Genomic DNA, 57,671 nt, shown 5'->3' with positions numbered 1-57,671 from the left:
GCCGTGGAAGTATTCGTGCGCCCAGGGGTGGTCGAGCTTCTCGATCTCGGCCATGGGCGCGCAGGCGATCACCTTACGGTCGGCGAGCACGGCGATGCGGTCGCAGATCGCGTACAGGGTGTCGAGGTCGTGGGTGATCAGGAACACCGTCAGCCCCAGCGCCTGCTGCAGGGTGCGGATCAGGCGGTCGAACGCGGCCGCGCCGATCGGGTCCAGGCCGGCGGTGGGCTCGTCCAGGAACAGCAGCGGCGGATCCAGCGCCAGCGCGCGCGCCAGGCCGGCGCGCTTGCGCATGCCGCCGGACAGCTGCGAGGGCAGCTTGTTGATCGCATCGGCGGGCAGGCCGGCCAGCTTGACCTTGAGCAGGGACAATTCGTAGCGCAGGGTGTCGGGCAGGTCGCCGTGGTACTCCTTCAGCGGCACCTGCACGTTCTCGCCCACGGTCAGCGAGGAGAACAGCGCGCCGTCCTGGAACAGCACGCCGGTGTTGCGCTCGATCTCGCGCCGACGCAGCGGATCCTCGCTGCGCGCGTCGATGCCGAGCACCTCGATGCTGCCTTCGTCGGGGCGGCGCAGGCCCAGGATGGAGCGCATCAGCACCGACTTGCCGGTGCCCGAGCCGCCGACCACGCCCAGGATCTCGCCGGGCTTCACGTCCAGGTCCAGGCCGTCGTGCACGGTCTGCTCGCCGAAGCGATTGACCAGGCCGCGCACGCGGATGATCGGCGTGTTGGCGTCGATGTGGTCGCGCGGGTCGTCGATGGGCTCGCTCAAAATCCGACCTCCATGAACCAGATCGCGGCGAAGGCGTCGATGATGATGACCAGCGAGATCGCCTGGACCACGCTGGAGGTGGTGCGCTCGCCGACCGACTGCGCGGTGCCCTCGACCTGCAGGCCTTCCAGGCAGCCGATCAGGCTGATCAGCAGGGCGAACACCGGCGCCTTGGACAGGCCGACCAGGAAATGGCGCAGCTCCATGGTCTCGTGCATGCGCGCCAGGTACTGCTGGGGCGGGATGTCGAGGTTGTAGGCGCCCACGGTCAGGCCGCCGAGCAGGCCGAAGATCATCGCCACGAAAGTCAGCAGCGGCAGCATCACCAGCAGGGCCAGCACGCGCGGGATCACCAGCAGGTCGATCGGGTCCATGCCCAGGGTGCGGATCGCGTCGACTTCCTCGCGGCTGACCATGGCGCCGATCTGGGCGGTGAAGGCGCTGGCGGTGCGGCCGGCCAGCACGATCGCGGTCAGCAGAACGCCGAACTCGCGCAGGAACGAGATGCTGACCAGCTCGACCACGAAGATGGTGGCGCCGAAGTCGCGCAGGATGGTCGCGCCCAGGAACGCCACCACCGCGCCGACCAGGAAGCACAGCAGCGCGATCAGCGGCACCGCGTCCAGGCCGACCTGCTCCATGTGGTGCACGGTCGCGGTCGGGCGGAAGCGGCCCGGGTCCTTGAACAAACGCAGCATCTTGACCAGCGTTTCGCCGAAGAAGGCGATCAGCGCCAGCACTTCCTTCCAGTTGTCGGTGACCGCGTAGCCCAGGCGCGCGAGCGCGGCATAGACGCCGTACTCGCGCTTCTTCTTGGGGCGCTCGTCGGCGACGTCCTCGATCGCGCTGACCAGGGCGCGGTGGTTGTCGTGGAAGTCGAAGCCGTCGAAATCCAGCTCGCGCCGGCGCGCGAAGCGCATCAGCTGCAGCACGCCCACCGAGTCCAGGCGCTCGACCGCGCTGGCGTCGATCGTGGTCGCGTCGTGCGGCGCGCTGTGCAGCGCGGCCGAGATCGCGTTGGCGTTCTCCAGCGTCCAGCGTCCGGATAGCCGCAGCCGCGACGGCGTCTGGGCGTCGGCGGCGATCTGCGGCGTGTGCGTGGACGGTGCGGTCATAGGCTCTCCGGCGGAGGATACAGGCTAGGAACGACGAGGTGAGGGCGGCGTGCGCGTGCGCGGGCCGTCCGCGGGCTGACTCGGCGTGCGATCGCGCTGCCCATGCGGCACGCCCGCATGCGATGCTTTCGCGCATGTCGACACCCGATTCCTCGAGCGCGCCGCCCGCCCCACTGAGCGCCACCAGCTACGCCGCGCGTATCGGCTTCGTGGTCGAACTGGCCGAGCGCCTGCACGCCTACGGCACCACCGCGCAGCGCCTGGAAGGCGCGGTGTCGGCGGTGGCGCAGCGGCTGCGCCTGGAGTGCGAGCCCTGGTCGAATCCGACCGGCCTGATCCTGACCTTCAGCGACCCCCACCGACCGCCCGGCGAAAGCGACACCACCCGCGTGATCCGGATGCCGCCGGGCGAGAACGACCTCTACAAGCTCAGCGAGACCGACCGCATCGCCGAGGACGTGATGGCCGGGCGGCTCGACCTGGCCGCCGGCCACGCCGCGCTGCAAGCGCTGGACCGGCCGCGCACCACGCGTTGGCGCGCGATGCAGGTGCTGGCCTTCGGCCTGGCCGCGGCCGCGGTCGGCGGGCTGTTGCGCCTGCCCTGGGCGGACATCGCGGTGGCCGGCGTGAACGGCCTGCTGATCGGCCTGCTGATCGACTGGTCGGGCGCGCGGCCGCGGTTCAAAGAGGCATTGGAGGCGGTCGCCGGCATGGTCGCGGCCATGGTCGCGGTACTGGTGGCCAGTTTCCTGGTGCCCTTGAACCAGAACACCGTGATCATCGCCTCGCTGATCGTGCTGCTGCCCGGCATGGCGCTGACCAATGCGGTCAACGAACTCACCAGCCAGCACCTGGTCTCGGGCACGGCGCGTTTCGCCGGTGCGCTAACCACCGTGGTCAAGCTCGCGGTCGGCACCATCATCGCGCTGTACCTGGGCGAGCTGGTCGGCCTGTCGCCGGCGATCCAGGCCTCGCGTCCGCAACCGGCCTGGGTCGAGTGGTGCGGGCTGGCGGTGGCCTCGTACGCGTTCGCGGTGCTGTTCCGCGCCCACCGCAGCGATTATCCGAAAGTGATGGCCGCGGCCGCCTGCGGTTATCTGATTTCGCGTTTCGCCGGCGAAGCCTGGGGCAGTCCGGCCGGCATCTTCCTGGCCGCGCTGGCGCTGACCGCGGCCGGCAACGCCTACGCGCGCTGGGGCAACCGGCCCGGCGCGATCGTGCGTGTGCCCGGCATCATCATGCTGGTGCCGGGCAGCGTCAGCCTGCGCGGCCTGCTGACCCTGATCCAGCAGCAGGACATGGAAGTCGGCCAGGACGCGGTGCTGGCGGTGATCAACATCCTGCTGGCCCTGATCGCCGGCCTGTTGTTCGGCAATCTGCTGTTGCCGGCGCGGCGCAATCTGTAGGCCGCGGGGATAATCGGGGCGGATATTCGACTAAAGTCGCAGCTTGTCGCCCCGATAATCCCGGTTCCGATAACGAAAACGCCGGCGCGAGGCCGGCGTTTTCATTGCGACGGCGCGTTCGCGGCGCCGGACTTATTTGATCAGGAACTCGTCGAGCTTGCGGCCGTTGCCGGTATAGGCGGCCAGCCAGCGCGGCTGCTTGCCGCGGCCGGTCCAGGTTTCGCCGGTGTTGGCCGGGTTGCGGTACTTCGGCGCGACCTTGCCCAGCGGCTTGCGGGCCTTGCGCGCGACCGCCGGCTTGGCGGCCTTGGCGCGCCCGCTGGGGGCGCTGGCGCCGTTGCCGAACAGCTCGGCGATGTCGTAGCCCTCGGCCTTGGCGAGCTGGGTCAGCTTCTTGCGCACCGCCGCGATCGGCTTGCGTTTGCTGAGCGTGGTCTTGCGCTTCTTGGCCTGCGAGATCAGTGATTCGAGTTCTTTCGCGGACAGCGAGTTCAGGTCGATCGACATGGGGGGCTCCGGTTGCAATATCGGGTTGGATTATCTGCCGGTCCATGGCGTGCGCCTGCATATTAATGGCCTGGCGCGACGGAAGTAAATCTCCCGGGGGTTTCCCGGGAGTTTCTAGCTCGGATAATCCAGCGCGTTCGGCCGGCTCAGGCGGTCGCGGTCAGGCGCGCGAACAGGCGCTCGCGGTCGAGGTGTTCGGCCTCGGCGGCGCGGCGCGCGCGGTACTCGTAGGTGCCGGCGGCCAGGCCGCGTTCGGAGACCACGATGCGGTGCGGAATGCCGATCAGCTCCATGTCCGCGAACATCGCGCCCGGGCGCAGGCCGCGGTCGTCCAGCGCGGTTTCGATGCCGGCGGCATTGAGATCGCGGTACAGCGCGGCGGCGGCGTCGGCGACGCCGGCGTCGTTCTTGGGATTGATCACGCACACCACCGCCGCCCACGGCGCCATCGCCTCGGGCCAGCAGATGCCGGCCTCGTCGTGGTTCTGCTCGATCGCGGCGGCGACGATGCGCGACACGCCGATGCCGTAGCAGCCCATCGCCGGCACCGCGGCCTTGCCGGTCTCGTCGAGCACGCTGAGTTTCATCGCCTCGGCGTACTTGCGGCCGAGCTGGAACACATGGCCGACCTCGATGCCGCGGCCGATGCGCAGGCGGCCCTTGCCGTCGGGCGAGGGATCGCCCTCGACCGCGTTGCGCACGTCGGCGACTTCGTCGGGCTCGGTCAGATCGCGGCCCCAATTGACGCCGGCCAGGTGGTAGCCGTTTTCGTTGGCGCCGACCACGAAATCGGCCATGGCGGCGACGCCGCGGTCGGCGACCACGCGGATTTTCTTGGGCGGCGCGACCGGGCCGAGGAAACCGGGATTGGCGCCCAGGTGCTCGAGTATCTCGGCCTCGGTCGCCAGGCGGTATTCGCCCAGGCCGGCGAGCTTGCGCAGTTTGATTTCGTTGACCACGTGGTCGCCGCGCACCAGCACCAGCGCGAACTGGGCCTGGCCGTCGGCATCCGCGCCGACGATAGCGACCGACTTGACCGTGCGCTCCAGGCCGATGCCCATCAGCGCGGCCACCTCCTCGCAGGTCTTCTGGGTCGGCGTATCGACCTTGCGCAGCGTCTCGGCCGCCGTGGCGCGCGCGCCCGGCGACACGGCCTCGGCCAGCTCGACGTTGGCGGCGTAATCGGAGCCGTCGGAGAACGCGATGGCGTCCTCGCCCGAGTCGGCGACCACATGGAATTCGTGCGAGGCGCTGCCGCCGATCGCGCCGGTATCGGCGAACACCGCGCGGAACTGCAGGCCCAGGCGGGTGAAGATGCGGCCGTAGGCGTCGTACATGTTGCGGTACTCGCGGCCCAGGTCCTCGTCGCTGAGATGGAAGGAATAGGCGTCCTTCATCAGGAACTCGCGCGCGCGCATCACGCCGAAACGCGGGCGGATCTCGTCGCGGAACTTGGTCTGGACCTGATAGAAGTTGACCGGCAGCTGCTTGTAGCTGGACAGCTCGTTGCGCGCGAAGTCGGTGATGACCTCCTCGGCGGTGGGCGCGTAGCAGTACTCGGCTTCCTTGCGGTCCTTGAGCTTGAGCAACTGGCCGCCGAACTTCTCCCAGCGTCCGGTTTCCTCCCACAGCTCGCGCGGCTGCACGGTCGGCATCAGCACCTCGATCGCGCCGGCGGCGTCCATTTCCTCGCGCACCGCGCGCTCGACCTTGCGCAGTACGCGCAGGCCCAGCGGCGACCAGGTGTACAGGCCGGCGGCGAGCTTGCGGATCATGCCGGCCTTGAGCATCAGCTTGTGGCTGACGACTTCGGCGTCGGCGGGGGTTTCCTTGCTGGTATGGAGATGGAACTGCGACAGACGCATCGGCGGGAATTCGAAACCGGAGGGGAACCCCCATTCTGCCGTGCGCGCGCTCGTCGCGCGAATGCGCCGGTTCAGTCGCGGTCGCCGTGGACTTCGATGCCGGCCTGCGGCGCCCGCGCCACGCGCTGGTAAGGCAGGCCCTTGGGCGGGCGTTCGCCGACATGGAGCTGGCCGGAGGCGTCGCGCCAGCGGTACAGCGGCGGCTCGGCGGCCTCGGCGCGGGCCCGGGCGTCGGCCTGGGCCCGGCGGGTCGGGGCCGGCTCGTCGCGAGCGGCCCACCAGGCCAGGCCAGCGCCGAGCACGATGCCCGCGACGATGGCCCAGCCCAGTTTCATCGGCTTACATCTGTTGGGCAGCGGCGGCGGCGACGGCCGGCTTGCAATAGGCGGCGATCGAGGCCTCGGCCAGCTTGACCTGGGCGGCGCGCTGCTCCGGCGTGAAGGCGGAATCGGCCTTGCCGTCCTTGTCGGTGTCCAGGCCGATCGGGGCGTTGCTCTGCAGCTGCTTGAGGTTGCTGCGCGCGGTGGTGCATTCGGCGCTTTCGGTCGGCTTGGCCTGGGTCACCGAGGGCGCGCCGGTCTTGTGCTGGATCTGGCGGCCCTTGACGTTGCCCTGGTTGGCCGGCGGCGAGTCGGAGTAGTGGGTGACGCCGTTGGCGTCCTTCCACTGGTAGACCTCGCCCGCGGCGGCCGGCAGGGCCAGCGCCAGCAGGGCGGCGGCCAGCCACGCGTGGCGCGACGGACGGGGGGTGGGAATGCGGGTCGGGCAGGGCATGGTCGGCTCCGGGCAGGTCGGTGCTGGACGGTGGCGGGTAGGGGGACTACAGGGGGAATGCCGATTGCAGCACCGTGCCGGCGCGCAGGCAAGCGCTACACTTCCGTTATGGAACCTACGCCTACGCCTCGACCGCGCGGACGCGGCATTTATTTGCTGCCCAATTTGTTCACCACCGGCGGCCTGTTCGCCGGCTTCTACGCCATCATCTCGGCCACCCAGGGCCGGTATGGCGACGCCTGCATCGCGATCTTCATCGCCGCGATCCTGGACGGCGTCGACGGCCGGGTCGCGCGCCTGACCAATACCCAGAGCGAATTCGGGGTCCAGTACGACTCCCTGGCCGACCTGATCAGCTTCGGCCTGGCGCCCTCGTTGGTGATGTACCACTGGGCGCTGGAGGCGATGAAGCACGACGGTCCGATGCCGGGCAAGATCGGCTGGATCGCCGCCTTCCTGTACGCCGCCTGCGCCGCGCTGCGGCTGGCGCGCTTCAATTCCCAGGTCGGCCAGGTCGACAAGCGCTGGTTCATCGGCCTGGCCAGCCCGGCCGCGGCGGGCCTGGTCGCCAGTTTCGTATGGACCTGCGACGAACTGGGCTGGACCGGCGACGAGCTGCGCTACGTCGCCCTGGCCGTGACCGTGATCGCCGGCCTGCTGATGGTCAGCCGGCTGCGCTATTTCAGCTTCAAGGGCGGCGGCCCCAAGCACGACCGGGTGCCGTTCCTGGCGATCCTGGTGGTGGTGGTGGTGGTGATCGCGATCGCGATCGACCCGCCCAGCGTGCTGCTGCTGATCTTCGCGCCGTATGCCTTGTCCGGCCCGGTCTACGCGCTGTACCGGCGCGCGCGCCGGCTGCCGCCGGCCGACACGGGGACCGCCACGTGAGTTTGTGGAGCGCGCAACAACGCGAGTGGCTGCAGGCGCTGGGCCACCCGGCGCTGGCGCTGGCGTCGACCGCGCCGGAAGCGCCGCCGCCGCCGCGCGCGGAAGCGCCGGCCGCGCCCGAGCGCGCGCGCGCCGAGTTGCGCGCACCCACGGCAGAACGCGCGCCGGAGCGTCCCGTCGAACGCGCGCCGACCGCCGCCGCGCGCGCCGACGACGCCCTGCTGCGCGCGGTGCTGCGCGCGGCCGGCCGCCGCCCCGATGCGGCGCCCGATGAGGCCGTGCTGAGCCTGTACGACGCCGCCACCCTGCGCGGCTATCCGGCCGCCAAGCGCGCCCTGTGGCCGCTGTTGCGCAGCCTGCGGCGAGGCTCCCGCCCATGAGCGCATTGGCCGCCGACGTCGACCGCGATTCTCCGGCCGCCGCGCTCCGGCCGATGCGCGAGGAGGATCTGGACGCGGTCCACGCGATCGAGATCCGCGCCTACGAATTCCCCTGGACGCTGGGCATTTTCCGCGACTGCCTGCGCGCCGATTACCCGTCCTGGGTGCTGTACCGCAAGGACCGCATCCTGGGCTATTTCCTGATGAGCCTGGCCGCCGGCGAGGCCCACATCCTCAATGTCTGCGTGGCCCCGGAGCAGCAGGGCCACGGCTACGGCCGCCGCCTGCTGCACGCGCTGCTGCAGATCGCGCGCGGGCGCGGCGCGCAGCGCGTGTTCCTGGAAGTGCGCCCGTCCAATCCGGGTGCGATCGCGCTCTACCACGCCGAAGGCTTCAACGAGATCGGCCGCCGCCCGCGCTATTACCCGGCCCGCGACGGCCGCGAGGACGCGCTGGTGATGGCGATGGAATTGTTGGCGGACGAAGGCTGAGCGAATGCGGCCGGCACCATGGCCCCTTGCGTGGCTGCTGGCCGGTTTGGCGCTGGCGCCCGCGTCGGCGTCCGAGCCGGCGCCCGGCGTGCGCCTGCTGACCTCGGCGCCGACCTGCGCGCACAGGCGGCTGGGCCAGGTGTCGGTGACGCTGGGCGAGAAGGCGCCCAACCTGCGCACGGGCATGCGTCCGTCCCCGGTCGACTATCGTCTGGCCTTCGACAAGCTGGCGCGAGCGGCACAGGCCAAGGGCGGCGACGCGGTGGTGTTGCGCGGCCACGAAGCGGCCTATGTCGCCAAGGGCGCGCGTGCCTCGCGCCGGCCCAGCTACGTGTCCCTGCAAGGCGCGGTGATCGCGCTCGCCAACCCCGACGCGGCCTGCGAGCTGGCCCTGCTCGATCCGCAAACGTTCGCACGCGAGGTGCTGGCGCGCGAAGCGCAGGACGTGGTCGAGGAAACGGGTATCGCGTTCTAGGCCTTGGCGATCGCCTTCCGCGTGATGGTGGCATCCGTGAGGTGCGCCTGCGGCTTACCGCCCGCTACGGCCCAAACAAAGCCCATCCTTGCGACCCGGCCGCACGCTTCCTGTAGGAGCGGCGTAAGCCGCGACCACGTCGTGGCCGAAGCTTCGCGGTCGCGGCTTGCGCCGCTCCTACCCCAAAGCAAAACCCATCCGCGACGCGGCCGCACGCTTCCTGTAGGAGCGGCGCAAGCCGCGACCGCGTCGTGGCCGAAGCTTCGCGGTCGCGGCTCACGCCGCTCCTACCCCGAAGCAAAACCCATCCTCGCGACACGGCCGCGCGCTTCCTGCAGGAGCGGCGCAAGCCGCGACCACGTCGTGGCCGAAGTTTCGCGGTCGCGGCTTGCGCCGCTCCTACCCCAAAGCAAAACCCATCCTCGCGACGCGGCCGTACGCTTCCTGTAGGAGCGGCGCAAGCCGCGACCGCGTCGTGGCCGAAGCTTCGCGGTCGCGGCTTGCGCCGCTCCTACCCCGAAGCAAAACCCATCCGCGACGCAGCCGCACGCTTCCTGTAGGAGCGGCGCAAGCCGCGACCACGTCGTGGCCGAAGTTTCGCGGTCGCGGCTTACGCCGCTCCTACCCCGAAGCAGAGCCGAGCCGCGACGCAGGCGCGCGCTTCCTGTGGGAGCGGCGTAAGCCGCGATGCTTTGCCCGCGCATGCCGCGGCCGTAGGGTGCGGTGACAACCGCACCATCGTCCTGTCGCCGGACCAACGTCGGTGCGGTGCGCCTATGGCTTACCGCACCCTACGCGCGCGCTCGCAATGCGCGCGTCGTCAACCCAGCTTCGCGCGCTGCGCCTGCAGGGCTTCGCGCTGCGCGCGCCAGTCGGCCAGGCGCTTGCGCTCCTGTTCGACCACGGCGGGCGGTGCGTTCTGGACGAAGGTCTCGCTGGACAGCTTGTTCTCGCACTTGCCGATCTCGCCGTCGACGCGCTTGATCTCCTTGTCCAGGCGGGTGCGCTCGGCGTCCAGATCGACCAGGCCTTCCAGCGGTACCAGCAGGGTCAGATCGCCGACCACGCCGGTCGCGGCGGCCGGCGTTTCGGCGTCGGCGGCCAGCGCCTCGACGCGCTCCAGGCGGGTCAGGAAGCGCAGCTGCGAGTCGAAGCGCGCGGCGCGCGCGCGGTCGCTGTCGCCGCCGCCGCACAGCAACAGCACGACGGTCTTGGACGGCGCCACGTTGAGCTCGCTGCGGATCTTGCGCAACGCGCTGACCATCGCCTTCAGCCACTCGACGTCGGCTTCGGCGCCGGCGTAGTCGGCACCGAAATCCGTGGCCCGCGGGTAGGGCCGCAGCATGATCGTGTCCCCGGCGATGCCCAGGCGCGGCGCGACCTGCTGCCACAGCTCCTCGGTCACGAACGGGGTGAGCGGGTGCAGCAGCGACAACAGCCGCTCGAGCACGTACAGCAGGGTGTGGCGGGTGCTGTTCGCGGCGTCGAGATCCTCGCCCAGCAGGGCCGGCTTGGCCAGCTCCACGAACCAGTCGCAGAACTCGTTCCAGGCGAACTCGTACAGCGCCTGCGCGAGCAGGTCGAAACGGTAGGCGGCGAACTGGGTCTCGGCCTCGGCCGCGACCTGGGCCAGGCGCGCCAGGATCCAGCGCTCGGCGTCGGTCTTGGGCTCCGGCGCGCCGTTGAAGCTGGCGCCCTCGGTGTTCATCAGCACGAAGCGGGTCGCGTTCCACAGCTTGTTGCAGAAGTTTTTGTAGCCCTCGGCGCGGCCGAGGTCGAACTTGATGTCGCGGCCGGGGCCGGCCAGCGCGGTCATGGTGAAGCGCAGCGCGTCGGCGCCGAAGGCCGGGATGCCGTCGGGGAATTCCTTGCGCGTGGCCTTTTCGATCTTGGGCGCGTCCTGCGGCTTCATCAGGCCGGTGGTGCGCTTGGCGACCAGGGCCTCGGCGGTGATGCCGTCGATGATGTCCAGCGGGTCGAGAATGTTGCCCTTCGACTTCGACATCTTCTGGCCATCCTTGTCGCGGACCAGACCCGTGATGTAGACGTCGCGGAACGGCACGCGGCCGACCAGCTCGTCGGTCATCATGATCATGCGCGCGACCCAGAAGAAGATGATGTCGAAGCCGGTCACCAGCACGCTGGTCGGCAGCGCGATGTCGAAGCCCAGTTCGCCCATCTTGTCTTCGTTCGGCCAACCCTGCGTGCTGAACGGGAACATGGCCGAGGAGAACCAGGTTTCCAGCACATCCGGGTCCTGCACCAGCTCGATGCGATCCTTGATCTTCTCGTAGTGGTCCTGGCCGAGCGCGCGCAGCAGCTTTGCGTGAGCGGACAGCGCGGCTTCCGCTTCGGTGCGGGCGACCACCTCGCCGATGAGCAGCGTGAAATCCGCCTCGCCCGAGCGAACGGTCCAGGCGGGGATGCGATGGCCCCACCAGAGCTGGCGCGAAATCGTCCAGTCCTGGATGTTCTCCAGCCAATGGCGGTAGGTGTTGATCCAGTTCGCCGGGACGAACTTCACTTCGCCCGACTCGACGAGTTCGAGTCCGCGCTGGGCCAGGCTGTCCATCTTCACGAACCACTGGTCGGTCAGATAGGGCTCGATCACCTGGCCGCTGCGATCGCCGCGCGGCACCTGCAGGCGATGCGGTTTGACCTCGATCAGCAGTTCCGCGACATCCAGATCCGCGACGATGATCTTGCGCGCTTCGAAGCGGTCCAGGCCCCGATACGCGGCCGGGATGTACTTTTCGACGATCGCCGTCATGCCTTGTTCGGTGAACAAGGAGAAATCGTCCATGTACTGAGTCTGCTGCGGCGTGCAGCTATCAGGGGCGATCTTGGTGAAATTCGGATCGGCGGACGACAGCACGTGCTTGAGCGCGGTCGGGCCCGTGGTCGTCCAGACCGACGCATCCGGCGCGAAGATGTTGATCGACAGCAGCGAATGGCGCTGGCCCACCGCGTAGTCGTTGGCGTCGTGGGCGGGCGTGACCTTGACCACGCCGGTGCCGAAGGCGCGGTCGACGTAACTGTCGGTGATGACGGGGATACGGCGGCCGGTCAGCGGCAGATCGACGAACCTGCCATGGATCGCGGTGTAGCGTTCGTCCTCGGGGTGCACCATCACCGCGGTGTCGCCCAGCATGGTTTCCGGGCGGGTGGTGGCGACCACGACGTAATCGCGGATCTCGCGCAGGATTTCGTTGCCGTCGGCGTCGCGCTCGACATACTCGTAGCTCGCGCCGTCGGCCAAGGGATAGCGGATCGACCACATGTGGCCGTTCTCTTCCTCGTTGGCCACCTCCAGGTCGGAGATCGCGGTCTTCAGCACAGGGTCCCAGTTGACCAGGCGCTGGCCGCGGTAGATCAGCCCCTTCTCGTGCAGGCGCACGAAGGCTTCGGTGATCGCCTCCGAGGCCATCGGATCCATGGTGAACACGCTGCGCGACCAGTCGCCGCTGGCGCCCAGCCGGCGCATCTGCCGCTCGATGGTGCCGCCGGACTGCTGCTTCCAGGCCCACACCTTTTCGATGAACTTGTCGCGGCCCAGCGAATCGCGGGTCTCGCCCTTGCCTTCGAGGGCGAGGTTGCGGCCGACCACCATTTCCGTCGCGATGCCGGCATGGTCGGTGCCCATCTGCCACAGGGTGCGATAGCCGCGCATGCGGTAATAGCGGATCAGCGCGTCCTGCAGGGTGTGCTGGAAGGCGTGGCCCATGTGCAGGGTGCCGGTCACGTTGGGCGGCGGCAGCAGGATCGTGTACGCCGGACCCTCGCCGTGCGGCTGGAATACGCCGCTGCTCTCCCATTGCGCGTACAGGCGGGCTTCGAACTGTTTGGGGTCGTAGCTGGAGGCGAGGGTGTCGGTCATGGCATCAATCGATATAAGGCGGATCGGCGCCCCGTTCCGGATGCGGAGCGGGGTGGGGCGGGAGCGCGACGGCTTCCCGGTGCGCACCGCCCTCGCGGACGAGGGCGGCGGGTGTCACATGTCGTGCTTTTTCAGGTCGAAGCCGCGCGACTGGTACTGCTTCCAACGCTCGCGCAGCGGGCCTCGCGCTTCGGCATCGGCGGGCACCACTTCCAGCACGCGATCGAAGCTGCCCTGGACGGCGTCGTCGCGCAGGTTGATGACCAGCGGGCGCATCGCCGCGTCGGCGTCCGGCGCGCTGATCAGCACGTCGGCCTCCTCCTCGTCGACGTCGGCGCCGGCGATCTGGTGCGGGATGAAGACGTCGTCGCCCATGTCCCACAGCAGATCGTCCAGGGCCTCGGCCTGGGCCGCATCGCGGGCCAGGATCAGGGTCGGCAGGCCGGCGTCGAACGCCTTGCGCGCCAGTTCGCTCACCAGGCGCAGCGGTTCCTCGCGGAACCGCGCGGTGGTGATCAGATAGAAGTCGGCGCGCGGCACCCGATGCGATCCGGCGGGCTCAGGCCGCGCGCTCGAGCAGCCACTGGCTCAGCAGGCCGACCGGACGGCCGGTCGCCAGGCCGCGCTTGCCCTCGTCGTTGGCCACGCCGGCGATATCCAGGTGCGCCCAACGCTGGCCTTCGGTGAAGCGGGCCAGGAAGCAGCCGGCGGTGATCGCGCCGGCCCAGCGGCCGCCGATGTTGTAGACGTCGGCGAAGCTGGATTCCAGCTGGGTCTGGTACTCGTCCCACAGCGGCAGGCGCCAGGCGCGGTCGAACACCTGCTCGCCGGCGCCGAGCAGCTCGGCGGCGAGGTCGTCGTCCTTGCTCATCAGGCCGCTGGCGTACTTGCCCAGCGCGACCACGCAGGCGCCGGTGAGGGTGGCCACGTCGAGCAGGGCCTGCGGCTCGAAACGCTGCGCATAGGTCAGCGCGTCGCACAGGATCAGGCGGCCCTCGGCGTCGGTGTTGCCGACTTCGATGGTCTTGCCGGACATGCTGGTGAGCACGTCGGAGGGGCGGTAGGCGTCGGCGTCGGGCATGTTCTCCACCGCCGGCACCACCACCACCAGGTTGATCGGCAGCTGCATGCCGACCGCGGACACGAAGCTGCCCATCACGGTGGCCGCGCCGCACATGTCGAACTTCATTTCCTCGATGCCGCCCTGAACCTTCAGGTTGATGCCGCCGGTATCGAAGGTGATGCCCTTGCCGACCAGCACGTAGGGCTTGGCGTCGCCGCCGTTGTTGTACTTGAGCACGATCAGCTTGGGCGGGTTGGCCGAGCCGCGCGCCACCGCGAGCAGCGAGCCCATGCCCAGTTCCTGCATCTGCGCGCGGTCCAGCACTTCGCAGCTGGTGGTCGGGAAGCGCGCGGCGAAGGTCTGCGCCTGCTCGGCCAGGTAGGCCGGGTTGCACACGTTCGGCGGCAGGTTGCCCAGCTCGCGCGCGAAGGCGACGCCGGCGGCGATCGCCTGGCCCTGGGCCAGCGCGGCGGCGTCGCCGCCGTTGATCGCAAGCTTGCGCAGGCTGGGTTCGTCCTTCTTCTTGCCGAGGGTGGCGGTGTAGCGGTAGCAGGCGTGATCGGCGGCGATCGCGGCCTGGCGGATCGCCCAGGCGCTGTCGCGGCCGGTCACCGGCGCCTCGGACAGGGTGAACACCGCGTGTTCGACCGGGCCGGCCTTGAGCGCGCGCGCGGCATCGCCGGCGGCCTTCAGGTACTGCGGCACGCCGAATTTGCCGGCCTCGCCCAGGCCCACCACCAGCACGCGCGGCGCGGTCACGCCGGCCAGATCGTGCAGCAGGGTAGTCTTGCCGGTCTTGCCGCTGACGTCGCCGCGCTCCAGCAGGGCGGTCAGGCGGCCGCCGCTGGCGGCGTCCAGCGCCTGGCCGGCGGCGGTCAGGGTCTTGTCGGCATAGGCGCCGACCACGATGCAATCGGTCTTGACGGCGGCGGGCGCATCGCGGTTCAGGTCGAATTCGAGGGTCATCCAACAGATTCCCAGGTAGAAGTGCAGCTAAAGGAAGTGAGTTCCGTACAATCGGGCGGCTTCCGGTGGGCTGGACTTGCGCGTATCGCGCCGGCTGCAGCCGTCCCATGCCGTCGAACGAACCCCCGAGTTTAACGCAAGCCCGCCCCCATGCCGAAGCCCGACGCCTGATGCCCAAGCTTGACCGCTACCTGCTGAGCGAATTCGCCCAGGCCACCTTCGCCACCCTGGTGGTGCTGCTGATCGTCGCCGTGGGCGGGGCCTTCACGGACGTGCTGCAGGACATCGCCCGCGGCCGGGTCCCGGCCGGGATGATGCTGGCCCAGCTGGGCCTGGTGCTGCTGAAGTGGCTGCCGCTGATCCTGCCGCTGGCGCTGATGCTGGGCCTGATGATGGGCACCGGCCGGCTTTACCGCGACTCGGAAATGCCGGTGATCGCCTCGATCGGCGTCGGCCCGCGCCGCCTGCTCAAGCCGGTCATGCTGCTGGTGGTGCCGATCGTGCTGGTGGTGGGCGCCTGCTCGCTGTGGCTGGGCCCCTGGGCCGAGCGCGTGTCCAAGCAGATGATCAGCGAGGCCAATCGCAACCTGATCGTGGCCGGTCTGGAGCCGGGCAGCTTCACCGAACTGCCGGGCGGCAAGGGCGGAGTGATCTATGTCGGCGCCATGTCCAACGACGGCAGCCGCTTCCAGCGCGTGTTCGTGTACCGCCAGAGCGACGACCGCCGCGAGATCACCACCTCCAACGACGGCGTGCTCAAGGTCGACGAGCAGGGCAACCGCTATCTGACCCTCAACAAGGGCTTCCAGGTCGAGGGGCCGCGCGACAACGGCCTGGATTTCCGCATGATGCATTACGCCAGCAACGAGCTGCTGCTGCCGGCCGGCGAAACCAAGTTCGACCCCAAGAACCCCGAGCTGATGTCGACGCCGGCCCTGGTCGGCGATGCGCGTCGCGAGGCCGGCGCGCAGCTGCATTACCGGCTGGCGCCGCCGCTGCTGACCTTCGCCTTCGCCCTGATGGCGATCCCGCTGGCGCGCAGCATGCCGCGCCAGGCACGTTACGGACGCATTCTGATGGGCTTCCTGGCCTATCTGATCGGTATCAATCTGATGATCGCGGGCACCGGCTGGCTGGAGAGCGGCAAGATCTCGCTGAGCCTGGGCCTGTGGTGGCTGGTGCTGCCCATGCTGGCGCTGGCGCTGTGGCTGTACTTCGGCGACGGCCGCCTGCGCCGGGCGAGGGCGCTGGCATGAAGCCCTTCCCGAAGATCCACGACGTCTACGTCGGCCGCGTCGTGCTGGGCACGGTGCTGCTGACCTGGACGGTGCTGATGGGCCTGGACGTGATGCTGGGCTTCGTCAGCAGCGAGCTCAGCGACATCGGCAAGGGCAACTACGGCCTGACCCAGGCCCTGACCTACATGGTCTACACGATTCCGCGCCGCGCCTACACGCTGTTTCCGACTTCGGCGGTGATCGGCGCGCTGATGGCGCTGGGCCAGCTCGCGGCGACCTCCGAGCTCACCGCGCTGCGCGCGGTCGGCCTGTCGCGCCGGCGCCTGAGCCTGGCCGTGGCCGGCGCGCTGGCCACGCTGACCCTGCTGATGGTGGTCAACGGCGAAACCCTGTCGCCGTGGGCGCAGCGCAACGCCGAAGCGCTCAAGGCCTCGGCCAAGTCCAAGAACATGATCGTGGCCCAGTACTCGGGCCTGTGGGCGCGCGAGGGCGATTTCATCCTCAACGCCGGCGGCGGTCAGGACCGCAGCAACGGCAAGGACACCTGGCTGGAACTGCGCGACGTGTTCTTCTACGAGTTCGCCGAGGACGGCCGCCTGAAGTCGGCTGCGATCGCGCACATCGCCGAACACCGCCCGGGCGGCTGGGTGTTGCGCGATGTCACCCGCACCACGTTCGGCGCCAAGTCGGTCAGCCAGACCCATGTGGCGCAGGAGCGTTGGGAGTCCAAGCTGGACGGCGCGGCGCTGATGGCCGGCTCGGATCGGCCGCGCTATCTGAGTTCGACGGCGCTGGCCGCGGCGATCGACTACCGCGAGCGCAACGGTCTGGACGCGGGCGAGTTCGAGGAGCACTACTGGGGCCGCTGGTTCTATCCGATCAACGTGCTGGCGCTGTGCCTGGCCGCGATTCCGTTCGCGTTCGGCGCGCTGCGCAGCGGCGGCATGGGCAAGCGCTTGTTCATCGGCATCGTGTTCGCGCTGGGCTTCTGGCTGTTGCAGACGCAGTTCGTGAAGTTGGCCAGCGTGTACAAGTTCGATTTCCGCCTGGCTTATCTGATGCCCACGGTGATCATGGTCGGGGTGTCGGCATTCCTGTTCAAGAAGCGCTCGGGCTAACGCTCTAGCGCTTACCGCAGCGCCGCTGTGGGAGCGGTGCAAGCCGCGACTGCGAACTCCGGCTAGGTCGTATTTTCGATTCGAGGCGGCTTTCTGTGGGAGCGGCGTAAGCCGCGATCTCGAGCTCCGGCGACGTCGTAATTTTCAATTCGAGTCGGCTTTCTGTAGGGGCGGCGCAAGCCGCGACCGCGAGTTCCGGCTACGTCGTAAATTTCGATTCGAGACGGCTTTTTGTGGGAGCGGCGTAAGCCGCGATCTCGATCTCCGGCGACGTCGTAATTTTCAATTCGAGTCGGCTTTCTGTAGGAGCGGCGCAAGCCGCGACCGCGAGTTCCGGCTACGTCGTAAATTTCGATTCGAGACGGCTTTCTGTGGGAGCGGCGTAAGCCGCGATCTCGAACTCTGGTTGCTGCGCAAGCTAGGCTTCAGGTCGGATTCGGGGTCTTTGCTTAGGCCTATTCGTCACCAGGCTCAAAGGCTTCCGCCTGCCGCGCATGCGGGCCACTTTCTCCTGCTCCTAGCTCCCTCCTTTATCAAAGGAGGGTTGGGGAGGATTTGCTTTTGCTGTTACTTCGTCGGCTCGGCCCGAAGGTCAAAGGCTTCCGCCTGCTGCGCATGCGGGTCACTTTCTCTTGCTAGCCCAAGAGAAAGTAACCAAAGAGAAGGGCTAGCTTGACCAAACCTCCCCTGCGGGTTCGGGGCTGGCGCGGGGATTTTTCGAATGGACGTCCCTGTCCATTCGAAAAACGGCGCGCGTCCTGCGCGCCGCCCTTCGGGTCTACGGTTGGTCGGGTGAGTGCGGTGCTTTTGGATTTGAATGCCGCGGCAACGGCAACGGCAACGGCAACGGGTCCGGTACGCCGGTCGTAGGATGCGGTGAGCCGCAGGCGAACCGCGTCGTCGCGTGGCGGCGGCGACGCGCGCGGATCGAGCTACTTCTTCGGCAGCCGAATCAACCGCGTCCCGCTGGCGCGGTCGTGCCAGGTCAGGCGGTCGCGGTCCAGCCAGGCCCACCAGAAGCCCAGGCCGGCGGCCAGCAGCGACACGCTGCCCACGGCATAGCGAATCAGCAGCGCCCTCCAGCCCGGTCGGGCGCCGTCGGCGCCGATCAGGCGCAGGCGCCAGGGGCGCATGCCCAGGGTCTGGCCGCCGCGGCGCCAGCTGATCGTGGCGTAGGCGCCGGTGAGCAGCCAGCACACCAGCCACAGCAGCCACTGCAGCGCGCTGAACGGTGCGATGTTCTCGTGCACGTCGTGTCCGGACACGGTGTAGCCGACCGAGAACAAGGCCGAGGCCAGCATCCACAGTGCCAGCACCGGCCAGAAATCGTAGAACAGCGCGAACAGCCGCCACAGCACGAGGGGGGCGGGGCAGGAGGGGGTGTCCGGGGCGCTGTGTTCGGTGCTCATCGCAACAGGATAGCCGGCGCGTGCACGCGGTCGTAGCGCGTCGATGCGCGCGGCGGGCTTGCGTCGCCGCGCCCGGCTGAGGGACGCTGCCGCGATGACGTCGCCGAAAACCCGCAAGACCACGCCCGCCGAACGCCGCAGCCTGGCCATGTCCTTGCCGCCGCTGCCCGATGCCGACGAGGCCGCGATCCGCGTGTTCCTGGACGCGATCTGGGCCGAAAGCGGCCTGGCCCAGCAGACCCTGGACAGCTACCGGCGCGACCTCGAAGGCCTGGCGCGCTGGCGCGGCGGCCGCGACGGCGGCCTGGCCGGCGCCGATCGCGCGGGCCTGTTCGACTATCTGGCCTGGCGCGCCAAGGAGGGGTATTCGCCGCGCAGCAACGCGCGCCTGTTGTCGGCGCTGCGCGCCTTCTACGCCCTGCGCCTGCGCCGCGGCGAGCGCGCCGACGACCCCACCGCTCTGCTGGAGCCGCCGCGGCTGCCGCGTTCGTTGCCCAAGGCGCTGGCCGAAAGCCAGATCGAGGCGCTGCTGGGCGCGCCCGAGGTCGAGAACCCGCTGGGCCTGCGCGACCGCGCCATGCTGGAGCTGATGTACGCCGCCGGCTTGCGCGTGAGCGAGCTGGTCAACCTGGCCGCGACCGCGGTCAATCTGCGCCAGGGCGTGCTGCGGGTGACCGGCAAGGGCGGCAAGGAGCGCCTGGTGCCGCTGGGCGAAGAGGCCCAGCACTGGCTGGAACGTTACCTCGCGCAGTCGCGTCCGGTCCTGGCCGGCAAGCGCGCGCTGGCGCCGTTGTTCCTGGCCCAGAACGGCGAGGCGCCGACCCGCCAGCAGTTCTGGGGGCTGGTGAAGCGCTACGCCGCGCTCGCCGGCATCGACCCTGCCCGGATCAGCCCGCACGGCCTGCGCCACAGCTTCGCCACTCACCTGCTCAATCACGGCGCCGATCTGCGCGCGTTGCAGATGCTGTTGGGGCATAGCTCGTTGTCGACCACCCAGATCTACACGCTGGTGGCGCGCGAGCAGCTCAAGCAGCTGCATGCCAAGCATCACCCCCGCGGGTGAACCGCCCAGCAACCGCGACCGTCCGCTCCCGCCCCCGATTCGCGTACTCCCAGGTTCCCCAAAACGCCAACCCCGTCGCGCTAGCGGTACCGGCCCCGGCCCCACCGGACGACCCCGTCCCGCGCCCCGTGCGACAATCGTTGAACCACACCTTCCCCGCGCGGTCCAAACGCCCGGTGAACCAGCCAAGGACCCGATCGATGAAGTACGCCCTATTCGCCGTGCTCGGAGCGCTCAGCCTGTCGGCCTGCGCCGAGGCCCCCAAGCCCGCCGCCGATGCCGCCAAAGCCCCGGCTGCCGTGAGCGCCAAGCCCGCCGAGGCCAAGGCCGCCGCCGGCACGCCGGACGCGCGCGCGATCGAGGCGATCCGCGTGCTCAACTCGCGCGTCACCGTCGAACGCGTCGGCGCCGCGCCGATCCCCGGCTTCCGCGAGGCGATCGTCGCCGGCCAGGTGGTCTACGTCAGCGACGACGGCCGCTACCTGTTCCTGCCGGGCTCCGGCGGCGCCCTGTTCGATACCGCCGCCAAGAAGAACCTCAGCGAAGTGGCCTTGGCCGGCATGCGCAAAGAGGCGTTGAAGGCGATCCCGGCCAGCGAGCGCATCGTGTTCGCGCCGGCCAATCCCAAGTACACGGTGTCGGTGTTCACCGACGTCGAATGCGGCTACTGCCGCAAGCTGCATAGCGAAATCGCCGAGTACAACCGCCAGGGCATCGCGATCGAATACCTCGCCTTCCCGCGCGCCGGCATCGGCAGCCAGGACTACAACAAGATGGTGTCGGTGTGGTGCGCGCCGGATCGCCGCAAGGCCCTGACCGACGCCAAGGCCGACCACGCGGTGCCGAACAAGAACTGCAAGAACAGCATCAATCAGCAGTACGACGTGGGCCAGCGCGTGGGCCTGACCGGCACCCCGATGATACTGGCGGCCGACGGCACCCAGCTCGGCGGCTACGTGCCGCCGGCGGCGCTGCGCGAAACCCTGGACAAGCTGGCCACCGACGGCAGCGCCAAGCCGGCCGCGACCGGCCCGGTCGACGCCGTGCCGGCCGCGACCACCGCCGGCGGGGCCTGAGTCCCGCCGCCCCGGCCGGCCCGGCCGGGCGCCGCTGACGATGCCGCCGCGAGGCGGCATCGTCGTTTCCGGGGCCCGTTCGGGCCCGCCGGGCTTGCCGTTGCGGGCCGTGTGCACGGAAAACGGCGCGGGTGCGGGCGCTTGGATACAATACCGGGCCCGACGTTGCACGGTTCCCCGGACATGATCGTCCTCGAGGGCCTTTCGGCCCTGTCTCCGTTCCGCCGCGAACGGCTCCAAGCCCGCCTGCAAGCCATTCACCCCGAAGTCCGCCTGATCGACGCCTGGCCCGTGTATTGGGTCCGGCCCGACGCGGGCGCGCAGCCGGAAGGCGAGACCCTGCGCCGCATCCTGCAGGCCGAGCCGGACGCCGCCGCGCGCGAAGCCGGTGCGGTCTCGCGCTACGTGACCCCGCGCCTGGGCACGCTGTCGCCCTGGGCCAGCAAGGCCACCGAACTGCTGCGCGGCGCCGGGCAACCGGTCGCGCGCGTGGAGCGCGGAACCCGCTACGACCTCGCCGGCTGGCCGGCCGACGCCGCCACCCAGGGCGCGCTGGCCAAGGCCTTGCACGATCCGATGACGCAGTCGCTGCTGGATGCGCGCGACGACGCGGCGGCGCTGTTCGCGGTGCCGGAGCGCGGCGAACTCGAACGCATCCCGCTGGACGGCCTGGAGAACGCCAACGTGCGCCTCGGCCTGGCCCTGGCTGAGGACGAGATCGCCTACCTGCGCGAGCGCTACGCCGCGCTGGGCCGCGCGCCCTCCGACGTCGAACTGATGATGTTCGCGCAGGCCAACTCCGAGCACTGCCGGCACAAGATCTTCAACGCCTCCTGGACCATCGACGGCCGCGAGCAGACCAGCTCGCTGTTCAAGATGATCAAGCACACCCACGCGCAGACGCCGGAAAACACCCTGTCGGCGTACAGCGACAACGCGGCCGTGGTCGAAGGCTATCCGAGCCGGCGCTTCCGCCCGCAGCCGGGCAGCCAGGCGTATGCGGCCGAAGCGGAAACGCCGTCGGCGTTCTGCATCAAGGTCGAGACCCACAACCACCCGACCGCGATCGCGCCGTTCCCCGGCGCCAGCACCGGCAACGGCGGCGAGATCCGCGACGAGGGCGCGACCGGCCGCGGCGGCCGCCCCAAGGCCGGCCTGTGCGGTTTCAGCGTCTCGCACCTGCGCATCCCGACCCTGCCGCAGCCCTGGGAAGGCGAGCGCGCCTTGAACCCGCGCATGGCGCCGGCGCTGGAGATCATGCTCGACGGTCCGATCGGCGCGGCCGCGTTCAACAACGAGTTCGGCCGCCCGAATCTGGTCGGCTACTTCCGCAGCTTCGAGCTCGCCGAGGGCGCGCACGCGCGCGCCTACGACAAGCCGATCATGCTCGCCGGCGGTCTCGGCGCGATGGATCGCATCCAGGTCGCCAAGCTCGGCCTCAAGCCCGGTCATGCCGTGATCGTGCTCGGCGGCCCGGCGATGCTGATCGGTCTGGGCGGCGGTGCCGCCAGTTCGGTCGCGTCCGGCGACAGCGCCGAGGACCTGGATTTCGCCAGCGTCCAGCGCGACAACCCGGAAATGGAGCGGCGCTGTCAGGAAGTGATCGACCGCTGCGTCGCGCTCGGCGCGGACAATCCGATCGACAGCGCCCACGACGTCGGCGCCGGCGGTTTGTCCAACGCGATCCCCGAATTGCTGCACGACTCCAACCTGGGCGGCGTGATCGATCTGGCGCGCGTGCCCAGCGACGATCCCTCGCTGTCGCCGATGCAGCTGTGGTGCAACGAATCGCAGGAGCGCTACGTGCTCGGCCTGCCTGCCGACCGCGTCGCCGACTTCGCCGCGATCTGCGAGCGCGAGCGTTGCCCGTTCGCGGTGGTCGGTTACGCGACCGCGGAAGAGCGCCTGGTGGTGGGTTACGGCGCGACCGTCGAATCCGTCTATGGCGTTGCGGATTCCCTTCTCCCGCCTGCGGGAGAAGGTGCCCGTAGGGCGGATGAGGGCACGCGGCAAGGCGTTGGCGGCGACTCTCGGCAGTGGCCGATCGACCTGCCGATGGACCTGCTGTTCGGCAAGCCGCCGAAGATGCACCGCGACACCCGCCGTCCGCCGGCCGCGCCGTGGCCGGCGCTGAACTGGAACGGCCTGGACCTGCGCCAGGCTGCGCTGCGCGTGCTCGCGCATCCGACCGTGGCGTCCAAGCAATTCCTGGTCACCATCGGCGACCGCAGCGTCGGCGGCCTGACCGCGCGCGATCAGATGATCGGCCCCTGGCAGCTGCCGCTGGCCGATTGCGCGATCACCTTGTCGGGCTTCGAAGGCTACGTCGGCGAAGCGATGGCGATCGGCGAGCGCACCCCGCTGGCCCTGCTGGACGCCGCCGCGGCCGCGCGCATGGCGGTGGGCGAAGCGATCACCAACCTATGCGCCGCGCCGGTGGAATCCTTGAACCGGATCAAGCTGTCGGCCAACTGGATGGCCGCGGCCGGTCACCCGGGCGAGGACGCGCTGCTGTTCGACGCGGTCAAGGCGGTCGGCCTGGAGCTGTGCCCGGAACTCGAGCTGAGCATTCCGGTCGGCAAGGATTCGTTGTCGATGCAGGCGCAATGGCAGGCCGACGGCGTCGCCCACAAGTCGGTGTCGCCGGTGTCGCTGATCGTGAGCGCGTTCGCGCCCGTGGTGGATGTGCGTCAGCAGCTCACCCCGTTGCTCGCACGCGAACCCGACAGCGAGTTGTGGCTGATCGGTCTGGGCGCGGGTAAGCAGCGTCTGGGCGGCTCGGTGCTCGCGCAATGCCATCCGCAGGCGACCGGCTCGGCCGAGGCCGGCGGCCTGCCCGCGTTCGCCGCGCTGTCCGCCGACGGCGACCGCGACGACCTGGGCGTGCCCGACCTCGATCACCCGCAGCGCCTGCGCGATTTCTTCGAACTGATCCGCGACGCGCGCGAGGCCGGCCTGCTGTTGGCCTATCACGACCGCAGCGACGGCGGCGCCTTCACCGCGCTGTGCGAAATGGCGTTCTGCTCGCGTCTGGGCCTGGACATCAGCCTGGACGGCTGGGGCGAGGATCCGTTCCGCACCTTGTTCAATGAGGAACTCGGCGCGATCGTGCAGATCGCCGACGAGGACCGCGCCGAGTTCGCCGACCTGGTCGCGCGCCACGGCCTGATCGACTGCGCCCAGCGCATCGCCAAGCCGGTGCTGAGCCGCGTCGAGGGCGCGGCCGCCGCGCCCGCGATCCGCGTGCGCGAAGACGGCGCGACCCTGGCCGAATGGCGTTGGGACGAGCTGTTCGACGCATGGTGGTCGGTCAGCCACGCCATGCAGAAGCTGCGCGACAACCCCGACTGCGCCGACGAGGAGCGCGCGATCGCGCGCGACTTCGCCGCGCCGGGCCTGAAGCCAAAGCTCACGTTCGATCCGGCCGACGACGTCGCCGCGCCGTTCGTGAACCTGGGCGCGCGTCCCAAGGTCGCGATCCTGCGCGAGCAGGGCGTCAACGGCCAGATCGAAATGGCGGCGGCGTTCGACCGCGCCGGCTTCGAAGCGTTCGATGTGCACATGAGCGACCTGATCGCCGGCCGCGTCTCGCTGCAGGACTACAAAGGCTTCGCGGCCTGCGGCGGTTTCAGCTACGGCGACGTGCTCGGCGCGGGCCGCGGCTGGGCCACCAGCGTGCTCGAGCGCAGCGCCTTGCGCGATGCCTTCGCCGCCTTCTTCGCGCGCGAGGACAGCTTCTCGCTGGGCGTGTGCAACGGTTGCCAGATGCTGGCCCAGCTCAAGCCCATCATCCCGGGCGCCGAGCACTGGCCGCGCTTCCTGCGCAACCGCAGCGAACAGTTCGAAGCGCGTCTGGGCCTACTCGAGGTTGGTGAATCGCCGTCGTTGTTCTTCCGCGGCATGGCCGGCTCGCGCATCCCGGTGTCGGTGGCGCACGGCGAAGGCCGCGCCAGCTTCGATAACAACCTCGACCAGAGCGCGGCGGACATCTCCTTGCGTTACGTCGACGGCGAAGGCCGCGTCGCCGAGCGCTACCCGCTCAACCCGAACGGCTCGCCCGACGGCATCGCCGGCCTGACCTCGCGCGACGGCCGCGCCACCATCCTGATGCCGCACCCCGAGCGCACCCTGCGCAGCGCCAATCTGAGCTGGGCCCCGCGCGACTGGAGCGGCGACTCGCCGTGGATGCGCATGTTCCGCAATGCGCGGGTGTGGGTGGGCTGACGTTCGCGTCACGATGAGGTTCGAAAGAGGGCGCCCACAGGGCGCCCTCTTTTTTTGCGCCACGCGCGCCACTGCGACGAAACGTGCCTGGTCTGCGACGAAGCGTTTTGCTCGTCGAACCAGCGTGGCGACGTGCGCCTGAGCGTGCGCGCGCTGCGCCCAACCGGGCCCCTTGCTCGCGCGGCTGACTGGACAATGCGCCCTCGATCGCCGCGCTCGCGCCGATCGCACTCACTCTGGGGACAAGGAGTACGCCGTGCGCTATCTGGTCGGAACGTTGCTTGCGTTGGCCTGCGGTACTGCCTGCGCGGGAAGAGCGCCGTGGGAGGAATACGACAAGCTGATCAAGTCGGCGCAGACGGTGAAGTCCGAGGGGCCGACCTTGTTCGGCGACTCGGTCAATCTCTACACCGGCGCCACCAGCTTCGCGACCGTGGACGTGTCGATTCCCGGCAATTTCCCGATACCGGTCGCGCTCGGACGACGCTTCGCCGCCGCCACCGACGCACGCAGTCGCCCGTTCGGCGACTGGGATTGGGACGTGCCTTATATCAGCGGCATGTTCAGCCACGCCGAAGGCTGGGTGCTGGGCAGCGCGCCCGCCACTGCCACGGCGAACCGTTGTTCGAGTCCGACCAGCGTCGGAACCGCGCGCCCACCCTCGGTCAAGATCCAGAGCGACACGCCGATACGCGCGCCCGCGGTACAGGAATGGGAGTACTGGAGCGGCTACCGCATGAACGTGGCCGGTGGCGATCAGGAACTGCTGCTGGCCACCGCGGAGACTCGTCCGCGCCCGACCGACGGCGGCGCGTATCCCTGGGTCACCAACAAGCATTGGCATTTGTCCTGCGTGCCCAGTCTGCAGAGCGGGCAGGCCGGCGAAGGCTTCATGGCACGCTCGCCGGACGGCACCCGCTACCGCTTCGACTGGATGGTCGCGCGCCCGTCCGATGAATTGCTCAAGCCGGTCAGCGCCGACGGCACCGTGTTGCAGCGCCCGGTCCCGCGCGACGAGATTCGCCTGTACCCGACCCGCATCGAGGACCGCTTCGGCAATTGGGTCGCCTATCAATGGAGCGGTGCGCAGTTGCTTTCCATCACTTCCAGCGACGGTCGCCAACTGAGCCTCAGTTGGGAGAACGTCGATGGCTACGACCGCGTGACCAAGGTGGCCACCAACACCGGTCGCGAGTGGCGCTACGGCTACTCTGCCTATTCGCAGTTGACCACGGTGACGCAACCGGACAACAGCGCTTGGAATATCGATTTCGGCGCTATGTGGGGCAATCCCTACTACAGCAACGACCCCGAGCCGCAAATTCCCGGTGGGCGGGCGCGCCTGCAGGACAAGGCGCTGACGTGCAGCTGGATGCGCGCGCTGGTCCCACTCACGCGCACCGCCTCCATTACGCATCCTTCGGGCGCGCGCGGCGAGTTCGTATTCCAAACCATACGCCATGGTCGCCAGAACGTGCCCCTGGATTGCATCGCCCCTCCCGACATGAGCGCGCGGCCGGAGCCGGACTACGAGCCTACCGAGGATGCCTACACCGCGCTGGTGCCGGCACGCTTCGACGTGCTGGCAGTGCGCAGCAAGACCGTCACCGGCCCGGGTTTGCCGGGCTATACGTGGAGCTACGACTACACCACGCCGATCGGTAGCTGGGCTGGAACCTGTGCGAACTGCGCAACGACCAAGACCACCACGGTGACCGGTCCCGGCGGCGAGCGCACGGTCAGCACCTACGGTGTGGTGTTCAACGAGAACGAGGGTCAGTTGCTGCAGGTGGAGACCTATGCGGGTAGCACTTTGCTGCGAAAATCCACCAGCACCTATCTCAGCAACGCAAGTGCGCCTCAGCAGGCCTTCGCCGACCGCATGGGTGTGAGTCCGCAGATTCGTCTGGACTCGTTCTCGTCCGAGCGTCAGCGGCCGCAGATATCCGGCTCGGTGCTGCAAGACGGCGTGAGCTTCTACAGCGACAACGAAACCTTCGACGAGTTTGCCCAGCCCATGCGCGTGGGTCAGTCGAACACCCTGGGTTATACCCGCACCGATCTAACCGAGTACTACAACGACAAGGCCAAGTGGGTGATCGGCCAGACCGCCCGGCAGACCAATGTAAACACCGGCGCGGTGCCGACGCGCACCGACTACGACCCCGCGACCGCGCTGCCGGTGCGCAGCTACGCCTACGAGAGGCTGCAACAGACCCTGGGCTACAACCCGGACGGCACCCTGGCGACAGTCAAGGACGGCCGCAACCTGGTTACCACGGTGAGTGACTGGAAACGCGGCATGCCGCAGACCGCACGTTTCCACGACGGCACGCAGAAGATCGTCGCGGTCGACGGCAACGGCTGGTTGACCTCGGTTTCCGACGAGAACGGCTATGCCACCGCTTACGGCTACGACGCCATGGGTAGGCTCAATCGAGTCACTCCGCCGGCCGGCGACGACGTGGCCTGGCATCCGACGGTACTCAGCTTCGAGCCGGTCGCGCAGAGCGAGTACGGTCTGGGCGCTGGACATTGGCGCCAGACCGCCACCACCGGCAATCACGTCAAGGCCAGCTACTTCGACGCCTTGTGGCGACCGGTGGCCGAGAGCGAGCACGACGCGGCCGACGTCGCAGGGACCGCGCGCTGGAGCGCCAAGCGCTACGACCAGGATGGGCGCGCCGTATTCGCTTCGTATCCGCGCAATCCGTACGTCGACGGTTGGATCAACTTCGACGACGGGTCGCTAAAGGGCACGCGCAGCAGTTTCGATGCGCTTGGACGGCCGACGGGCACGGTGCAGGACTCGGAACATGGACCCCTGACCAGCCGCGTCGACTATTTGGCCGGCTTCCGGCGCCTGACCACCGACCCGCGCGGCATTAAGAGCATCGAGAGCTTCCAGGTCTACGGTCAGCCCAACTATGGGCAGCCGACGGTGATCGACGCTGCGGTGGATACGTCCGACAAGACCCGCACCACGATCGTCCGCGACGTGCTCGGCAACACCAAGGAAATCGTGCGCGGCCCGGGCGGTTGATCCGGCGTTCGCTCAGGGGATTGCGGGCCGCGTATGCGGTTCGCGGTACGGCATAGGACAGCAGGCCGGATTCGGCCCATAGGTCGGTTTATGCGCAAGACAAATGATGCGATGGGTTCGGCGCGGGCGATGCGCGCGCCGCTGCGAGTGACGTGGTGGTTGTGGCTGCTGCTGGCGGCCCTGTTGCCGGGGCTGGCTGCGGCCGCAGCGGGGCCGACGCTGAGCTTCAGCTATCCCGCCGCGCCGGAGATGAACTTCGCCGCGCCCGCCAACGTCAAGGTGTTGTTGAACGCGACCTCGGGCTGCGGGCCGATCAATATTTTCGTCACCGGTCCGGGGCTGGATACCTCCGTCACTAACGGCCAGGTGCTCAACAACCTGCCACCGGGCCGGTATTTCATCGACGCATCGTTCGAAATGTGCGACCGCCGCTGGATCGATCCGGTCAGTGCCGGCCGTGCCTTCAACGTGCTTGGCGGTTCGATCACGGCGTCGCCGCAGACCTGCACCATTCCCTGGGGCGGCAACGCTTGCTACACCACGGTCAGCTGGAACTCCAACGCGGCCAACGCGGAGGTTTGGTACTCCCTGCCGGACGGCAGCATCATGACCCGGTGGGCCACTGGACAGAATGGCTCGGCCGTCGGGGGGATCGACAGCCGCGGGCTGCGCTTCTACCTGAAGAGCGGCAGTCTGACCTTGGCTACCGTGGACGTGGCCGCGGTACCGACCAACAACAGCCCGCCCGCGGTCGCCCTGACCGGCCCCGGCAACAACTATGTCTACACGGCCGGAAGTCCGATCGCGTTCACCGCCAACGCGTCCGACCCCGACGACGGCGTGCAGCGGGTCGAGTTCCTGGTCGACGGCATCAAGATGGGCGAGGACACCAGCGCGCCCTACGAACTGCACTGGACCGGCCTGGAGGGCGGCCACAGCCTGGTCGCGCGTGCGTTCGACACGCGTGGCTACCACACGGACTCGGCGGCGATGTGGATCGTCGGCAACGGTCCGCCTGCCATCGTGCTGACCAGCCCCGCCAGTGGCGCGCAGGCGACGGTGCCGGCCAGCTTCGCGTTGCAGGCGAACGCGTCCGATCCGGACGGCGTGAGCCGCGTGGAGTTCTACGCCGACAACCAACTGATCCATACCGACAGCGCCGCGCCCTACGAATTCAGCTGGTCGGCGGTGAGCATCGGTCCGCACACGGTGCATGCGATCGCGTACGACAACCGGGGCCTGTCCGCGCGTTCGGCCACCGCCAGTGTGACCGTGTCGCAGCCGCCCTCGGGCCCGACCGGCCTGGCGCGGCGATACGTCTACGATCAGTACCAGCAGTTGTGCAAGATCATCGAGCCCGAGACCGGCGCCACCGTGATGGCCTACGACGCGGCGGGCAACCTGGCCTGGTCGGCGGCGGGCCTGGATCTGCCGGATCCGAACAACTGCAACCAGGCCGAGGCCGAGCAATCCGGCCGCCGCGCGCTGCGCAGCTACGACGAGCGCAACCGTCTGGCCACGCTGGCCTTCCCCGATGGACGCGGCGACCAGACCTGGGCTTACACGCCGGATGGTCTGGCGCGCGAGGTAACCACCCGCAACGACGGCGACGGCCAGGGTACGGTCGTCAATACCTATGCCTACAACAAGCGCCGCATGCCGACGGCCGAAACGATGGCGCGACCGGGGTCGTACAGCTGGTCCGCGAGCTACGGTTACGACAGCTACGGCAACCGCAATCGCGTGGTCATTCCGGACGGACAGCCGATCAGCTATGCCAACAACGCGCTGGGACAGGCGGTGTCGGTCGGTTCCAACTGGGGCACGCTCGCCGATAACGTCAGCTACTACCCCAACGGTGCGATCAAGCGCTTCGTTTACGGCAACGGTGTCGTCCACACGATGGCGCAGAATGCGCGTCAGCTGCCCGCGCGCGTGACGGATTCCGGCGTTTTCGACCAGACCTACGCCTACGACGGCAACGGCAACACCACGGCGATTCGCGACGTCAACGCGGCGGCGGGCCTCTACAGCGGCAATCGCGACATGGTCTACGACAATCGAGATCGCCTGGTGCAGGCTCACCTGCATTGGCTGACGGTACGCGGGTTCGGCTACGACGCGTTGGACAATATCCGCTACAAGAGCAACTTCAACGGCGCGACCACGGTCACCGACTACTACTGGTACAACGAAAAGAACCAGGTGACGAATTTCCGAAACGATGCGGGAGCCACCACCCTGGGCCTGGGTTACGACCCGCAAGGAAACTTGAACAACAAGAACGGACAGGAATACGACTTCGACTACGGCAATCGCCTGCGCAGGGTCGCCGGCAAGGAGGTCTATCGCTACGACGCCCACGGACGCCGTGTGTCGGTCACCGGTCGCCCAGACACGACCTCCACGCTATCGTTCTACAACGTAGATGGACAACTGCTGTATCGCGAGGAGCATCATGAAGGCGAGGCGCAGAACGACAGCCATCCGGAACTCAACGTGCCTCACGTCTATCTGGGGGGCAGCCTGCTTGCGCTGGTGGAGTGGAGCCGCGCGACCGGCGTCGGTCAGTTGAAGTATCAGCACACCGACGCGCTGAGCAGCCCGATCGCGGTCACCGACACCGCCGGCGCGGTGATCGATCGTACCCATTGGGAGCCGTACGGCGGCGCGATCAACAAGCCCGCCTACAACGGCGTGGGTTACGCCGGCCACGTGATGGACGGCGCCACCGGGCTGACCTACATGCAGCAGCGCTACTACGACCAGAATGTCGGACGCTTCCTCAGCGTCGATCCGGTGACCGTGGCCGACGAAGGCCCGCTTCATTTCAATCGTTATGCGTACGCGTACAACAATCCGTACTCGTTCACGGATCCCGATGGGCGTTGCCCCGCTTGCGCGGTAGGCGGAGTCATGGCGCGAGGCGCGCTTTTCGGCATCGGGATCGAAATCCTCATCCAACGGAAGGTCGAGCACAGGGAGTGGTCAGAACTCGACAAATCGGATATCGCCGTGGCGGGCACTATCGGCGCTGTGATACCGGGTACGGGGTCGTTCCTCCTGCGCTCCTGGAGAACCGCGCCCAGCCTGATTCGATCAGCCCGTGCGTATTCGAAACTCTCGGGTCAGGCCAGAAATACGGCGAATCGTGCAGCCAAGCTGGCTGAGCGCGAGACTAAGAATATCGGCAAGATGATCGAAGGAACGCGCGATTTGGCCGAGTCGGCGGGACACGCGGCTACCGCTTTCGTGCTGAACAACCTCGGCCAGCGCTCGGTGAACGATGCACAAGGTAAATCCAGTGCTGAGAGCCAGAAGTCATCCAGTTCGAACGAGTTTCAGGGGGTATTCCGGGTTGAGGGACGTTTGGACGCTCAAAAGTTGGATAAGGAGCTGAAGGGCGAGTGAGGGAGGCGAAGCCTGCGGCCGATGTCGCGCCGCTAGCGGCCACCGCCTGCGTGCCCGGACAGACTGGCAGAGAATGCGACCGAAACTGCTAAAGTCCGGGTTCACGCGCAGGAGGGTGACGTGAACGCAGTAGCCACCAATATGGGATCGCCCGGGGCTCCAGAGACCGGGTCGTCCACCGCTGAGGCCGGGGCCGGAGGCCCACAAGCCGTCGTCGACGCGGCCATCGTCGAGGCCCTGCTGGCCAAGGGCCGGCTCAAGGAGCCGGACCTGGCGCGCGCGCGCCGGCTGCAGGAGGAAACCGGCGGCAGCCTGTTGGCGCTGCTGGCCCGGCTGGGCCTGGTGTCCGAGCGCGACCACGCCGAAACCGTGGCCGCGGTGCTGGACCTGCCCCTGGTCAGCATCAAGGACGCACCGGAATTACCCCCGGAAGGCGTTGCCCTGACACTCAAATTCATGAAGCAGTTCGCGGTTTGCCCGGTCCGCGAGACCGAGCAGGCCGTTGAGGTGCTGATGGCCGACCCGCAGGATGTCTACACGCTGGACGCGCTGCGCCTGGCGACCCAGCGCGACATCCGGCCTTACGTGGCGCTGCGCTCGGAGATCGGCGACGTGATCGAGCGCTGGCACGGCCAGGGCCGCAGCGCGATGGGCGCGATCGTGGAGACCGCCGAGGGCGAGGGCTCGGGCGATCTGGACGACGTCGAGCACCTGCGCGACCTCGCCTCCGAGGCGCCGGTGATCCGGCTGGTGAACCTGGTGATCCAGCGCGCGGTCGAGCTGCGCGCGTCGGACATCCATATCGAACCGTTCGAGAACCGCCTGAAAGTGCGCTACCGCGTCGACGGCGTGCTGGCCGAGGGCGAGAGCCCGCCGGCCAATCTGACCGCGGCGGTGATCAGCCGCATCAAGATCATGGCCAAGCTCAACATCGCCGAGCGCCGCCTGCCGCAGGACGGCCGCATCATGCTGCGCGTGCAGGGCAAGGAGCTGGACCTGCGCGTGAGCACGGTGCCGACCGCGCACGGCGAGTCGGTGGTGATGCGACTGCTGGACCGCGAGACGGTGGTGTTCGACTTCTACAAGCTCGGCTTCACCGACGAGTTCCTGCCGCAGTTCCAGAAGGTGCTGGACCAGCCGCATGGCATCTTGCTGGTGACCGGCCCGACCGGCTCGGGCAAGACCACCACGCTGTACACCGCGCTGAGCAAGCTCAACACCAGCGACGTCAAGATCATCACCGTCGAGGACCCGGTCGAGTACCAGATCGAGGGCATCAACCAGATCCAGGCCAAGCCGCAGATCGGCCTGGATTTCTCGCATGCGCTGCGCTCGATCGTGCGCCAGGACCCGGACATCATCATGATCGGCGAAATGCGCGATCTGGAGACCGCGCGCATCGCGATCCAGTCCGCGCTGACCGGCCACCTGGTGCTGAGCACGCTGCACACCAACAACGCGGCCGGCGGCGTCACCCGTTTGCTCGACATGGGCGTCGAAGACTACCTGCTGACCTCGACCATCAACGGCATCCTGGCCCAGCGCCTGGTGCGCCGCCTGGAGCCGACCCACGCCGAGAAGTATCCCGCCTCGCCGGAGGAGATCGAGAAGTTCCATCTGCGCCGCTACCAGCCGCAGGGCGAGATCTTCCTGTATCGCCCGCGCGGGTCGGCGCTGGCGCCGACCGGTTACCACGGCCGCACCACGATCATGGAGTTCCTGGTCATGAACGACGAGCTGCGGCGCGCGGTGATGCGCCATGCGGGCATGGGCGAGATCGAGCAGATCGCGCGCGACGCCGGCATGCGCACCATGTACGAGGACGGCATCGTCAAGGCGCTGGCCGGGCACACCACGATCGAAGAAGTACTGCGCGTGACCGAAGACGCGTGATCGCGTCGGGGCCGCGCGCCACCACCATAGAGGCAGGGCGTATGAACAACGCAACGGTAAGGATATCGGGCCTGTGGGTATTGGCGGCCGCGCTGGCCATGGCCGGCGTCGCGCAGGCGGCGGGCAAGGCCGCCGCCAAATCGCTGGACAAGGCGGCGCTGCCGGCCGGTTTCGCGGTCGGCAAGGGCCAGCCGCCGTTGACCCTGAAGGTCGACGTGGCCGACGGCAAGGCCAGCAGCACGGTGGTGAGCGACGCGGCCCAGGCCAACGTCACCGCCAGCGGCAGCGCCGACGGCGGCGAGACCATGCTGACGATCCGTCACGACCTCGCGGTCGCGATCAAGTTCGATCTCTACATCTCCTCCGACGGCGAGCGCTTCGAGTACACCAGCTCCTGCGCGGTCACGCCGGGCATTTCCAGTTTCGAGATGTGGTCGCGCCCGATCCGCGCCTTCGCGCTGGGCAACCCGCGCGTGGTGCCGGCCGACCGCATGGCCTGCGACTGAGCCGCCGATGGCCCTGTACCACTACAAAGCGCTCAACGCCCGCGGCGAAATGCTCGACGGCCAGATGGAGGCGGCGAGCAACTCCGAAGTCGTGCAGCGCCTGCAGGAGCAGGGCCATCTGCCGGTCGAGGCCAAGCTGGCCAGCGAGGCCGGCGGCGCTTCGGTGTGGAAGGGCTTGTTCAAGCCCAAGCCGTTCGGGGGCGCGCGCCTGGTCCAGTTCACCCAGCAGCTGGCGACCCTGCTGGGCGCCGGCCAGCCGCTGGACCGCGCGCTGACCATCCTGCTGGAGCTGCCCGAGGACGAGGCCGCCAAGCGCACCGTCACCGACGTGCGCGACGCGGTACGCGGCGGCGCTTCGCTGTCCACCGCGCTGGAACGCCAGCACGGTACGTTCTCGCGCCTGTACATCAACATGGTGCGTGCCGGCGAGGCCGGCGGCAGCATGCACGAGACGCTGGCGCGGCTGGCCGACTATCTCGAACGCAGCCGCGCCTTGCAGGGCCGCGTGATCAACGCGCTGATCTACCCGGCGATCCTGGTGGTGATGGTCGGCGCCAGCCTGCTGTTCCTGCTCGGCTACGTGGTACCGCAGTTCGCGGTGATGTACGAGAGCCTGGACGCGCCGCTGCCGTTCTTCACCAAGATCGTGCTCAGCATCGGCCTGTTCGTGCGCGACTGGTGGTTCCTGCTGGTGGCCGCGCCGGCGGTGGCGCTGTGGTGGTTCGACCGCAAGCGTCGCGATCCGGTGTTCCGCGAAGCGCTGGACGGCTGGCTGCTCAAGCGCAAGTTCGCCGGCGCCCTGGTCGCCAAGATCGAGACCGCGCGCCTGGCGCGCACCCTGGGCACCCTGGTGCGCAACGGCGTGCCGCTGATGACCGCGCTGGGCATCGGCCGCAACGTGATGGACAACCGCGTATTGGCCGCCGATGTCGAAGCCGCGGCCGAAGAGGTCAAGAACGGCGTGGCCCTGTCGACCGCGCTGGGCAAGGGCAAGCGCTTCCCGCGCCTGGCCCTGCAGATGATCCAGGTCGGCGAGGAGTCGGGCGCGCTCGACACCATGCTGGTCAAGACCGCCGAGACCTTCGAGCACGAAACCAGCCTGGCCCTGGACCGCATGCTGGCGGCGATGGTGCCGGTGATCACCGTGGTTCTGGCCGGCGTGGTCGGCACCGTGGTGCTGGCGGTCCTGACCCCGCTGTACGATCTGACCAATGCGATCGGCTGAGGGCGGGGCGGCGAAATTGCGACGCGGTTCCCTGTTCAGGCTCGCGTGCGAGGGTCCGGATCGACGCGTTGCCGCCGTTTTGAACGCAAGCTGTACCGCTTCCCGCGCGCCTGCACCGGCGTCGGAATCGCGGCACAGAATCGAGCTGGACCCTGCCGCCCCGGAACCGTTCCGACGCGCGGCGGTCGAACCGAGTCCCGGGGGCAGCGGGATCGTCCCTGGCAGGATCGCCTCTTCTGTGTACCCAACCACCTACGGATGAACGAAATGCGAAATCCCCGTTCCCTGCGCCGCCCGTCCGCCGCCTTGCAGCGCGGCATGAGCCTGATCGAAATCATCATCGTGATCGTGCTGATCGGCGCGGTGATGACGGTGGTCGGGACCAAGGTGTTCGGTGCCAACGACAACGCCAAGTTCAAGCTCGCCAAGACCCAGGTGCAGACCCTGGCCGGCAAAGTCGAGTCGTTCCAGATGGACACCGGCCGCTTGCCGAGCTCGCTGGACGAGCTGGTCAAGGCGCCTTCGGACGCCAGCGGCTGGCTCGGCCCCTATGTCCGCGACACCGACCTCAAGGATCCCTGGGGCCATCCGGTCGAGTACCGCTCGCCCGGCGAAGGCCGCGATTTCGACGTGGTGATCCTGGGCAAGGACGGCAAGCCCGGCGGTACCAGCGTCGACGGCGACGTCAAGTTCGAGTAAGCCGCGCATGAGGCAGTCGCGGCATCGCCCTTGCGCTCCCGTAGGGGGCCGCCGGGGCTTTGCCTCGGCGCGGGCGGTCGTGGCGCCGGCGCGCGGCTTCACCTTGCTGGAAATGCTGCTGGTGATCGCGCTGATCGCGGCGATCGGCCTGCTGGCCGCGTTCGCGTTCACCGGCGGCATCGCCGGCATGCAGCTGCGCAGCAACGCCAAGGAACTGGCCGCGCAGCTGCGCTACACCCGCACCCAGGCGATCGCCACCGGCCGCAAGCAGACCTTCACCATCGATCCGGGCGCGCATACCTGGAGCGGCGCGAACGGGCGCGCGGGCGAGATTCCGAAGTCCTTGAAACTGTCCTTCGTCGGCGCGCGCCAGCTGCAGCCCGCCGAAGGCCAGGGCGCGATCGTGTTCTTCAACGACGGCGCATCCACCGGTGGCCGCATCCAGCTCAGCGCCAAGCGTGCGGGCTGGAACATCGACGTCGCCTGGCTCACCGGCGAAGTGCGCCTCAAACGCGTGGAGGCGCGCCGATGAGCGCGCGGCCGCCGCGTCGGTCCGGCTGGCGCGCCGCGCGCGCGGCGCGCGGCTACACCCTGATCGAAGTCATCATCGCCTTCGCGCTGCTGGCGCTGGCGATGACGCTGCTGCTGGGCACGCTGTCTGGCTCGGCGCGGCAGGTGCGCTGGGCTGGCGACGCCGGACGCGCGAGCTTGTACGCGCAGTCGCTGCTGGACCAGGTCGGCGTGGCCGAGCCGCTCACGCCGGGCCAGCAAAGCGGCGACTTCGAGGAAGGCCGCTACCGCTGGACCCTGGGCGTGGCGCCGTGGCGCGACCGCGCCGTGGCCGCGGTCGCGCAACCGGTCGATGTGAACGGTCCGCAGTTGTTCGAAATCACCTTGGCGGTGGAGTGGGGCGACGGCGGGCCCGCGCAGCGCTTCCAGTTGCGCAGCCTGCGCAGCGCCTTGCCGGGCACCGAAGCGGTGTTGCCATGATGCGCGCGCCTCGCGCCGCCGCCGGCTTCACCCTGATCGAGATCCTGCTCGCGACCGTGCTGTTGGCCGCGGGCGTGGCCCTGGCCTTCGCGACGCTGTCGGCCGCCACCCAGACCGCGACGCGCGGCGAGGCCATGGCCCAGCGCAACGAACGCCAGCGCGCGGTCGAAGGCTTCCTGCGCAAACGCCTGATCGCGACCCGCCCGGTCGCGTTCGGCTTCGACCAGTCCAGCGCCTTGCCGCAGCGCTTCATCGGCGAGCCCGACCGTCTGCGCTTCGTCGCCGACCTGCCGGACTACCTCGGCCGCGGCGGCCCCTACCTGCACGATTTCGCGATCGAATCCGACGGCGACCAGGCGCGCATCATGCTGTCGCTGTCGATGGTGCTGGCCGGCCAGACCATCGAGGAAGAACAGGAGCGTCCGCCGGAACTTCTGGTCGAAGGCCTGAAGTCGGCGCGCTTCCGCTACCGCGCCCTGGACGAGACCGGCAAGCTCGGCGACTGGCAGGAGCGGTGGCAGGCGGTGGAGCAATTGCCGCTGATGGTCGAAGTCACCCTGACCGATATCGACGGCCGCGACTGGCCGCCGCTGGTGGTGTCGTTGCCGCTGGCCGCCAGCGTCGCGCGCGGCGTCGTGCCGGGGACGATATGAGCGCGCCGCGCAGCAGCGCCCACCGTCACGCCCGCGGCGCCGCGCTGCTGCTGGTGCTGTGGCTGATCGCGATGCTGACCGCCTTGATCGGCGCGTTCGCGCTGTCGGCACGGGTCGAGAATCTGCAGGGCCGCGTGTTGATGCGTGGCTTGGTCGCACAAAACGCAGCGCGTGCAGGCATGGAATTTGCACTGACTCGGGTCGGCCAGGCCGATCCGCGCCTGCAATGGCGTCCGGATGGCACGGCCTATCGCTGGTCCTACGGCGGCGCCGAGGTCGAAGTGAAGTTGATCGACGAGAACGGCAAGGTCGATCTCAACCAGGCCGATCCGGCCCTGCTGACCGCGCTGATCCAGGGCGTGGGCGGCATCGAACAACAGGCCGATGCGGCGCGTCTGGCCTCGGCCATCGCCGACTGGCGCGATCCCGATCCGCTGACCCAGGTCGCCGGCGGGGCCGAGGATCCGGACTACGCCTCGGCGGGTCTGCCTTACGGCGCCAAGGACGCAGAGTTCGAAAGTGTGGCCGAGGTCGAGCAGATCCTGGGCTTCACGCCCGCGCTGTATGCCAAGCTCGAGCCCTACCTGACCGTCTACAGTGGCCGCGCCCAGCCCGATCCCGCGTTCGCTGCGGCACCGGTGCTGGATGCGATGGGCCTGAACGGTGCCGATGTGGTGGCCCAGCGTGGCCGCCGCAACCCCGATGGCACACCGATGCCGGGCGGGGGATTGCCCGGGCAATTGCCCGGTCTCGTCGGCGAAGGCAGTGGCACCTATAGTATCGACAGCCGCGCGCGGCTCTCCGATGGCCGCGAGTCGGTGTTGCGAGTCGTCGTGCGCGCGGGAGGCGGTGCCGTGCCAGGCATGGCCTATACACCGTTGCGTTGGGAGGAGGGAGCTTCGCCACGATGAATTCGCAAGTGGAAAGCCGGCCGGGAAGCTGGCAGACGGACAATCCGTTACGACGTCTGGGCAGCCGCGTGATGCCCGGCGCGGGCGGTTTTCTGTCGTGGTGGGGGCGCAATCTCGCGGCCTGGCTGCCGCTGCGCGCGCGCCAGGCCTTGGGCATGGACCGCGGCCGCCTGCTGCTGCAGGTGCAGGGCGATGCCGTGTCGCTGCGTCTGCAGCGCGGCGCCGAACTGCGCGAACTGGGCGTGCTGCCCGGGTTGGCCGCCTATGCCGACCCCGCCGCCGCCGAACTGGCCGCGCTGTCCGGCGGCCCCAGCGCGGTGGTCGCCCACACCAGCGATCCGCTGGCGCCGCTGCTGCCGTCCAGCCTGGCCGACCTGCCGCGCTGGCTGCTGCTGCCGGCCGCGACCAGCCTGCGCCGCCGCCTGGCGCTGCCGGCCGCCGCGGCCGACCGCCTGCGCGACGTGGTCGGTTTCGAGATCGACCGCCAAACCCCGTTCACCGCCGATGCGGTCGCGTTCGATGCGCGTGTGCTCGCGCGCCGCGATGCCGACGGCCAGCTCGACGCCGAACTGGTGGCGGTGCCGCGCCAGGCCCTGAACCCGCAACTGGCCGCGATCGGTCCGCTCGCCGACAGCCTGGCCGGCGTCGACGTCGCCGGTGCCGACGGCATGCCGCTGGCGGTGAACCTGTTGCCGCCCGCGCAGCGCCGCGGCCACAGCGATCCGTTCCGGCTGTGGAACCTGGCCCTGGCCGCGGTCGCGCTGGTCGCGATCGCCGCGACCATGTGGCAGTTGCTGGCCAACCGCCGCAGCGCCGCCGACGCCCTGGAGCAGACCATCGCCAGCCATGCCGTCGCCGCGCGCAACGCCGCCGCGCAGCGCCAGGAACTGATCGGACTGATCGAAGGCCAGGCCTTCCTCGACCGCACCCGCGCCGAGCGTCCGAGCACGATCGAGTTGATCGACGAACTCAGCAAGCGTCTGCCCGACAGCACCTACCTGGAAAAACTCGCGATCGAGGACAACAGCCTGCTGCTGATCGGCCTCAGCCGCGAGGCCTCGTCGCTGATCGCGCGCCTGCAGGGCACCCAGCTGTGGCGCTCGCCGGCCTTGACCGGCGCGGTCCAGCCCGACCCCACCAGCGGCCGCGACCGTTTCACCCTGACCGCCGAGATCGGTCCGCCGCGAGCGGAGGCCGCCCGTGGCCAATGAGCTCAAGATCGGCGGCATCGAACGCGACCGCTGGGCGGCGCTGGGCCTGCTGTTGGCGGTGCTCGCGCTGGCCTACGCGGTGCTGGTGCACCCGTGGTGGACCGTGCCGATGCTGGAAGCCAACGAACGCCTGGACAGCCTGAAAGAGCGCGAGCTGCGCCAGCGCATGCAGTTGCAGCAGGCGCCGCAGGTGCAGCAGCGCTTGGCGCAAGTGCGCCAGCAGCAAGCCGGCCTGCCGGGCTTCCTGCCCGAGGCCTCGGCCGAACTGGCCAGCGCGGCCCTGGTGCAGCGCCTGGAAAACGTGGTCGCCCAGGCCAGCCCGGGCAACCGAAGCTGCCGCATCGACAACCGCTCGCCGCTGGCCGACACCAGCCGTCGCGACAAGTACGCGCGCGTGGTCGTGCAGGTGCGCCTGCGTTGCGGCACCGGCGAGACCGCGGCCGTGCTGCATTCGCTGGAAACCGGTTCGCCGCGTCTGTTCGTGGGCAATCTCAATCTGCTGTCGGCGCGCGGCTACTTCGTGCCCGGCACCGGCCGGCCCTCGTCCGACGGCGGCGTCGACGTGAGCTTCGACCTCTACGGCTACCTGCGCCCCGGCCCCGCGGCCGCGACGCCGGCGCCCAAGCCCGCCAACGTCCCGGGGGCCGCCGATGCGCCTTGACGCCGCCAGTCCGCGTACCTGGTTGCTGGCCACGGTGGCCGGCTGGGCCGTGCTGGCCTGGCTGCTGGCCCTGGCCGGCATGGGTCGTCAGACCCGGCTGTTGGACGACGATGCCAGCCTGGTCCAGGCCCTGCCGCAATCGCGCGCGCCGGCCAAGCCGCGTATCGGTCCGCTCACCCAGTACGGCGAAATCGCCGCGCGTCCGCTGCTGATGGACGATCGCCGCCCGCGCGCGTTCTTCGTTCAGGGCAAGGGCGACGAGACCGTGCAGGCCAACACCTTCGACTACGTGCTGACCAGCGTGCTGATCACGCCGGATCTGAAGATGGCGATCCTGCAGCCGGCCGACGGCAGCGAGTCGGTGCGGGTCAAGCTCGGCGAAGTGCCCGAATCGCATCCGGCCTGGCGCCTGAGCGCGCTGGATCCGCGCAAGGCCGTGTTCGAAGGCCCCGAGGGCCGGCGCGAGATGGACCTGCGCGTGTACGACGGCCAGGGCGGGCAGCCGCCGACCGCGGTCGCCGTGCCGGTGCCGCCGCCCAATCCGGCCGTGCCGAACACACGCCCGCCACCGCCGCCGCCGCAACCGCAGCCGGTCGCGCGCAGCGCCACCGGGCCGTCGCCTTCGACCAATCCGGTCGGACAGGTGGCGCCGGTCACCAACAGCAACACCGTCATCAGCCCCGCCGGTAGCGAACCGATGACCGAGCAGGCGCAGATGGAAGCCATCCGCAAAAGGATCGAGGCGCGTCGCGCCCAATTGCGGCAACAGCAAGCCCAGCAACCCCCGGCCAAGACGCCGTGAGAGTGAACGCATGAAGCTACGTCACAACCCAATCGCGTCCTGCGCCATCGTCGGCTTCGCCATCGCCAGCCTGTTGGCGGCCTGCGCCAGCGGGCCGGTCCCCAACGTCAGGCGCGATGCCGATCCGGCGACGCTCTCCGGCAAGGCCGGCACCGCCGGCACCTCCTCCAGCGAAGGCGTTTCCTCGCAGCCGCTGGAAGACGAGAACCGCGGCCCGCGTCCGCAGATCCGGCGCGGCACCGGTCAGGTCATCAATCGCAGCGCGGCGGCGGAAGCGCCTCCGGGCATCGGCGCCACCAGCGGTTCGGCCACCTTCAATTTCGAAGGCGAATCGCTGCATGCGGTGGTCAAGGCCATCCTCGGCGACATGCTGGGCCAGAACTACGTGATCGCGCCGGGCGTGCAGGGCACCGTGACCCTGTCCACGCCCAAGCCGGTCAGCCCCGCCGCGGCGATGAACCTGCTGGAAATGGTGCTGGGCTGGAACAACGCGCGCCTGGTCTACAGCGGCGGCCGCTACAACGTCGTGCCCGCCGATCAGGCCCTGGCCGGCAACGTCGCGCCCAGCACCAACCCGGCCTCGACCGCGCGCGGCTTCGAAGTGCGCACCGTGCCGCTGCGCTACATCTCGGCTACCGAGATGGAGAAGATCCTCAAGCCCTACGCGCGTCCGAACGCGATCATCAACGTCGACGGCGCGCGCAACGTGATCAGCGTCGGCGGCAGCCGCGCCGAGCTCGAGAACTACCTGCACACCATCGAGATCTTCGACGTCGACTGGCTGTCGGGCATGTCGGTGGGCGTGTTCCCGCTGCAGTCGGGTAAGGCGACCAAGGTGGTGGCCGACCTGGAGAAGGTGTTCGGCGAGCAGAGCAAGTCGCCGGTCGCGGGCATGTTCCGTTTCATGCCGCTGGAAGGCGCCAACGCGGTGCTGGTGATCAGCACCCAGGCCGACTACCTCGACGACATCCAGCAGTGGCTGGAACGCATCGACGGCGCCGGCGGCGAAATGCAGCTGTTCACCTACGAACTCAAGTACATCAAGGCCAAGGAACTCGCCCAGCGCCTGTCGGAAGTGTTCGGCGGCGGCCGCAGCGGCGGCGGCGATTCCGGCGGCGGCTCGCCTTCGCTGATGCCGGGCCTGGATCCGGTCGAACTGCAGGACGGCGCCAACGGTTCCACCGCCAACATCGGCGGCAAGGACGGCGGCACCGGCGGTACGGGCGGCAGCGGCGGCGGCGAGATGTCGCTGGGCTCGCGCCAAAGCGGCAACGGCGCGGTCACCCTGGAAATCGACGGCGCGCGCGTGGGCGTGGCCGCGGTCGAGGAAACCAACTCGCTGCTGGTGCGCAGCAGCCCCGGCGCCTGGCGTTCGATCCGCGATGTGATCGACAAGCTCGACGTGATGCCGATGCAGGTGCACATCGAGGCCCAGGTCGCGACCGTGCAGCTCAAGGGCGATCTGTCCTACGGCGTGAACTGGTTCTTCGAAAAGGCGGTCACCGACAACGGCCTGCCCGACGCGGTCGGCCGCACCACCTGGAGCACCCTGGCCGGCAGCATCAAGCCGGTGACCGACGGTACCGGCGGCCTGGGCTGGACCTTCCTTGGCCGCAACGCCGCCGCCGTGATCAGCGCGCTGGACGCGGTGACCGACGTGCAGCTGCTGCAGTCGCCGTCGGTGCTGGTACGCAACAACGCCGAAGCCACGCTCAACGTCGGCAGCCGCATTCCGATCTCCTCGGTCACGGTCAATCCGGGTTCCAGCAACGACAATACCTACAGCCAGGTGCAGTACCTGGACACCGGCATCATCCTCAAGGTGCGTCCGCGCGTGAGCAAGGACGGCATGGTGTTCCTGGACATCGTCCAGGAGGTCAGCAGCCCCACCGGCAACCCCGATCGCAACGGCAACGTCCGCATCGACACCCGCAAGCTCAAGACCGAGGCCGCGATCCAGAGCGGCGACACGGTGCTGATGGCGGGCCTGATCAGCGACCAGCTCGGTCGCGGCTCCTCGGGCTTCCCGGGGCTGAGCCGGATTCCGGTGATCGGCGGCTTGTTCGGGCGCCAGTCCTCGGTCAACGAGCGCCTGGAAACCATCATCCTGCTGACCCCGACCATCGTTCGTAACCCGCAGGAAGTGCGCAACCTGACCGACGAGTACGGCCGCCGCTTCCGGGCCATGGAGCCGCTGCAGCCCAAGCGTCGCAAGCCCTGAGCCGGTCGATCCAGCCTTGACGGATCCGCGATCGATCGCGGATCGTCTGCGCATGCTCGAGCTGCCCATCGTCGTGGTCCCGGTCGGCGTCGACGACGACGCGCTGGACGCCTGTCTGGCCGCGCTGGACGCGTGCACGCCGCCGGGCACCCGGGTCTGGCTGGCCGACGACGCCCAGGCCGGCCCGCGCGGCTATGCCATCGTCGAACGCTGGATGGCGCGCACCCCGCTCAAGGCCGACTACACCCGCCGCCAGCGCCCGATCGGCGAGGCCGCCCACCTGGGCGAGGCGCTCGCGGTGTGCGGCGATGCCGACGTGGCGGTGCTGGCGCCGGACGCGATCCCCGCGCCGGGCTGGCTCAGCCGGCTCGCCGCCTGCTTCGCCACCGACGGCGCGATCGCCACCGCGACCCCCTGGAGCAACGCCGGCGAGGCCGCGTCCTGGCCGCGCATCGGCGAGATCGAGGCGGTGCCCGCCGACCTGGAGCGGCTGTCGCGCGCGGCCGCGGGCATGCCGGCCTTGTACCCCGAGCTGCCGGCGGCGATCGGCCACGCCGTGCTGCTGCGCGGCAGCGCGCGCAAACGCGCCGGCGGCATCGACGGCGCCAGCTACGGCTCCTGGTACGCGGCGCTCACCGATCTGTCGCTGCGCCTGTCGGGACTGGGCTGGCGCAACGCGCTGTGCGAAACCGCCTTCGTCGCCCGTCGCGGCGAGGGCGGGCCCTGCGACGGCGACATGGACCACCTGGCGGTGCGCTGGCCGGACTGGCACGCGCGCTTGGCGGGATTCTTGATGAGCGACCCGCTACGCGGTTCGCGCGAACGACTGGCCGCCCTGCTCGACGGGGTCGGCCCACCGGATCCGCAACGTGACCTCTTCACCTGATTCCGCACCGCGCGCCGCGGCCGGGCCCGACGACGGCATCGCCGCGATCGTGGTCAGCTACCAGAGCGCGGCGACCATCGACGACTGCCTCGGCCGTCTGCGCGCCGCGCAGGGTGTGAGCGCGATCCGCGTGGTCGACAACCACTCCAGCGACGGCACCTTGGATATCGTTCAGCGCCACGCAGCCAGCGATGCGCGCGTGCGTTTCATCGACAACCCCGACAACCCCGGCTTCGGCGTGGGCTGCAACCAGGGCGTGGCCGACCTCGGCGCGGCGCCGGCGCGCTGGTTGGCGTTCGTGAATCCCGATTGCCTGCTCGAAGCCGACGCGCTCGCGCGCCTGCGCGCGCTGGCCGCGCCGCTGGGCGAGGCGCTGCTGGGCGCGGACCTGGTCGACGACGACGGCGTGCGCGACGGCGCGGCCCGCCGCAACGATCCCGACTTCGCCGGCATGCTGGCCGGCGCGCTTCGCCGCGCGCCCCGCGCCGCGCTCAACCTGGCCCCCGACGACGCGCAGGCGCTGCAGCGCGTGCAGGCGGTGTCGGGGGCTTTGATGCTGATGCCGCGCGCATTGTTCGAGCGCATCGGCGGTTTCGATCCGGGCTATCGCCTGCACGCCGAAGACCTGGACCTGTGCCGGCGCGCCCGCGAGGCCGGCGCCACGGTCGCGGTGGCCAACGGCGTGCGCGTGCTGCACGTGCGCGGCGTATCCAGCCGCTCGCGGCCGCTGTTCGTGGAGTGGCACAAGCATCGCGGGTTGTGGCGCTACTTCCGCAAGTTCGAATACGCGCGTCGCGGTTTCGCGACCCGGGTGGGCGTGTTCGCGGCGATCTGGCTGCGATTCCCCATCGCGGCCGTGCGAGCTTGGCTGCGTTGATACGGCCAAAGCCAAAGCCAAAGCAAATCCCCCCTAGCCCCCTTTTTCAAAGGGGGGATCAAAAGCGGGGGCAGGCTATTGCCGGTCTCTTCCTTAAAGAGCTGTTGCTGTTCCCCCCCCCCTTTGAAAAAGGGGGGGGCAGGGGGGATTTGCTCCTGCCCCTCAGATCTCCATCAAATCCCGCCCCACGATCAGCTCGCCGCTGAAGTGCGGCGCCACCGCTTCGCGCCACACCGCATCGGTCAGCGAGGCGTCGCCGCCCGGCACGAAGTGATTCAGCACCAGGGTTTTGACGCCGGCCTCGCTGGCCAGGCGCCCGACCTGTTCGGTGGTGGTGTGGCTGTCGAGCAGGTGCTGACGCAAGCGCGCGGCCTGCGCTTCGCTGGCGATCAATCGCTCCAGCGCCGGCAGGTACATCACCTCGTGTACCAGCACGTCGGCGCCGCGCGCCAGTTCGACCAGCGCCGGCGACGGCCGGGTGTCGCCGGAGAACACGATGGAACGGTCGGGGCCGTCGAAGCGGTAGGCGAACGCGGGCGCGACCGGCGGATGCTCGACCAGCGCCGCGGTCACCTTGACCCGCTCGTCGCGCATCACCACGCCGCCGTGGCGCAGCTCGTGCGCGCGGATTAGCGGCGCCAACGGCGGCCGGCCCTCGTCGGCGATGCGGGTGCGGATGTCGCTGTCGTTGAGCCGGAGGAACTGCCGCGTCATGCGCTTGAGCGGCGGCGGCCCCCAGGTGTCGACCGGACGCCGCAGGTCGGCGGCCCAGGCCAGCCACAGCAGATTGCCGTAGTCGGCGTTGTGGTCGGAATGGTGATGGGTGATGAAGACGTCGCGGATCGCGCCCAGCGACAGCCCGGCCAACGCCAGCTGCCGCGCGATGCCGTTGCCGCAGTCGACCACGTAGACCGCGTCGTCGATCACCACCGCATTGGCGGGCGCCGCGCGCAGCGCTTTCGGGGTCGGGCCGCCGGCTGTGCCGAGCAGGATCAGGCGCGTGCGTTTGCGCGCGATGGACGTGGCCAGCGCGGGAGCGGCGGGCCAGGCGCCCGCGGCCAGCGCGAACGGGGCGGCGGCGAGCAGGCGGCGGCGGTGGCGATCCATCAGTGGCGGCGACCGGTGGGGAGTGATGGGTGCTGGGTAACGACTAGCCGGTAACGAGCAACCAGGAACGAGCAACTGCTAAATGCGATGGTGCTCTTGCGGGTCACTCGTTGCTACTTACTCGTTACGCGTGGCTGCCTCACCGGCAAGCGTTGATCTGGTCGCGCAGAGTCCGCGCCGCGACCGCAGCGGCCTCGGCATAGTCCTCACCCGAGGACGCGTACAGGATCGCGCGCGAGGAGCTGACCATCAGGCCGGTGCCGTCGGCGGTCTTGGCGTTCTTGACCACCGCCTCGACGTCGCCGCCCTGGGCGCCGACGCCGGGCACCAGGAACGGCACCTCGCCGACGATCGCGCGCACTTCGCGCAGCTGTTCCGGCCAGGTCGCGCCGACCACCAGCGCGCAATTGCCGTGCGCGTTCCACTCGTGCGCGACCTTGTGGGCGACGTGCTGGTACAGCGGGCGGCCGTCGACCATCAGGTCCTGCAGATCGCCCGCACCCGGATTGGAGGTGCGGCAGAGCACGATCACGCCGCGCTCGGCGCGGTCGAGGAAGGGCTGCACCGAATCGCGGCCGAGGTAGGGGTTGGCGGTGACCGCATCGGCGCCGTAGCGGTCGAAGGCTTCGCTGGCGTAGTGCTGGGCGGTGCTGCCGATATCGCCGCGCTTGCTGTCCAGGATCACCGGGATGCCGGGATGCGCCTGGTGCGCGTGCGCGATCACGCGCGCCAGCGCGTCCTCGGCGCCTAGCGCGGCGAAGTGCGCGATCTGCGGCTTGAACGCGCAGGCATAGGGCGCGGTGGCGTCGACGATGTCGCGGCAGAACGAGAACACCGCGTCCGGATCGGCGCCGAAGCGCGCCGGAAACTTGGCCGGTTCGGGGTCGAGGCCGACGCAGACCAGCGACTCGGCCTGGGTCCAGCGCGTGCGCAGCGCCTGCATGAAGCTCATGGTGATGTCCTGTCGGTCTTTGCGAAGACGCCCACCGTTTCGGGTGGGCGCCGGGTGTTGCGGCTTACTTGAGCGCCTTGAAGCGCAGGCGATGCGGCTTGGCGCCTTCCTCGCCCATGCGACGCTTCTTGTCTTCCTCGTACTCGCGGTAGTTGCCCTGGAAGAACTCGACGTGCGAGTCGCCTTCGAAGGCCAGGATGTGGGTCGCGATGCGGTCCAGGAACCAGCGATCGTGCGAGATCACGAAGGTGTTGCCCGGGAACTCGAGCAGGGCGTCTTCGAGCGCGCGCAGGGTTTCGATGTCGAGGTCGTTGGACGGTTCGTCGAGCAGCAGCACGTTGCCGCCCTGCAGCAGGGTCTTGGCCATGTGCAGACGGCCGCGTTCGCCGCCCGACAGCGAGCCGACCATCTTCTGCTGGTCCTGGCCCTTGAAGTTGAAGCGGCCGATGTAGGCGCGCGACTGGATCTCGATGCCGTTGATGTTGAGGATGTCGAGACCGCCGGAGACTTCCTGGAACACGTTGTGGTTGCCGGTCAGGGCCTCGCGGCTCTGGTCGACATAGGCCAGCTTGACGGTCGGACCGGTCTCGATGGTGCCCGAGTCCGGCAGTTCCTTGCCGATGATCATCTTGAACAGCGTCGACTTGCCGGCGCCGTTGGGGCCGATGATGCCGACGATCGCGCCCGGCGGCACGCTGAAGCTCAGGTCCTCGATCAGCAGGCGGTCGCCGAACTTCTTGTTGACGTTCTTGAACTCGATGACCTTGTTGCCCAGGCGCTCGCCCGGCGGAATGAAGATCTCGTTGGTTTCCTGGCGCTTCTGGTAATCGACCGACTGCAGCTCATCGATGCGCGCAAGACGGGCCTTGCCCTTGCTGCGGCCGCCCTTGGCGTTGCTGCGCGCCCACTCGAGCTCCTTCTGGATCGCCTTCTGGCGCGACTTTTCCTGGTTCTCTTCCTGCTTCAGGCGCTCGTCCTTCTGCACCAGCCAGTCGGTGTAGTTGCCCTTCCACGGAATGCCGCGGCCGCGGTCGAGCTCGAGGATCCACTCGGCGGCGTTGTCGAGGAAGTAGCGATCGTGGGTGACGGCCACCACGGTGCCGGTGTAGCGGGCCAGGAACTGCTCCAGCCATTCGACCGATTCGGCGTCGAGGTGGTTGGTGGGTTCGTCGAGCAGCAGCATGTCGGGCTTCTGCAGCAGCAGCTGGCACAGCGCGACGCGGCGCTTCTCGCCGCCCGACAGGTTGCCGACGATGGCTTCCCACGGCGGCAGGCGCAGCGCGTCGGCGGCGACTTCCAGCTGGTTCTCCAGGGTGTGGGCGTCGCCGGCGGCCAGGATCGACTCCAGGCGCTGCTGTTCGGCGGCCAGCTTGTCGAAATCGGCGCCTTCCTCGGCGTAGGCGGCGTAGACCGCGTCCAGCGCGGCCTGGGCGTTGATGATCTCGCCCAGGCCGACTTCCACGGCCTGGCGCACGGTGTGGGCCGGATCCAACTGCGGCTCCTGGGCCAGGTAGCCGACCTTGATGCCGCTGGCCGGACGCGCTTCGCCGGTGAAGTCCTGGTCGACGCCGGCCATGATCTTCAGCACCGTCGACTTGCCGGCGCCGTTCAGGCCGAGCAGGCCGATCTTGGCGCCCGGGAAGAACGACAGCGAGATGTCCTTGATGATCTGGCGCTTCGGCGGCACGGTCTTGCTGACGCCGTTCATGGTGTAGATGTATTGCATGCGGACTCCGAAGCATGGGCGCGCCGAGCCGGGCCGGGGATGGCCGGAGGGGCGTGGCGGGAAGCGGTAATTATCCCGCAGGCGCGGGCGGGGTTCCAGCGCGGGGCGGGGCGGTGGAGGGATCCGATGGGGCGGGAGGCCCCGTCGGAGGCAGGCGGGGCGGGCGCGCAGGGGCCTGGCTTGCGCCGGGAAGCCGGTTTGCGCGGTCGCGGCTTACGCCGCTCCTGCCCCAAAGGCGGCGGTTACAGCCAGATCACGAAGCCGATCGCCGCCAACACCAGGGCGTACTTGAGGGCGTAATACAGGGTCTTGTTGCGCTCGCGCAGGCCCTTGGCCTTCAGGCGCAGGGCGTAGAAGTACTTGAACAGGCGGTTGATGCCGCCGGTCTTGTCGCCTTCCATGTTCGGCGAGGCGCCCGCGGCGATGAAATTCTTGGCCACGAAGCGGTTGATGCCGCGCGCCCAGGCGAAGCGCATCGGCCGCTCGATATCGCAGAACAGGATGATGCGGTTGGCCTGCGAGCCGTTCTGGGCCCAGTGGATGTAGGTCTCGTCGAACATGGTCCACTCGCCGTCGCGCCAGCTGTAGCGCTGGCCGTCGACGTCGATGAAGCAGGCATCGTCGTTGGGCGTGTCCAGGCCCAGGTGCAGGCGCAGGGAGCCGGCGAAGGGGTCGCGGTGCGGGCGCAGCTCGCCGCCCGGGGGCAGCTCGGCGAACATCGCGGCCTTGACCGCCGGGATCTGGCGCAGCAGCTCGGTGGTGCGCGGGCACAGCTCGGCCGCCGAGGGGTGGGCCTCGTCGTACCACTTCAGGTAGAAGCGCTTCCAGCCGCGGCGGAAGAACGAGTTGAAGCCGACGTCGTTATAGCCGTCGGCGGCCTTGATGTGCTGCAGCTCGCGCAGGTGCAGGGCTTCCTCGCGGATCTCGCGCCAGCGCGCGCGCAGCGGCTCGAGTTCGGGGAAATGCCGGTCGGGCTCGATGAAGGGGCTGGTCGGCACGCGCGAGCAGGCGTACATCAGCACGTTGATCGGGGCCATGAAGGTCGAATGGTCCAGCAATTGCCGTCCCAGACGGTGGCGTACCTTGCCGCGCAGGTGCACGTACACGGCGCTGGCCAGGAACAGGAAGACGAAGACCCATTTCACGGTCGGGACATCCAGCAAAGCGGTGGGGGGGGCGAGCGGTTTCGGGCGCTCCGGGGCCTGCGGGCCCATCATGGCGGTTGGCCGCCATACGCCCCTAGGCTAACATTTCAAGTCTTACGTCAAGCCTGCTCGTAGGTTAACGCCGGCCTGGGCCTGACGCGACGCACCCCTCTCCCCCCGTCCGTTCATCCCCTCCGAGGCCGCGAATGTTCCCCAGCCAGACCCGTATTGCCGGATTCGACGACGAGCTTGCCCAGGCCATCGCCGCCGAGGCGCGTCGCCAGGAAGACCACGTCGAACTGATCGCCTCGGAGAACTACGCCAGCCCGCGCGTGCTCGAAGCCCAGGGCAGCGTGCTCACCAACAAGTACGCCGAGGGCTACCCGGGCAAGCGCTATTACGGCGGCTGCGAGTACGTCGACATCGCCGAGCAACTGGCGATCGACCGGGTCAAGGAGCTGTTCGGCGCCGACTACGCCAACGTCCAGCCGCATTCGGGCTCGCAGGCCAACCAGGCCGTGTACTTCGCCCTGCTCAACCCGGGCGACACCATCCTGGGCATGAGCCTGGCCCACGGCGGCCACCTCACCCACGGCGCCAAGGTCAACGCCAGCGGCAAGCTGTTCAACGCCGTCCAGTACGGCGTCAACGACCAGGGCCTGATCGATTACGACGAAGTCGAGCGCCTGGCCCTGGAGCACAAGCCCAAGATGGTCGTGGCCGGCTTCTCCGCGTACTCGCAGGTGGTCGACTGGGCGCGCTTCCGCGCCATCGCCGACAAGATCGGCGCCTACCTGTTCGTGGACATGGCCCACGTCGCCGGCCTGATCGCCGCCGGCGTCTACCCCAGCCCGGTGCCGCACGCGCACGTGGTCACCTCGACCACCCACAAGACCCTGCGCGGCCCGCGCGGCGGCATCATCGTCGCCAAGGACGCCTCCGACGACCTGGTCAAGAAGCTGCAGAGCATCGTGTTCCCGGGCATCCAGGGCGGTCCGCTGATGCACGTGATCGCGGCCAAGGCGGTCGCGTTCAAGGAAGCGCTGGAGCCGGAGTTCAAGGACTACCAGGCCCAGGTCGTGAAGAACGCCCAGGCGATGGCCAAGACCATCATCGCGCGCGGCTACAAGATCGTCTCCGGCGGCACCGAAAACCACCTGATGCTGGTCGACATGATCGGCAAGGGCATCACCGGCAAGGCCGCCGAGGAAGCGCTGGGCAAGGCCCACATCACGGTCAACAAGAACGCGGTGCCGAACGACCCGCAGAAGCCGTTCGTGACCTCGGGCCTGCGCATCGGCACCCCGGCCGTCACCACCCGCGGCTACAAGGAAGCCGACTGCGTGGCCCTGGCCGAGTGGATCTGCGACGTGCTCGACCAGCCCACCGACGAAAAGGTCATCGCCGGTGTGCGCGAGAACGTGACCAAGCAGTGCGCGCAGTTCCCGGTGTATGGCTAAGGCCGGTTTCCGGCTGGCGGTTTTCGGCTGGCTTGCATGCCTGAGCGTGCAAGCGGCCGCGGCGCCGCCGGCTGGAAAAGACCAGCCGCCGACGATCGAGTACAGGACACTCACGCCGGCCGAAGCCGCCCAGGCGACGATCGTCGAGATCAACGCGCCCGCACCGCCGCCGCTGCCGGACTTCCGCGAAAGCATCGGGATGACCGAGACCTACTACATCCCGATGTGCGAGCTGTCCGCGGGGGCGGGGCCGTATCGGACGAACTGGCGCGAGATCTCGGACTTCCACGCGCGCAACCGCGTGCCGTGGCTGTCGGAGGCGGATCGCGGCAAGGCGCAGGCCGCCTACACGCAGGACGGCAGCCGCGCGCCGGAGCCGAACAACCGCCCCGAGGCGTTGTATCCCGCCGCGGCCGGCGACAAGGTCGGCGAGGTGGTGGTCAAGGTCATCATCGACGCCAAGGGCCGCACCCGCGACGCCATGGTGATCTGCAGCAACGACCCGCTGTTCCACGCGCCGGCGTTGGCGTTCGCCCGGCAGGTCACCTACGCGCCCGCGTTGCAGGACGGGCGCCCGGTCGCGGACTACGGCAACGTGAGCATGCGCTTCTATCCGGACGGGCCGCGGTACGGGTTCCGGCGCCACAAATGATCGATTCCGATGCGGGCCGAGACGAGGCGATGACGGGTACGAGGCCCGCGCGTGCGATTCGCGGCCTGCACCCGATTCGGAGCCGCCGCATGCGCAAGGCGCTGTGCCTGAGCTTGCTGCTGGCGGCGGCCTGCGTCCAGGCGGCGCCGGACCCGACGCCGACGCGCTTGCCGATCGTGCGTCTGGTGCGCGAGCCGGTACCGCCGGACTCCCCGCCGCCGCCCATGCCGCCGGCTCCGCCGGGGCCATCCGCGGCCCGGCCGGCGATCGCGTTCGCCGACGACGGCGACTACTACGTCTGCGGGCGCGGCAGCGCCGTGCACTACGCCTCCGAGTACCGCGCATTCGAGGCCAGGCACCGCCCGCGCGGCGTCGACGAGGGCCGCGATTACGTTGCCGCGAGCGATCAAGCGCTTCCTTTGCCGGAAGTGCCGCCGGCGCGCCTGCGCCCCGGCTACGTGATGCTGCGGGTGGCGGTGACGGCGGACGGCAAGGTCGGCGACGCCCTGGTCGCGTGCAGCACCGACGTGTTGTTCAACGATGCGGCCGCGGCCGCAGTAAGATCGGCGACGTTCGTCCCCGCCACGTCCCGCGGCGTTGCCGTCGCCAGCGTGGAGTCCGTCGAATACTGGTACCCGCGGTTCTGAGCGCATGAATACCGCGAAGGCCGATTCCCCGCTGCTGTCCAGCCAAGGCTAATCCTTTGCATTGCCCCTTCTGCCAGCACCAGGACACCCGCGTGATCGATTCGCGCGTGTCCGACGACGGCGCCACCATCCGCCGCCGCCGCGTCTGCGAGGCCTGCGGAGAGCGCTTCAGCACGCTCGAGACGATCGAGCTGAAACTGCCGATGATCATCAAGGGCGACGGCCGCCGCGAGGCTTTCGACGCGCGCAAGCTGCGCGTGGGCTTCGACCGCGCGCTGCAGAAGCGGCCGGTGGCCGAGGAGCAGATCGAAGCGGCGGTACGCGCGGTGGTGCACCAGCTGCGCATGACAGCCGAGCGCGAGCTGCCCTCGCGCCGGGTCGGCGAGTTCGTGATGGCCGAGCTGCGCAAGCTCGACCACGTCGGCTACGTGCGCTTCGCCTCGGTCTACCGCTCGTTCGAGGACGTGGCCGATTTCCGCGAGGAACTCGACCGCCTGGAGCGCGATATCCCGGGCGATGCGCAGCTGCCCTTGCTGGGCGAGGACATCCCCGACAAGCCCAAGAAGCGTTGAGCCTTCCGATCATGACCGGCTCGCAGCCTTACCGATTCGTGCGCGAAGAACTGCGGCGGATGCACTTCCGCTATACCCGTTCGGGGCTGGTGCTGCTGGCGCTGGCCGGTTTGGCGCTGTGGTACGGCGGCGCGCTTCGGGCCGTCGAAGCGCGTTGGGGCCTGGCCGCCGCCGCGCTGATCCTCGCCTGTGTCTGGTGGTACGAGCGTCGGATCGAGGCCAGGTTCTGGCGCATGCACGACTCGGCGAGCATGTGGTTCGACGACGGCCGCGTGCATTGGGCCGATCGCGATCACGAGGTGTCCGAGCCGGTGGCCCAGTTCGTGCGCGTGCGCCCGTACACCATGCGCGGCCGGCTTTTCCTGTTGCAGGCGGAACTGGCGGACGGCTCGGTCCGCCACTATCTGGGCCTGGACGACATGCCCTCGTTTCTGGCCGAGCTGCGCCGTCATGCGCCGCAGGCCACGTTCGGACCTACTCACAATCATTGGTTATGACCGCCCGGCGAGCGCATCCGCCTGGGCCGCGCAGTGCGCGCGAACGGCCTGCGAAACCTGATCGTTGTTACGCGCCGAAAGGAGTTCGCGCATGTTGAACGCATTTAGATTCTCGCTGCTCGCGCTGGCTCTGCTCGGTACCACGGCGCGTGCCGCCGACCCGATCGAGGACCGGCAGCGCGCGGCGCTGGCCGGGCATTACACCCTGGAAGGCGCGCCCGACGCGGGCTCGGAATTGGTGCTCAGGCCTGACGGCAGCTTCGAGTGGAGCCTGAGCTACGGCCTGATGGTCGAATCGGTCAGCGGGCGCTGGAACGTAGGCGCCGACAGCGTGGTGTTGACCACGCAAGCGCCGGTGCGCGATGGGCCTGCGTTCTCGCTCGATCAGGTAATGCCGTGGAATCCAGATGCGCAAAAGCGGCTCGATGAGTTCGCGGCGGAGCGGCGCGAGACGCTGATCCAGGAGGCCTGCGGGTTCGTGGCGACCTATCGGGCCGGCCTCGCACTGGGCGAACTGGCCGCCATCGCGGATGTAAGCGCTGCGACCGATCCTGCGCGCCGCAGCGAGGCCGAGGCTGCACTGGCGCCGGCTTTGGCTGCGCTAGAACAGGCGCGACTGGCGCTGGAAACGGCCGCCGCGGTGGCGGTCGAGGCTAAGGTCCAGCATCCCGAGCGCTCGCCGCCGCCGATGCTGTCGGCGACGGAAGCGGCGGCCACGGCAGCATTGGCCGCCGCGAACGAAGCGGCCATGCAAGGGCAGACGTCCGGCGACGCGGTCCCCGTCGACGAGATGGAGGCGGCGGAGCTTGCGACGCAAACGTATCTGCAGCGGCTGCAAGCGGTTTGGCGCCTGCATGCGGTGGCCGGTCGTCCCACGCCGGCATTACGCCCTGCCGCATTCGATGCTGAGCGCTGCCTGCCGCCGTCCGAGATGGACAAGCGCAGCGGCTACGCGGTCGTCGTCGGTGATCCGAAGGTCGGCGCACGGGCTCAGGGGATCGAGGTGGCGTTCGTGTACTCCGACGGGCGCCGTGAACGCACCGAAACCGGTCCCAGTGGCTGGGCCTTGGCCGTGCAGCGACCGAGCGCTCGATTGCAACAGGTGATCCTGCAAGCCCCTGACGTTCCGGCCGAGACTCTGGCACTGGACGAAACCCAGGGCCGTATTTTCGCGATACGCCTGGACAGCGCCGCGGCGGCGCCGGTGCCGTTCGAGCAGATCATCCTGAGCCAGGACAACGGCGATCTGATCGCGCCGCGAGTGCCCGGCCGTTACGTGCGTCACTGACTTTCGCAGGAGCGTGCGATGAACGATGGACTACCTACACGGTGCTGCCTGGCGACACCGCCGCGCATCCCGCGAGCCCGATGGCAAGGGGCATGCGCGCGCATGCTGGCCCTGCTTGTCTGCGCGTTCCCGGCGACATCCGCCGTGGCGGCCTGCAAGCCCGCCGACCCGGCGCTGGCGGCGCGCTACGCCTCGGTGGCGGACGTGCCGGTGAGCCTGAGCTTGAACCAGGACGGCCGCTTCCGAATTTACGACCTGCCGGCAGCGGCGCCGACGCCGGAGGTGACCGGCTGCTGGTCGCGCGACGGCGATCGCGTGATCTTCGCGCCGGGCGCGGATAGCGGTGGCGAGGGCATCCAGCGCGTCCTGCCCGATCCGCTGACCCCAGCCGATCTGGACGCGGTGCGCGGCGACGGCATCGAAACGATCGCGCAGGCGGTGGACGCCGGTTTGTTGCCGGTCGGGCGCGTGTGGGCGCATCAGGTACGCAAGCCCGGCGAGCCGGTGCGGGTGAAGCTGTTCGAATCCAAGGTCGGCATCGCGGCGGGCGAGGCCAAGGTCGTGCTGCGCCTGGGGGACGGCCAGGAACTCGAGGCGAGCGCGGGAACGGGCGACGGCGAGTACGAGCTCGCGTCCCTGCCCGCCGGCGCCGTCGTGACCGCCATCGGGGTGCGTTTCCCGCACCCGCCCGTGCGTACGCGCTGGCTGACGACGGGCGATTCGACTAAGCGCTTGTACCTGATCGATTTCGACGCGCTGACGGTGGGCGCCTTGCCGGGCGGTCCCTTGACCCTGATCGTTCAAGCCGACGGCAGCCTGCGCGCGGATACGCCCGATCGCATCCATTTCAAACGCACGCCATGAGCGCGAGCCGCGCCGAGAGAATCCCCACCGCATGACGCGCCATCGATCCTATCCGCGCGCCGCCGGCGCGATCGTGCTGGTGTGCGCCTGCATGCTCGCGCTGCCCGCCGCCGCGACCTGCGCAGCAGGCGACGCGGCGCTCGCGGGGCGTTATGCGGCGAGCGCGGCGAAAGCCGCGCCGAGCCTGCTGTTGAACGCGGACGGCAGCTTCCGCCTGCGCGAGGTGCCGATGGCGGGCATGGACGTGACCGGCTGCTGGCAGCGCAGCGACGGTACGGTGGTGCTGGTGGAACGCAGGCTCGACAGCGAGGACGGCATCCGGCGCGCGCTACCGCCGCCCCTGACCGAAGCCGATCTGAACAAGGTGCGTGGCGACGGCATCGAAACCCTGCAGCAGGCGGTGGACGCGGGACTGTTGCCGGTCGCCACCTGGTGGGCGCACCGGTCGCGTCGCCCTGGCGAGGCCGTTTGGGTCAAGGTGTACGAGCCGCGTATCGGTCTGGCGGTGGGCGAGGCCAAGGCGATGCTGCGTCTGGCCGACGGGCGGGTGATCGAGCGGACCTCGAAGGAGGGCGGCGACGGGGAATTCGAGTTCGCGGCCTTGCCGGCCGATGCCGTCGTGAAAGCCGTCGGCGTACGCTTCCCCGAACAGCCCGACCGTCCACGCTGGCTGAACGTGGACGATGCGACCAAGCTGTTGTACCTGATCGAGTTCGACGCCAACGCCATCGGCGCCAGCGAGGGCGGCGCGATGACCCTGACCGTGCAGGCGGATCGCAGCCTGATCTCCGACTTTCCCGACGCCACCCATTTCAAGCGCGCCCCATGACCACCTCCTTCACCGCCACCGACCACCGCCATATGGCCCGCGCGCTGCGCCTGGCCGAGAAGGGCGCCTACACCACCAAGCCCAATCCCATGGTCGGCTGCGTGATCGCGCATGGCGACGAGGTGGTGGGCGAGGGCTGGCACCAGCGCGCGGGCGAGGCGCACGCCGAAGTGCACGCCTTGAACGCGGCCGGCGAACGCGCGCGCGGTGCCACCGCCTACGTCACCCTCGAACCCTGCGCCCACACCGGCCGCACCGGCCCCTGCAGCGAGGCCTTGATCGCGGCCGGCGTCGCGCGCGTGGTCGCGGCGATGCGCGATCCCTTCCCGCAGGTCGACGGCGCCGGCTTCGCCCAGCTGCAGGCGGCCGGCATCGAGGTGGCCAGCGGTCTGATGGAGGCGCAGGCGCGCGCGCTCAATCGCGGTTTCCTGTCGCGTATCGAGCGCGGCCGGCCGTGGCTGCGGGTCAAGCTGGCGACCAGCATCGACGGGCGCAGCGCGCTCGCCAGCGGCGAATCGAAATGGATCAGCGGCGACGCCTCGCGCCTGGACGTGCAGCGCTGGCGCGCGCGCGCGGGTGCGATCGTCACCGGCGCCGGCACCGTGCTGGCCGACGATCCCTCGCTGACCGTGCGCCTGGGCGACGACACCCCGTTCGTGGCGCCGCTGCGGGTGGTGCTGGATCCGGGCCTGGCCACGGTCGCGCGCGGACGCGTGCGCGAAGGCAACGCGCCCACGCTGTACCTGCACGCGCCCGACGCCAAGCCGCCGCGCGAGCTCAGCGCCCAGCACGCCGCGGTCGCGGTGCGCGAAGGCCGTTTCGATCTGGACGCGGTGCTGCGCCTGCTGGCCGAGCGCGGCGTCAACGAAATCCAGCTCGAAGCCGGCGCGACCCTGGCCGGCGCCTTCCTCGCCGCCGGCCTGGTCGACGAAGTGTTGCTGTACGTGGCGCCGGTGTTGCTGGGGCAGAACGCGCGGCCCTTGTTCGACGGCCTGGACATCGAGGCCATGACCCAGAAGTTGCGTTTGAACATCGTCGAATCGCGCCGCATCGGCGACGACGTGCGCCTGTTGTTGCGGCCGGAGGCTCTGAGCTGAGGGCGCGGTCATGAGCGGCACCGACTTCAAAGACCATTTCTCGGCGATCGCCGGCGCTTACGCGGCGGCGCGACCCGAGTACCCCGATGCCTTGTTCGACGCGCTGAGCGGCGTGGCGCCGGCGACGGCGCGGGTAT

Annotated in this window: 49 protein-coding genes and 1 pseudogene (2 of these 50 only partly in view); 36 read left to right on the top strand and 14 right to left on the bottom strand. The window is 69.2% G+C overall.

Annotated features, from left to right (window positions below; genetic code table 11):
• Window positions 1-774, bottom strand: the 5' portion of a protein-coding gene (locus BMZ45_RS04040; protein ID WP_254776523.1) for an ABC transporter ATP-binding protein. Its footprint begins 60 nt before the window's first position; the window shows 774 of its 834 coding nt (coding positions 1-774); its start codon is at window positions 772-774; its stop codon lies beyond the left edge, outside the window.
• Window positions 771-1,889: an ABC transporter permease gene (locus tag BMZ45_RS04035; protein WP_091632706.1), complete on the bottom strand. Its 1,119-nt coding sequence runs from the start codon at window positions 1,887-1,889 to the stop codon at window positions 771-773. The genes BMZ45_RS04040 and BMZ45_RS04035 overlap by 4 nt, the downstream gene beginning before the upstream one ends.
• 134 nt (window positions 1,890-2,023) lie before the next feature.
• On the opposite strand from BMZ45_RS04035, the gene BMZ45_RS04030 reads away from it, so the two are divergent.
• Entirely contained in the window at window positions 2,024-3,295 is a 1,272-nt protein-coding gene (locus BMZ45_RS04030; protein ID WP_091634066.1) for a threonine/serine ThrE exporter family protein, read from the top strand.
• A 138-nt stretch (window positions 3,296-3,433) separates the two neighbouring features.
• On the opposite strand, the pseudogene BMZ45_RS04025 reads toward BMZ45_RS04030, so the two are convergent.
• The 4 genes and pseudogenes from BMZ45_RS04025 to BMZ45_RS04010 form a co-directional block, all read right to left on the bottom strand.
• Window positions 3,434-3,802 (bottom strand): annotated as a pseudogene (locus BMZ45_RS04025) (H-NS histone family protein); the annotation flags it as partial.
• Window positions 3,803-3,948: 146 nt separating this feature from the next.
• A complete protein-coding gene (locus BMZ45_RS04020; RefSeq protein WP_091632701.1) occupies window positions 3,949-5,667 on the bottom strand; it encodes a proline--tRNA ligase in 1,719 nt (572 codons plus the stop codon).
• A 71-nt stretch (window positions 5,668-5,738) separates the two neighbouring features.
• A complete protein-coding gene (locus tag BMZ45_RS04015) occupies window positions 5,739-6,002 on the bottom strand; it encodes a DUF4124 domain-containing protein (RefSeq protein WP_091632698.1) in 264 nt (87 codons plus the stop codon).
• Between the two features lie 4 nt (window positions 6,003-6,006).
• The gene (locus BMZ45_RS04010) at window positions 6,007-6,441 is read right to left on the bottom strand and encodes a DUF4124 domain-containing protein (RefSeq protein ID WP_091632695.1); all 435 of its coding nucleotides are present in this window, start codon (window positions 6,439-6,441) and stop codon (window positions 6,007-6,009) included.
• 108 nt (window positions 6,442-6,549) lie between these two features.
• Between BMZ45_RS04010 and pssA the strand changes: the two genes are divergently transcribed.
• Genes pssA through BMZ45_RS03990 form a run of 4 tightly spaced genes read left to right on the top strand, consistent with a single transcriptional unit; the run spans window position 6,550 to window position 8,675 of the window.
• Window positions 6,550-7,329 carry a CDP-diacylglycerol--serine O-phosphatidyltransferase gene (gene pssA, locus BMZ45_RS04005; protein ID WP_091632693.1) on the top strand — a complete coding sequence of 260 codons (780 nt, stop codon included), beginning with the start codon at window positions 6,550-6,552 and terminating at the stop codon, window positions 7,327-7,329.
• Complete coding sequence (locus BMZ45_RS04000) at window positions 7,326-7,709, top strand: hypothetical protein (RefSeq protein WP_091632691.1); 384 nt, start codon at window positions 7,326-7,328, stop codon at window positions 7,707-7,709. The genes pssA and BMZ45_RS04000 overlap by 4 nt, the downstream gene beginning before the upstream one ends.
• Entirely contained in the window at window positions 7,706-8,200 is a 495-nt protein-coding gene (rimI, locus tag BMZ45_RS03995) for a ribosomal protein S18-alanine N-acetyltransferase (RefSeq protein ID WP_091632688.1), read from the top strand. Before BMZ45_RS04000 ends, rimI begins: the two co-directional genes overlap by 4 nt.
• 4 nt (window positions 8,201-8,204) lie before the next feature.
• Window positions 8,205-8,675 (top strand): hypothetical protein, encoded by a 471-nt coding sequence (locus tag BMZ45_RS03990; RefSeq protein WP_139215379.1) that lies wholly within the window; start codon window positions 8,205-8,207, stop codon window positions 8,673-8,675.
• Between the two features lie 820 nt (window positions 8,676-9,495).
• Here BMZ45_RS03990 and BMZ45_RS03985 read toward each other — a convergent pair.
• From BMZ45_RS03985 to BMZ45_RS03975, 3 genes are all read right to left on the bottom strand, one after another.
• The gene (locus BMZ45_RS03985) at window positions 9,496-12,552 is read right to left on the bottom strand and encodes a valine--tRNA ligase (RefSeq protein WP_091632682.1); all 3,057 of its coding nucleotides are present in this window, start codon (window positions 12,550-12,552) and stop codon (window positions 9,496-9,498) included.
• Between the two features lie 114 nt (window positions 12,553-12,666).
• The gene (locus BMZ45_RS03980; protein WP_091632679.1) at window positions 12,667-13,092 is read right to left on the bottom strand and encodes a DNA polymerase III subunit chi; all 426 of its coding nucleotides are present in this window, start codon (window positions 13,090-13,092) and stop codon (window positions 12,667-12,669) included.
• Between the two features lie 19 nt (window positions 13,093-13,111).
• On the bottom strand, window positions 13,112-14,581 hold the full coding sequence (locus BMZ45_RS03975) for a leucyl aminopeptidase (protein ID WP_091632677.1): 1,470 nt from the start codon (window positions 14,579-14,581) through the stop codon (window positions 13,112-13,114).
• Between the two features lie 170 nt (window positions 14,582-14,751).
• On the opposite strand from BMZ45_RS03975, the gene lptF reads away from it, so the two are divergent.
• On the top strand, window positions 14,752-15,837 hold the full coding sequence (gene lptF / locus BMZ45_RS03970) for an LPS export ABC transporter permease LptF (RefSeq protein WP_091632674.1): 1,086 nt from the start codon (window positions 14,752-14,754) through the stop codon (window positions 15,835-15,837).
• A complete protein-coding gene (gene lptG / locus BMZ45_RS03965) occupies window positions 15,834-16,937 on the top strand; it encodes an LPS export ABC transporter permease LptG (RefSeq protein ID WP_091632672.1) in 1,104 nt (367 codons plus the stop codon). Before lptF ends, lptG begins: the two co-directional genes overlap by 4 nt.
• A 932-nt stretch (window positions 16,938-17,869) precedes the next feature.
• On the opposite strand, the gene BMZ45_RS03960 is transcribed toward lptG, so the two are convergent.
• Complete coding sequence (locus tag BMZ45_RS03960) at window positions 17,870-18,346, bottom strand: RDD family protein (protein ID WP_091632669.1); 477 nt, start codon at window positions 18,344-18,346, stop codon at window positions 17,870-17,872.
• Between the two features lie 94 nt (window positions 18,347-18,440).
• Here BMZ45_RS03960 and xerD point away from each other — a divergent pair, with 94 nt between their 5' ends.
• The 19 genes from xerD (at window position 18,441) to BMZ45_RS03865 (ending at window position 44,698) form a co-directional block, all read left to right on the top strand.
• Window positions 18,441-19,409, top strand: coding sequence for a site-specific tyrosine recombinase XerD (gene xerD, locus BMZ45_RS03955; protein WP_091632666.1), 969 nt, complete (start codon window positions 18,441-18,443; stop codon window positions 19,407-19,409).
• A 200-nt stretch (window positions 19,410-19,609) separates the two neighbouring features.
• Window positions 19,610-20,485, top strand: coding sequence for a DsbC family protein (locus BMZ45_RS03950; protein ID WP_091632663.1), 876 nt, complete (start codon window positions 19,610-19,612; stop codon window positions 20,483-20,485).
• A 183-nt stretch (window positions 20,486-20,668) separates the two neighbouring features.
• A complete protein-coding gene (purL, locus tag BMZ45_RS03945; protein WP_091632660.1) occupies window positions 20,669-24,709 on the top strand; it encodes a phosphoribosylformylglycinamidine synthase in 4,041 nt (1,346 codons plus the stop codon).
• A 256-nt stretch (window positions 24,710-24,965) separates the two neighbouring features.
• Window positions 24,966-27,752: an RHS repeat domain-containing protein gene (locus BMZ45_RS03940; RefSeq protein WP_139215378.1), complete on the top strand. Its 2,787-nt coding sequence runs from the start codon at window positions 24,966-24,968 to the stop codon at window positions 27,750-27,752.
• Between the two features lie 90 nt (window positions 27,753-27,842).
• Window positions 27,843-31,163: an RHS repeat domain-containing protein gene (locus BMZ45_RS03935; protein WP_139215377.1), complete on the top strand. Its 3,321-nt coding sequence runs from the start codon at window positions 27,843-27,845 to the stop codon at window positions 31,161-31,163.
• Window positions 31,164-31,304: 141 nt separating this feature from the next.
• Window positions 31,305-33,056 carry a type II secretion system ATPase GspE gene (gene gspE / locus BMZ45_RS03930; RefSeq protein WP_091632652.1) on the top strand — a complete coding sequence of 584 codons (1,752 nt, stop codon included), beginning with the start codon at window positions 31,305-31,307 and terminating at the stop codon, window positions 33,054-33,056.
• A 41-nt stretch (window positions 33,057-33,097) separates the two neighbouring features.
• Window positions 33,098-33,562, top strand: coding sequence for a hypothetical protein (locus BMZ45_RS03925; RefSeq protein WP_139215376.1), 465 nt, complete (start codon window positions 33,098-33,100; stop codon window positions 33,560-33,562).
• A gap of 7 nt (window positions 33,563-33,569) precedes the next feature.
• Complete coding sequence (locus BMZ45_RS03920) at window positions 33,570-34,787, top strand: type II secretion system protein XpsF (RefSeq protein WP_091632647.1); 1,218 nt, start codon at window positions 33,570-33,572, stop codon at window positions 34,785-34,787.
• A 267-nt stretch (window positions 34,788-35,054) separates the two neighbouring features.
• Window positions 35,055-35,486 (top strand): type II secretion system major pseudopilin GspG, encoded by a 432-nt coding sequence (gspG, locus tag BMZ45_RS03915; RefSeq protein WP_091634064.1) that lies wholly within the window; start codon window positions 35,055-35,057, stop codon window positions 35,484-35,486.
• A gap of 112 nt (window positions 35,487-35,598) precedes the next feature.
• Window positions 35,599-36,018 carry a type II secretion system protein XpsH gene (locus BMZ45_RS03910; RefSeq protein WP_254776560.1) on the top strand — a complete coding sequence of 140 codons (420 nt, stop codon included), beginning with the start codon at window positions 35,599-35,601 and terminating at the stop codon, window positions 36,016-36,018.
• Complete coding sequence (locus BMZ45_RS03905) at window positions 36,015-36,476, top strand: type II secretion system protein XpsI (RefSeq protein WP_091632641.1); 462 nt, start codon at window positions 36,015-36,017, stop codon at window positions 36,474-36,476. Before BMZ45_RS03910 ends, BMZ45_RS03905 begins: the two co-directional genes overlap by 4 nt.
• Entirely contained in the window at window positions 36,473-37,129 is a 657-nt protein-coding gene (locus BMZ45_RS03900; protein ID WP_091632638.1) for a prepilin-type N-terminal cleavage/methylation domain-containing protein, read from the top strand. The genes BMZ45_RS03905 and BMZ45_RS03900 overlap by 4 nt, the downstream gene beginning before the upstream one ends.
• Entirely contained in the window at window positions 37,126-38,040 is a 915-nt protein-coding gene (locus BMZ45_RS03895; RefSeq protein ID WP_091632635.1) for a general secretion pathway protein GspK, read from the top strand. Before BMZ45_RS03900 ends, BMZ45_RS03895 begins: the two co-directional genes overlap by 4 nt.
• Window positions 38,041-38,111: 71 nt before the next feature.
• Window positions 38,112-39,251, top strand: coding sequence for a PilN domain-containing protein (locus tag BMZ45_RS03890; protein WP_091632633.1), 1,140 nt, complete (start codon window positions 38,112-38,114; stop codon window positions 39,249-39,251).
• On the top strand, window positions 39,241-39,912 hold the full coding sequence (gene gspM / locus BMZ45_RS03885; protein WP_254776522.1) for a type II secretion system protein GspM: 672 nt from the start codon (window positions 39,241-39,243) through the stop codon (window positions 39,910-39,912). The genes BMZ45_RS03890 and gspM overlap by 11 nt, the downstream gene beginning before the upstream one ends.
• Complete coding sequence (locus BMZ45_RS03880) at window positions 39,902-40,714, top strand: hypothetical protein (RefSeq protein WP_091632630.1); 813 nt, start codon at window positions 39,902-39,904, stop codon at window positions 40,712-40,714. Before gspM ends, BMZ45_RS03880 begins: the two co-directional genes overlap by 11 nt.
• Before the next feature lie 10 nt (window positions 40,715-40,724).
• Window positions 40,725-42,935: a type II secretion system secretin GspD gene (gene gspD, locus BMZ45_RS03875; RefSeq protein WP_091632627.1), complete on the top strand. Its 2,211-nt coding sequence runs from the start codon at window positions 40,725-40,727 to the stop codon at window positions 42,933-42,935.
• A 52-nt stretch (window positions 42,936-42,987) separates the two neighbouring features.
• The gene (locus BMZ45_RS03870; protein WP_091634059.1) at window positions 42,988-43,821 is read left to right on the top strand and encodes a glycosyltransferase family 2 protein; all 834 of its coding nucleotides are present in this window, start codon (window positions 42,988-42,990) and stop codon (window positions 43,819-43,821) included.
• A gap of 37 nt (window positions 43,822-43,858) precedes the next feature.
• Window positions 43,859-44,698 (top strand): glycosyltransferase family 2 protein, encoded by an 840-nt coding sequence (locus BMZ45_RS03865; RefSeq protein WP_091634056.1) that lies wholly within the window; start codon window positions 43,859-43,861, stop codon window positions 44,696-44,698.
• Window positions 44,699-44,860: 162 nt separating this feature from the next.
• On the opposite strand, the gene BMZ45_RS03860 is transcribed toward BMZ45_RS03865, so the two are convergent.
• The 4 genes from BMZ45_RS03860 to lpxO form a co-directional block, all read right to left on the bottom strand.
• Window positions 44,861-45,805, bottom strand: coding sequence for an MBL fold metallo-hydrolase (locus BMZ45_RS03860; RefSeq protein WP_091632625.1), 945 nt, complete (start codon window positions 45,803-45,805; stop codon window positions 44,861-44,863).
• 139 nt (window positions 45,806-45,944) lie between these two features.
• Window positions 45,945-46,757 (bottom strand): orotidine-5'-phosphate decarboxylase, encoded by an 813-nt coding sequence (gene pyrF / locus BMZ45_RS03855; RefSeq protein ID WP_091632622.1) that lies wholly within the window; start codon window positions 46,755-46,757, stop codon window positions 45,945-45,947.
• Window positions 46,758-46,821: 64 nt separating this feature from the next.
• A complete protein-coding gene (gene ettA / locus BMZ45_RS03850) occupies window positions 46,822-48,483 on the bottom strand; it encodes an energy-dependent translational throttle protein EttA (protein ID WP_091632619.1) in 1,662 nt (553 codons plus the stop codon).
• A gap of 242 nt (window positions 48,484-48,725) precedes the next feature.
• Entirely contained in the window at window positions 48,726-49,628 is a 903-nt protein-coding gene (gene lpxO / locus BMZ45_RS03845; RefSeq protein ID WP_254776521.1) for a lipid A hydroxylase LpxO, read from the bottom strand.
• A 206-nt stretch (window positions 49,629-49,834) separates the two neighbouring features.
• On the opposite strand from lpxO, the gene glyA reads away from it, so the two are divergent.
• The 10 genes from glyA to BMZ45_RS03795 all read left to right on the top strand — a co-directional run.
• Entirely contained in the window at window positions 49,835-51,088 is a 1,254-nt protein-coding gene (gene glyA, locus BMZ45_RS03840) for a serine hydroxymethyltransferase (RefSeq protein ID WP_091632617.1), read from the top strand.
• The gene (locus BMZ45_RS03835; protein ID WP_091632614.1) at window positions 51,081-51,740 is read left to right on the top strand and encodes an energy transducer TonB; all 660 of its coding nucleotides are present in this window, start codon (window positions 51,081-51,083) and stop codon (window positions 51,738-51,740) included. The genes glyA and BMZ45_RS03835 overlap by 8 nt, the downstream gene beginning before the upstream one ends.
• Window positions 51,737-52,387, top strand: a complete 651-nt coding sequence (locus tag BMZ45_RS03830) for an energy transducer TonB (RefSeq protein WP_091632611.1) — start codon at window positions 51,737-51,739, stop codon at window positions 52,385-52,387. Before BMZ45_RS03835 ends, BMZ45_RS03830 begins: the two co-directional genes overlap by 4 nt.
• Window positions 52,388-52,443: 56 nt before the next feature.
• Entirely contained in the window at window positions 52,444-52,959 is a 516-nt protein-coding gene (gene nrdR, locus BMZ45_RS03825; RefSeq protein ID WP_091632609.1) for a transcriptional regulator NrdR, read from the top strand.
• Complete coding sequence (locus BMZ45_RS03820; protein ID WP_139215375.1) at window positions 52,956-53,456, top strand: hypothetical protein; 501 nt, start codon at window positions 52,956-52,958, stop codon at window positions 53,454-53,456. Before nrdR ends, BMZ45_RS03820 begins: the two co-directional genes overlap by 4 nt.
• Window positions 53,457-53,547: 91 nt before the next feature.
• Complete coding sequence (locus BMZ45_RS03815; RefSeq protein ID WP_091632604.1) at window positions 53,548-54,744, top strand: hypothetical protein; 1,197 nt, start codon at window positions 53,548-53,550, stop codon at window positions 54,742-54,744.
• A gap of 102 nt (window positions 54,745-54,846) precedes the next feature.
• On the top strand, window positions 54,847-55,608 hold the full coding sequence (locus BMZ45_RS03810) for a hypothetical protein (protein WP_091632601.1): 762 nt from the start codon (window positions 54,847-54,849) through the stop codon (window positions 55,606-55,608).
• Window positions 55,609-55,639: 31 nt separating this feature from the next.
• Window positions 55,640-56,437, top strand: coding sequence for a hypothetical protein (locus BMZ45_RS03805; RefSeq protein ID WP_091632598.1), 798 nt, complete (start codon window positions 55,640-55,642; stop codon window positions 56,435-56,437).
• Window positions 56,434-57,534 carry a bifunctional diaminohydroxyphosphoribosylaminopyrimidine deaminase/5-amino-6-(5-phosphoribosylamino)uracil reductase RibD gene (gene ribD, locus BMZ45_RS03800; protein WP_091632595.1) on the top strand — a complete coding sequence of 367 codons (1,101 nt, stop codon included), beginning with the start codon at window positions 56,434-56,436 and terminating at the stop codon, window positions 57,532-57,534. Before BMZ45_RS03805 ends, ribD begins: the two co-directional genes overlap by 4 nt.
• 10 nt (window positions 57,535-57,544) lie before the next feature.
• Window positions 57,545-57,671: the beginning of a class I SAM-dependent methyltransferase gene (locus BMZ45_RS03795; RefSeq protein WP_091632592.1), read on the top strand. It continues 635 nt past the right edge of the window; 127 of the gene's 762 nt are visible here — the first part of the coding sequence; its start codon is at window positions 57,545-57,547; its stop codon lies off the right edge, out of view.

The sequence above is a fragment of the Lysobacter sp. cf310 genome (genome assembly GCF_900114355.1).
GTDB lineage: Bacteria > Pseudomonadota > Gammaproteobacteria > Xanthomonadales > Xanthomonadaceae > Lysobacter.
Note: the sequence above shows the minus strand (reverse complement) of the source record. Positions and strands in the feature narration are given on the sequence as shown.

Bases quoted from the DNA above. Each gene is read 5' to 3' on its own strand.
- BMZ45_RS04015 (WP_091632698.1), bottom strand. From the start codon at position 6,002: ATGAAACTGGGCTGGGCCATCGTCGCGGGCATCGTGCTCGGCGCTGGC.
- BMZ45_RS03815 (WP_091632604.1), top strand. From the start codon at position 53,548: ATGTTGAACGCATTTAGATTCTCGCTGCTCGCGCTGGCTCTGCTCGGT.
- gspD (WP_091632627.1), top strand. From the start codon at position 40,725: ATGAAGCTACGTCACAACCCAATCGCGTCCTGCGCCATCGTCGGCTTC.
- BMZ45_RS03880 (WP_091632630.1), top strand. From the start codon at position 39,902: ATGCGCCTTGACGCCGCCAGTCCGCGTACCTGGTTGCTGGCCACGGTG.
- ettA (WP_091632619.1), bottom strand. From the start codon at position 48,483: ATGCAATACATCTACACCATGAACGGCGTCAGCAAGACCGTGCCGCCG.
- gspG (WP_091634064.1), top strand. From the start codon at position 35,055: ATGCGAAATCCCCGTTCCCTGCGCCGCCCGTCCGCCGCCTTGCAGCGC.
- pssA (WP_091632693.1), top strand. From the start codon at position 6,550: ATGGAACCTACGCCTACGCCTCGACCGCGCGGACGCGGCATTTATTTG.
- BMZ45_RS03910 (WP_254776560.1), top strand. From the start codon at position 35,599: ATGCTGCTGGTGATCGCGCTGATCGCGGCGATCGGCCTGCTGGCCGCG.
- BMZ45_RS03960 (WP_091632669.1), bottom strand. From the start codon at position 18,346: ATGAGCACCGAACACAGCGCCCCGGACACCCCCTCCTGCCCCGCCCCC.
- BMZ45_RS03935 (WP_139215377.1), top strand. From the start codon at position 27,843: ATGCGCAAGACAAATGATGCGATGGGTTCGGCGCGGGCGATGCGCGCG.
- BMZ45_RS03830 (WP_091632611.1), top strand. From the start codon at position 51,737: ATGATCGATTCCGATGCGGGCCGAGACGAGGCGATGACGGGTACGAGG.
- BMZ45_RS03835 (WP_091632614.1), top strand. From the start codon at position 51,081: ATGGCTAAGGCCGGTTTCCGGCTGGCGGTTTTCGGCTGGCTTGCATGC.
- BMZ45_RS03870 (WP_091634059.1), top strand. From the start codon at position 42,988: ATGCTCGAGCTGCCCATCGTCGTGGTCCCGGTCGGCGTCGACGACGAC.
- purL (WP_091632660.1), top strand. From the start codon at position 20,669: ATGATCGTCCTCGAGGGCCTTTCGGCCCTGTCTCCGTTCCGCCGCGAA.
- BMZ45_RS04010 (WP_091632695.1), bottom strand. From the start codon at position 6,441: ATGCCCTGCCCGACCCGCATTCCCACCCCCCGTCCGTCGCGCCACGCG.
- pyrF (WP_091632622.1), bottom strand. From the start codon at position 46,757: ATGAGCTTCATGCAGGCGCTGCGCACGCGCTGGACCCAGGCCGAGTCG.
- BMZ45_RS03920 (WP_091632647.1), top strand. From the start codon at position 33,570: ATGGCCCTGTACCACTACAAAGCGCTCAACGCCCGCGGCGAAATGCTC.
- BMZ45_RS03860 (WP_091632625.1), bottom strand. From the start codon at position 45,805: ATGGATCGCCACCGCCGCCGCCTGCTCGCCGCCGCCCCGTTCGCGCTG.
- BMZ45_RS04030 (WP_091634066.1), top strand. From the start codon at position 2,024: ATGTCGACACCCGATTCCTCGAGCGCGCCGCCCGCCCCACTGAGCGCC.
- BMZ45_RS03905 (WP_091632641.1), top strand. From the start codon at position 36,015: ATGAGCGCGCGGCCGCCGCGTCGGTCCGGCTGGCGCGCCGCGCGCGCG.
- rimI (WP_091632688.1), top strand. From the start codon at position 7,706: ATGAGCGCATTGGCCGCCGACGTCGACCGCGATTCTCCGGCCGCCGCG.
- BMZ45_RS03950 (WP_091632663.1), top strand. From the start codon at position 19,610: ATGAAGTACGCCCTATTCGCCGTGCTCGGAGCGCTCAGCCTGTCGGCC.
- lptF (WP_091632674.1), top strand. From the start codon at position 14,752: ATGCCCAAGCTTGACCGCTACCTGCTGAGCGAATTCGCCCAGGCCACC.
- BMZ45_RS03890 (WP_091632633.1), top strand. From the start codon at position 38,112: ATGCCCGGCGCGGGCGGTTTTCTGTCGTGGTGGGGGCGCAATCTCGCG.
- BMZ45_RS04020 (WP_091632701.1), bottom strand. From the start codon at position 5,667: ATGCGTCTGTCGCAGTTCCATCTCCATACCAGCAAGGAAACCCCCGCC.
- BMZ45_RS03985 (WP_091632682.1), bottom strand. From the start codon at position 12,552: ATGACCGACACCCTCGCCTCCAGCTACGACCCCAAACAGTTCGAAGCC.
- BMZ45_RS03900 (WP_091632638.1), top strand. From the start codon at position 36,473: ATGATGCGCGCGCCTCGCGCCGCCGCCGGCTTCACCCTGATCGAGATC.
- xerD (WP_091632666.1), top strand. From the start codon at position 18,441: ATGACGTCGCCGAAAACCCGCAAGACCACGCCCGCCGAACGCCGCAGC.
- BMZ45_RS03810 (WP_091632601.1), top strand. From the start codon at position 54,847: ATGCTGGCCCTGCTTGTCTGCGCGTTCCCGGCGACATCCGCCGTGGCG.
- lptG (WP_091632672.1), top strand. From the start codon at position 15,834: ATGAAGCCCTTCCCGAAGATCCACGACGTCTACGTCGGCCGCGTCGTG.
- BMZ45_RS04035 (WP_091632706.1), bottom strand. From the start codon at position 1,889: ATGACCGCACCGTCCACGCACACGCCGCAGATCGCCGCCGACGCCCAG.
- BMZ45_RS03975 (WP_091632677.1), bottom strand. From the start codon at position 14,581: ATGACCCTCGAATTCGACCTGAACCGCGATGCGCCCGCCGCCGTCAAG.
- BMZ45_RS03990 (WP_139215379.1), top strand. From the start codon at position 8,205: ATGCGGCCGGCACCATGGCCCCTTGCGTGGCTGCTGGCCGGTTTGGCG.
- BMZ45_RS03925 (WP_139215376.1), top strand. From the start codon at position 33,098: ATGAACAACGCAACGGTAAGGATATCGGGCCTGTGGGTATTGGCGGCC.
- gspE (WP_091632652.1), top strand. From the start codon at position 31,305: ATGGGATCGCCCGGGGCTCCAGAGACCGGGTCGTCCACCGCTGAGGCC.
- ribD (WP_091632595.1), top strand. From the start codon at position 56,434: ATGACCACCTCCTTCACCGCCACCGACCACCGCCATATGGCCCGCGCG.
- glyA (WP_091632617.1), top strand. From the start codon at position 49,835: ATGTTCCCCAGCCAGACCCGTATTGCCGGATTCGACGACGAGCTTGCC.
- BMZ45_RS03895 (WP_091632635.1), top strand. From the start codon at position 37,126: ATGAGCGCGCCGCGCAGCAGCGCCCACCGTCACGCCCGCGGCGCCGCG.
- BMZ45_RS03805 (WP_091632598.1), top strand. From the start codon at position 55,640: ATGACGCGCCATCGATCCTATCCGCGCGCCGCCGGCGCGATCGTGCTG.